Below are 54321 nucleotides of genomic sequence, written 5' to 3'. Positions count from 1 at the left end.
ACGTGTTACTCACCCGTCCGCCGCTCAAGCAACAAGAAAGCAAGCTTTCTTGTGCAAGCGCTCGACTTGCATGTATTAGGCACGCCGCCAGCGTTCGTCCTGAGCCAGGATCAAACTCTCCAAAAAAAGAGTAAGATTAGCTCTTATGTTTATAATAAACGTTGGCTAGCTTCGGCTCTCATAAAGAGTGCCTCCACTATAAGTTGTTGACGTATGATTTGTTTAGTTTTCAAAGTGCAATTTTGAAATGATCTTAAGGAAGAAAATTTCTATCCGTCGCTCGAAGGCGACTTTTTAATATTAGCAGAATCTAAAGTAAGTGTCAATAACTTCTTTTAAATTCTTTTTTGTGTGCTTGCATCTTTCGCAGCAACAGATAATAATATACCACTATAATTTATCTCGTGCAATACTTTTTTATAATTTTTTTCGTTTAGCTCTACTCCGTTACCTATCGCTATTAATCCTGAAATGTTTTAAGTAAGACGAAGGGTTTATCGCCCGAACCAAAGGTTCATCAAACCATAAATTAATAGAAAGTTTCCATTCACTTGATTCAGAACGGGAGTACATAAAAAGGCAAAGGCTATCACCTTTGCCCTTTTTATATAATTGTTAACGATGACGCATGAGCGGGAATAACAGAACATCTCTAATTGATGGAGAATTTGTTAATAGCATGATTAGACGATCGATTCCAATTCCTAGACCACCTGTTGGAGGCATCCCAAATTCCAACGCTTCGATAAAGTCATTATCCATCATGTGAGCTTCGTCGTTTCCTTGCTCTCTTTCTTTAAGCTGAGCCTCAAAGCGCTCTCTTTGGTCAATTGGATCATTTAACTCAGTGAACGCATTCGCATGCTCGCGCGCAACAATAAATAGTTCAAAGCGATCCGTAAATCTTGGGTCTTCCTCATTTTTCTTAGCAAGCGGTGAAATTTCCACCGGATGTCCGTAAATGAACGTTGGCTGAATAAGCTGTTCCTCTACCTTTTGCTCAAAAAACTCATTAACAATATGACCATAGAGCATCGTATCTTTTATTTCTACATTATGCTCTTTTGCCAACTGCCTTGCTTCTTCAACAGTCATTTCCTTCCAGAAATCAACACCGGTATACTCTTTAATTGCATCCACCATATGCAGCCTCTTCCACTCAGGCTTTAATTCCACTAGATGATCTCCATACTGCACCGTTGTTGTTCCTAACACTTCTTGTGCAATATGAGCAATTAGATTTTCTGTTAAACTCATTATGTCACGATAATCCGCATAAGCCTCATACAACTCTATCATCGTAAATTCAGGGTTATGGCGTGTTGATACACCTTCATTTCGGAATACACGACCAATTTCGTATACTTTCTCTAAACCACCGACTATGAGGCGTTTTAGATGTAACTCAATCGCAATACGCATATATAACTGCATGTCCAATGCATTGTGATGAGTAATAAACGGACGTGCCGAAGCGCCACCTGCAATCGCGTGCATCATAGGAGTTTCTACTTCCAAATACCCATGATCATCTAAATAACGTCGCATGGCTTGAATAATTTTACTTCTTGTAATAAATGTTTTTCGGCTTTCCTGACTAGTAATCAGATCTAAATAACGTTGACGGTAGCGCTGCTCCACATCTTTTAAACCATGAAATTTTTCTGGCAGCGGGCGCAAGGATTTTGTTAACAACTGAAAGTCTTGAACTTTAATAGAAAGCTCCCCAACCTTTGTTTTAAATAACACTCCTGTTACACCGACAATATCACCTAAATCTGCACTACCGAAAATATCATACTGCTCCTCACCAACGGCATCCTGTCTCACATATATTTGAATTTGGTTAGTCAAATCTTGAATATGAGCAAAACCCGCCTTACCTTTACCACGCTTTGTCATCATACGACCAGCAATCGTCACTGTCGTGGCTAATTGTTCAAGAGCCTCTTTCTCCATCTCACCGTACTGGTTAATCAATTCTTCCGCAAGATGCGTGCGTTCATAGCGTTTTCCAAAAGGATCTAGCCCTTTTTCTCGCATATCATGCATTTTTTCCAGCCTAACTCTCATCTGGTCGTTTAGTTCTTCACTCACTTAAATCATCTCCAATATTAAAATGTTTCTATGTAATTCAACCTTCAGACTAAAATCAAGAAGTGTATCTTTGAATAGAGAAAATTATACCTTACTATTTTACACAAAATAACGGAAAGAGACACGTAATATAATAAAAACTGCCAGCAACAACCGGCAGTTTTCTTTATCATCATAATGAAAGAAGCAAGAGAAGTCAATCCTTAACCTACTTGTTCGAACTGTTCCTTCGCTTCTGATTCTAACACAAGCTCGTTTAATAAATTGACAAGTTCTTCCCTTGTGTTGCATTCGTTAATTCCATTACGGGCTTTCGCAGTTCCTTTTATTCCTTTTAAATACCACGCAGCATGCTTTCGCATTTCACGAACTGCAACAAACTCACTCTTAAGGGCAATTAAGCGATCTAAATGAAGAATGCAAACATTTATTTTCTCTCTCACAGAAGGCTCCTCTATTAACTCTCCTGTTTCTAAAAACTGAACCGTTCTATAAATCATCCATGGATTTCCTAATGCCGCCCTGCCGATCATTACGGCATCACAACCAGTCTCATCTAGCATCCTTTTCGCATCCTGCGGTGTTTTGACATCTCCATTGCCGATAAGCGGGATGTTTATAGCCTCTTTCACTTCACGAATAATATCCCAGTTCGCATTGCCCTCATACATTTGTACACGAGTACGGCCATGCAATGAGATTGCACTGCCACCTGCTCGCTCCACTGCTTGGGCATTTTTCACTGCATAGATATGTTCTTCATCCCAGCCCATGCGCATTTTTACTGTTACAGGCTTATCAACATTGTCGACAACCGCTGAGACCATTTCATAAATTTTATCAGGATTAAGTAACCACTTTGCACCAGCATCACATTTAGTAATCTTAGGTACTGGACACCCCATGTTAATATCAATAATATCAGCATTTGTATTTTTATCTACAAATTTAGCAGCTTCAACAAGCGTTTCCTTTTCGCCCCCAAAAATTTGTAAGCTTAATGGATTTTCCCGCTCATCGATATATAACATATTCATCGTTTTAGCATTTTTCAAAACAATCCCTTTATCACTAATCATTTCAGCGCAAACTAAGCCAGCGCCAAACTCCTTCACCGTTAAACGAAAAGCTGAATTACAAACACCAGCCATCGGCGCTAAAACGACCTGATTTTTCAATTCCACATTTCCTATTTTAAACATCCATTTACCCCTTTACCCGTTCTATTCTTCAGGTGGCGTTAAATCATCTATACTTACTTTCAATATATCAGCAACTTCCAGCAAAAAATCTTCCGTTGGCATGCGATTACCACGTTCCACTTCTCCCAAAATAGAAACTGATACACCAAGCTCTCCTGCCAAACTCTCTTGTGTATAGCCCTTTAATTTGCGAAAAGCGCGAATACGTCTTCCCCATTTTTCAGCTTCCATATTCGTACTCCTTCTCTATCAGATATTTCATCTAAAGTTTCTCGTAAAAGATAATCCGCCCTTGGGAGCCTTTCGTTCGGACTAATCTCGAGGAGTGGAATTAAAACAAAAGCTCTTTCATGCATCCGCGGATGAGGAACAATAAGTTTCTCTGATTTAATATTTTCTTGGTTGTAGAGAAGAATGTCAAGGTCTATAATTCTTGGTCCCCATCGAACAATCCTTTTTCTCCCAAGATTCTTTTCAATTTGCAAACAGCAATCCAATAATTCAAAAGGCTTTAACACTGTTTTAATCTCAATCACCATGTTTAAAAATGGATCCTGGTCAGTATAGCCGACCGGATCAGTCTCATAAATAGAAGAACAATGCACTAACTCAACCTGAGAATGTTGATGTAGTAGTGTTATGGCATCCGTCAAGTTTTCGTAGCGGTTCCCCATATTCGTTCCTAGTGCAAGCAAAGCTCTATTTTTCAATTTATCTACTCCTTGTAATTTCCACCGCAACCGAGTCATAGTGGCCGGGAATCGGAGGATCTGGCTTAATCACTTTTACCGTGCATGATACTGCCTTCGCAAATTGCGCAAGGCAGGTGGTGGCAATTTTTTCTGCTACAGCTTCTAAAAGTTTGTATGGCTCACCTTCAACAATTTCTTTACACATCATATATAGCTCTCCATAATGAATCGAGTCAGATAGCTCATCCTTCTCACCAGCACTTTTTAAATCAGCTTCTACCACTAAATCAACAATAAATCTTTGTCCAAGGCGTGTTTCTTCCGGAAAGACACCATGATAGCCGTAGAATTCCATTCGATTTACATAGATTTTATCCATTGACTTGTCCCTTTCCGAGCAATATATCCATCATTCTAGCCATGCGGCTCATCTCTTTCACGTCATGGACACGAATTATTTGGCATCCTTTCTGAATCCCAAAGCAAACTGTTGCTCCAGTTCCTTCAGCCCTTTCATCAACCGGTAAATTTAACGCCTGGCCAATCAGCGACTTTTTAGAAGTTCCAAGTAATACTGGGTACCCAATGGAAACCAATTTATCAAGTTCTCTCATCATTTGAAGATTTTCTTGCAGATCTTTCGCAAAACCGATCCCAGGATCAAAAATAATTTTTTCATCAGCAATACCAGCGCTTTTCACAATTTGAATACTTTCAAATAGATCGTTTACAACATCCCGATAAAAATGCTGATAGTCTCGATCCTCTCGATTATGCATTAAAATAATCGGTGCGTTGTAGCGGGCAGCTAGTGGCGCCATATTCCGATCCGCCTTCGCTCCCCAAATATCATTGATAATATGAGCTCCAGCTTCTAATGCACCTTCTGCGACTTCTGATTTATATGTATCGATCGATATCGGAACATTCACCGCTTCCGAAACAGCTTTAATAATAGGGACTACACGACTCACTTCCTCCTCAACGGAGATTTGCTCATAACCAGGCCGAGTCGATTCTCCTCCAATATCAATAATATCAGCACCATCAGCAACCATCTGTTTTGCATGCTGAACAGCCCTTTCAATATGAGTAAATTTGCCTCCATCTGAAAAGGAATCAGGGGTGACATTCAAAATTCCCATTATAAGCGTTTTATTGCTATAGTCCAATGTATAAGGACCGCATTCGATCATTTTTTTTTGATTGGTAGACATAATTAACCTCCAAACCGTTTTACACCTTTATTGTAGCATTTAAAAGACACCATTTCTAAATTTCTTACATCTAACCCCTCCAGTATATCGGAACATCACTTTTTTCATAAACCAACTTCCCTAGTAAAAAAACAAAATAGAAAAGAAGCTAAGTTTACTGTCCTTTTTTAACGTAATGCAGAATATGATGATCAAAAAGGAGCAATAGCCATTTCGACTACTGCTCCTTTGTACATATTCAATACTCGTTTTTTATTCAGTATCAAATTGATACAGCGGAGTGCTCAAATAACGTTCACCGTTACTTGGGATTACCGCCAGCACCTTTTTCCCTTTGCCTAGTTCTTTTGCCACTTTTAACGCAGCTGAAATTGCAGCACCTGATGAAATACCACCTAAGATGCCTTCTTCTTTAGCAGCACGACGAGCATATTCAAACGATTCTTCGTTTGTAATTTTTAAAACTTCATCATACACATCAGTATTTAATACTTTGGGAACAAAACCGGCACCAATTCCTTGGATTTTATGTGGTCCTGGTTTTCCACCTGAAAGAACTGGAGAATCCGCTGGCTCCACAGCGTAAATCTTGATATTTGGATAGTGTTCTTTAAGAACTGCGCCAGCACCTGTAATCGTACCACCTGTTCCAATTCCAGAAATAAAAGCATCTAATTGTTCGCCCACTTGCTCAACAATTTCTTTACCTGTTGTTCTTCTATGAACTTCTGGATTCGCAAAGTTTTCAAATTGCTGTGGCATAAAATAACCATGTTCCTTCGCTAGCTCTTCCGCTTTACGAATTGCTCCTCCCATGCCTTCTGGCCCCGGAGTTAATACTAGCTCTGCCCCATAAGCACGCAATAAATTTCTACGCTCCAAACTCATCGTTTCTGGCATAACTAAGATGGCTTTATATCCCTTAGCGGCAGCTACCATCGCAAGGCCAATTCCAGTATTTCCGCTTGTTGGTTCAATGATGGTATCTCCCTCTTTCAGCTTACCTGCCTCTTCTGCAGCTTCGATCATCGCAAGGGCAATACGATCCTTTACACTGCTTCCCGGGTTCATATACTCTAGCTTTAAATAAACATCTGCACTATTTTCATCTACAAGGCGATTCAGTTTGACGATAGGGGTCTGACCCACTAATTCTGTTATTGAGTTGGCTACACGTACCATTCTACACACCTCTTATTCCGAGTATTTTTATTGGATTAATTCAAATTTACCAAGCTTATATCCAAATGTCAATCTTTTTACTCTTAAAATACAGAATATTTTTTCCACTTGCAAGAAACATCATAGCTAGCGATTTTATACAAAAATACACGAGCAATTGCTCGTGTAACTTTTAGCTTACAAAGTTTATCTCAGTGTCACTGCGAAAATAGTCCGCCTAAACGACAAGCTTTATATTTGATTCAATCTCAAAACTCAAGTATTCATTACTTTTCCCCGTAGAACCACTCTACATCCACTTCATTCCAAAAAGCTTCAACAGAAGACTCCCCTTCCATTTGCTCTAAAGCGATGACTCTGCGAATTTCATCCTTCACTTCTTTAAAACTGTATTCTTTTCCATTGATTTTCTCATGAAGCAAAGCAATCGCAAATCCTTCATCAACCGGAATTGCCTCACTCCACTCACCTGGTTTTAATTTATCAACAGCTTTTATGTAATGTTCGGAGATATTTTCATCGTCTGATCGTACAAATCCAATATCTCCCCCTTGAGCAGCGCTAAATTCATCTATAGATCTTTCCATTGCTAAAACAGCGAAATCCGAGCCATTTTCCAATTCTTCTATTGCTTGCTCTACTTCTTTCTCTGTTTTCACTATAATTTGTGAAACATGATAGGATGTAGGGATATGATAGAAGTTTATATTTTCATCATAATAAGATTTTAAATCCTCTTCTGGAACAATAACATCTTTTGTTAAAATTTCCTCCAGCATTAAGCTCGATTTTATCTGTTTTCTCCATTCTTCTTCGTTCGCAGTATCATTTGAAGTCGAACCATACATCGTTTTGATCAAAAATAGTTCGCGTTCAACAGCTTCTTCAGATATGGAAATATCATATTTTTTAGCCATTGCTTCAATTACTTTTTCATCAACTAATTCCTTTAGTGTATCCTTTCCATAGCGCTCTTCCATGACCTTGAGCCAATCCTGCCTCGTTATTTCCTCTTTTCCAACAGTCGCTACAACTTCGTTACCTCCGAAACCTGTCCCTAATTTCGTTAGAAAAAAAGCAACAGTCAAACAATTGATTGTAATAAGGCCAGCTATTATGATCCACAGCTGCTTTTTCTCCCACTTTCTCTCCAACCTTTTCTCCTCCAATTTGTTCTTTGCCCCGAATCAATAGAACCGAATCACAGCAAAACAAATTCGCTCGCCACTCATTTTGCTTCAGTTAATAACTGTTCCAGCTCTTCACGCGAATATTGATACTTCTCATTACAGAAATGACATTGAGCTTCTGCTTTTCCATCCGTCTCAATCATATCCGTAATTTCATCTTGCCCTAGACTAATAATAGCATCTGCAAAACGTTCCTTTGAACAAGTACATTGAAAGGAAACGGGTTGAGTTTCAAGAAAACGCACATTTTCTTTTCCTAAAACTTCTTCTAATATTTCTTCCGGACTTAATCCTTGCTCAATGAGCTTAGATATTGGTGAAATACCTTTTAAACGCTCTTCAATTTTCGTAATCGTCTCCTCATCAGTACCAGGCATAAGCTGTATGACAAAACCGCCGGCTGCCAAGATGGTATTATCCGGATTCACCAACACTCCCACACCAACTGAAGAAGGGACTTGTTCTGACTTAACAAAGTAATACGTAAAATCCTCTCCTAATTCCCCTGATACTAGCGGCACTTGACCAGTAAAATAATCTCTTAGACCGATATCCTTAACCACCGATAAGAAACCATTCGTTCCTACTGCTCTTTTCACATCAAGCTTTCCTTGCTCATTTAAATCAAAATGAATTTGCGGGTGCGTAACATAGCCCCTTACCTGACCTTTGGCATTCGCATCTACCAAGATCGGCCCAAGCGGACCATCCCCTTCCACTTTTACGGTAAGTTTTTCTTCTCCTTTTAACATGGAGCCCATCATTATCCCTGCAGTTATTGTTCTGCCAAGAGCAGCTGACGCAGTTGGCCAAGTGTTATGTCTTCTCTGCGCCTCCCCTACGGTTTCAGTACTCCGCACCGCATAAGCCCGAACTTGAGCATCATACGCTAACGCCTTTACTAAATAATCCTTCATCTTAGTACCCCTTTCAGTCTGCCTTAGTTGCTTTTATACATATTATTTCTTAGCGTTTCCATATTTCGTTTATAAATTAACTGGAGCCCTTTTAAAGTTAAAAAAGGATCGACAATATCTATTACTTTCGCTTCCCTTGCAATCAGTCCTGATAAGCCGCCTGTGGCAATAACCATCGGCTTTTCCTTACTTTGTTTCTTCATTCTCTTCACAATTTCTTCCACTTGTCCAACATAGCCGTACAGTATCCCCGCTTGCATCGCAGCAACAGTATTTTTACCCACCACTCCTTCAGTCGGTGGAACAATCTCAATTCGTGGCAACTTTGCTGCTTTTGAATAAAGAGCTTCCGTAGAAATATGAATACCAGGTGCTATAGCACCGCCCATATATTGCTTATGCTCATTAATATAGCAATAAGTAGTGGCTGTTCCAAAATCTACGACAATTAAAGGGCTTCCATACTCATGAATGGCAGCAACCGCATTGACAATCCGGTCAGCCCCAACCTCACGGGGATTTTCATATTTAATATCCAATCCCGTCTTAATGCCAGGTCCGACAATTAACGGCTTTAGATGAAAATAGCGTTCACACATTCTTTCTAGCGCGAGCATAATGGGAGGTACGACAGACGAGATGATAATCCCTTCAATCACCGATAAATTTAATCCAACATGTTCAAATAAGTTTTTGATCATAATTCCATACTCATCTTCCGTTCTGGAACGATTTGTTTCCATTCTCCAATGATGCTTCAATTCATCTTTATCATACACACCTAAGACCATATTCGTATTTCCAACATCAAAAACAAATATCACGTAAATCACCACTTTAGTGTATTTTCTTTGTCCTATACAAAGCTGTCGCTTTAACCCTTTTCTCACATTCTGCCAACATTTTATCATAAATGAAGAACTTGTTCGCTGTTTTAATGTTTTCTTCTTTCGATTCAGGAGCAATCTCGTAGCCGATCAGAAAAGGTGCCCTCGTAAAGGACACCTTAACGTGTAGCCAATGTTATAAACGCTTCATTTGATATAAGCTCTTTTAATTAGTTCTTTTTATCTTCATCTTCCGTAGTAGATGGAGATTCTTGCGTATCAGCTTGCTTCTCAGCTTCATCAGAATCAGACTTTTCGGCTAAATCCTCATCCTTCTTAGTGCTGATATTTACCTTTACATCATCTGTACCAGTAGAATCTGTCTTTTCTAAATCAACAGACGCGGTTGTTCTTTCAGGTAATGTACCATGGTCAAATAAATGCTTGATTTGTTCCGCATCTAGCGTCTCTATTTCCAATAAAGTGTTGGCAATTAAGTCAAGCTTATCACGGTTCTCAGTGAGAACTTGCTTCGCCTTCGCATAACACTCTTTAATGATACGTTGAATTTCTAAATCAATTTCATAAGCGATAGCATCAGAATAATTCTGCTCATTATGAATATCACGACCTAAAAACACTTGGCCTCCTTGTGCTTGACCAAATTGTAACGGACCGAGCTTATCACTCATCCCAAACTCAGTAACCATTCGACGTGCTAAAGCTGTCGCCCGTTGGAAGTCATTATGTGCACCTGTGCTTACTTCACCGAAGACAATCTCTTCAGCTACACGACCACCAAGCAAACCAACAATTTTATCAAGTAGCTCTGGCTTTGTCATAAAGTAACGGTCTTCTTTTGGAAGCATAACGGCATAACCACCTGCTTGACCACGAGGGACAATCGTTACTTTGTGAACCATATCCGCCTCTTCTAGAACAACACCTATAACCGTATGTCCAGCTTCATGGAAAGCAACAATATTCTTTTCTTTCTTAGAGATCACCCTGCTCTTCTTCGCTGGTCCAGCAATGACGCGGTCAGTTGCTTCATCAATATCATCCATATCGACTTTTTTCTTGTTTCTACGAGCAGCAACTAGAGCTGCTTCATTTAGTAGATTTTCAAGATCCGCACCAGAAAATCCTGGAGTACGTGCAGCTATCGCTTTTAAGTTAACTGATTCATCCAACGGCTTGTTACGCGCGTGAACTTTTAGAACTGCTTCACGACCATTTACGTCAGGGCGATCTACCGTAATTTGACGGTCAAAACGACCCGGACGAAGCAATGCTGGATCTAAAATATCCGGACGGTTTGTCGCAGCGATAATAATGATTCCTTCATTTACACCAAAACCATCCATTTCAACAAGCAATTGGTTCAATGTTTGCTCGCGCTCATCATGTCCTCCACCGAGGCCCGCTCCACGCTGACGACCAACCGCATCAATTTCATCAATAAAAATGATACAAGGCGCGTTCTTCTTTGCGTTTTCAAATAAGTCACGAACACGGGATGCTCCGACACCGACAAACATTTCAACGAAGTCAGAACCGCTAATAGAGAAGAATGGAACCCCTGCTTCTCCTGCTACAGCTCTTGCAAGCAATGTTTTCCCCGTCCCTGGAGGTCCAACAAGCAAAACACCTTTTGGTATTCTTGCTCCGACTTCAGAGAACTTACGCGGGTCTTTCAAAAATTCTACAACCTCTACCAGCTCTTGCTTTTCTTCATCTGCACCAGCTACATCTTTAAAGCGAACCTTTTTCTTTTCGTCATTATAAAGCTTAGCCTTGCTTTTACCGAAGTTCATAACACGGCTTCCGCCACCTTGAGCTTGGTTTAAAAGGAAGAAGAACAAGATAAAAATAATGATAAACGGAATAATAGAAGTGAAGAACGTTATCCAACCACTTTGTTCCTTCGCTGGTAAAACCTTTACTTTAGAAGCTGCGGCTGCCTGATCTACTTTCTCTAATAGCTGTTCGCTATTCCAAACATATGTGATAAAAAACTCGCCTTCTTGATAATTGGCAAGGCGTCCTCTTACTTCATATACCCCTCTTTCAGGCTGGAGCGAGATCTCTTGAACCTCACCAGCTTCTAAATGGGCTATAAATTCGTCATAGCTTATATCTTTTGTCGGCTCATTGTTTCCATTAAAGAAACTAACAACGCCAATTATTACGAGAAAAATCAATAAATAAAATATGGTATTACGGAAAATTCGATTCATCCCTTACCTCCTCCCACACATCAACAAACTATAGTAAATAGTATCATAGAGATTTACGCCAATACAAGAAATTGCCCTCTCAGCTAAATCTTGCATTCCACAGAACCTTCGCACACTTTAACAATATAAATTAGTTCGTATTTCAATTTATTTAAAGGCTTCTTAGTGCCTCATTAAATCCTTCTTATTTTACGCTTCTTCACTATTCGTATATACCTCCGGCTTCAAAACGCCAATATATGGTAAGTTGCGATATTTTTCTGCATAATCTAACCCATATCCGACAACGAATTCGTCAGGGACAATAAAACCAACATAGTCAGCACTAATATTTGCTTTTCTACCTGTTGGTTTGTCAAGCAAAGTAACGATTTTAATTGATTTTGCTTTGCGGTAACGGAACAACTCCACTAAATAGCTTAACGTTAATCCACTATCAATAATATCCTCAATAATGAGAATATCCCTGCCCTCAACTGAGGTATCTAAATCCTTTAATATCTTAACCTCTCCTGAAGAAACCGTTGAATTCCCATAGCTGGAAACATCCATAAAATCCATTTCCAAATACGTCTCCACTCGTTTTAATAGGTCACCCATAAAAGGCATAGCACCCTTTAGAACCCCAATTGCTAACGGAAAAGAATCCTGGTAGTCCTCTGTTAATTGAGCAGCAAGCTCTTTAATCTTTGATTGAATCTCTTCTTCAGTAAAAAGTACCTTTTCAATATCCTTTTTCATCATTCGTTGTGCCCCCTAGAAGATCATTGCTTATATAACTTAATAGAATGTTTCGGTGTTGACTGTTTTGACTAGCTCCTGTTAAAGAGTGCTTTGCTTTCCTTAATCCAGGTACCCAAAGGATTTCATCGAAGCGATTCGTCACAACCGGCCAAGTATTGCGCTTAACCTGCGGAATCTTTTCATCAATAAAAAGAGCCTTCAGTTTTTTTGTTCCATCCATCCCCATCACGGCCATTCTGTCACCGTTTTTCCTCGAGCGAATAACAATTGGTAATTGTTCTTCTGCAAGTCCAATTAGAAATTGATCGCGGCCCAATCCTTCCTGTCGTTCACCATTGATAAATTCCATTCGTATGATATCCCCATTAGGAAGTACTACTTCACCTGGCTCGCTCATTTCGAATGAATAAGGGGTGGGGTCTGTTTGTACTTGAAATTGAAAGGTACATACCTGGTACGAACGAACTACCTTTAACCCATTTGGGAAATCAAGTGAGCTAGAGGGGTGTGGATTTTCTAAAATGGATAATATTTTTTCAATATGTAAAGCGGATAAAGAAGCTGGTCTAACTTTATAAAGATAGTTTAATATTAGTTGAATAGCTCTCCTTTGTAAAGGCAAAGGCATTGATTCAAATCCTTTGATATCAATAGTTACTTCATTATCAGTATGTTTTAAAATAACGTTTTTTAGCTTCTCCTGGGCTAATGAAAGAAGAAGGGTTTCATCCTGAGCCAACTCTTCACTAAAGCGTTGAAATTGCTCATGCACTTGCGGATTTTCCTGTCGTAAAAAAGGTAGAACCACCTTACGGAATCGATTTCGGCTATAAATGTCCTTGTCATTACTTGGATCCCTTCTCGGGTTTAGTTCATAGCGTGAACAATATCTTTCGATTTCTTCCCTATTCAAACATAAAAATGGACGAATAATAATGCCATTGTGAAAGTCCCTTGAAAAAGGAATCCCAGACCTAGCTTTCCCCGTACTTCCTCTTGTTAATCTCATTAATATTGTTTCAACTTGATCGTCTCCATGATGGCCTAGAGCAAGTATCGAAAGATGATGTTTTTCAAGCACTTCTGTAAAAAATTCATATCTCTTCTCTCGAGCAGCCGCCTGCGAATTGCGCCCTGTTTCTTCTATATACGATTGGACATTAATTTGCTTCATTTCAAATGGAATGTTTCTTTCTTCACAAAATTTTTTTACAAATAACGCTTCCTGTTTCGACTCTTCTCCACGAAACATATGGTCAACATGGGCCGCCAAAATATAGATATTCCATTGTTCCTGATGACGCCACAAAAAATGAAGTAAAGCTAGCGAATCTGGTCCACCAGATACTCCAATTAAAATCCTTTTATTCTGCAAATTAAATTGTCGCTTTTTTAGAAAAGCTTTTACTTTTCTTTCCAAAATAATCTCTTCCTTTTTCCAACACGTCAATGAAAATTTATCTATACAAGCTTACCATTAAAGAACGCGCATATACAACTCTCCTGAAGCGATTTAAACAGAGCGCACTTTAGTAATTTTTATGGGGATTAGCACTTTCTTATGATAATTTTCATTTGCCCCTTTCTATTTTGAATTTTCTACCCTTTTTAACCTATTTGCCCATATATATAGATCATGTAAAGAATGGAAATGACCATCACAATCAACGTCGTCTCTAACCACCCACCCTTTCTTTTATGTTGAGACTGTCTTGATTTCTGTATAGGCTGTTTAGCACTTCCCTTCCTATAAGAAGATTGGGTATGCTTACCTGGCTCATTCAAATTTCTAATCATATCATAACGCATTTCCTTCGCTGATTGATATCTACCATGCAAAGCATTTACAATCACTGCCTCATATTTTTGAAGAGGCTTGGCTCGGCGGATCATCTCCTGCAACTGGGTAATCCCGCCTGTCGATTTATTAAATCTCTTCGGATACGCTGTATTAATCAAAATCATGGCAACAGCAAATAAATCGTAAGTCGGCTCTGCTTTACGCGTTCCTAGCCCCCAGTAGCCCCGGTCATAAAACTCTGTAAATTCCTTTATTGCCCTCCCCTGAATAGTAGTACCGCCAACATCAATACAGCGGATTCTTGGAGGCGGACCCATAACAATTAAGTTTTCGGGTTTTAAATCGCCAAACACCCATCCTTTTTCATGGAGCATGTGCAAGTCACTCAGCAGCTGCAACATCAATACCTCGATCCATCCCGTTCCTTTTTGATTAATAAATGTTAATAAATCAGGGCCGGCAATATACTCCATTGCATAAAATGAAACGGTTTGACGCCGGACTGAACAATCGTCTACATCAATCAAAGAAGGCCCGAGGGATGACCCTTGGACCTTCGCAAAAGACTTGAGGACATTGACCTCAGATGTAATGGACATTCCGTTATCACTCATTTTAAGAGCAACCCTCTGATTATGAAATTGTGCTAAATAAACAATTCCATTTGCACCAGACCCCAATTCCTTTATAATCGTATAGCGGTTTTTATGCCATTTTCCTTCAATAATTGTACCCGGTTGAACTTTACATAGATTCTTCAAAGAACTGTTCATCATCACGAGATAACAAACTCCTTAAGGATCGTTTTTTCTTAAAGTAGGCAAGGGCTTCACGGATAGCAGGTCCTGTCGGCGTAATCCCTCCAGTTGAGAGTTTTGGGAAAATACTCGTTAACGATTCTAATTGCGGAGTCCAATCGAGCAATTTTTCGACATCTTTCTTTTTCCCGGGAAATACAAAAACGCCAAATTGATTATTCCCTGCACGCGCATTTAGACTTAAAGATAAATCAAGCAATGCTTCTTTAACAGTTGGTAGCTTATGTTTCATGCTTGCACTCGTATCGACAAGAACCAATACTTCTAGCTTTACATTTTCACCAAGCTCATCAACAACTTCCATTACTTCCCCTCTTTGCTCAGGTGGTAGATCCTCCATCGTCTTTGTGCTTCCCAATATCTGTTGCAGTTCCTTATTCACCACGCCCTGCAGCGTTTGAGTCATCGCTTTTCTTGTCACCATTTGGACCGTTTGCGATAAGCTTTGAGCATAAACTACTTGACTAACTCCACCCCCAGACATGGCAATTCCTTCTATTTCCTTCATTCCTTGCTCGTCAATTGTATCTTGTTCCATCACGCCAATTACATTTACAGTTACACCTTGTTCCTTAGCTAAGGCTGCCATCGCAACCGGATCTTCCCCTTGGTTGGAGCATCCGTCTGTAATCAACAAGATTTGTTTTAACGTACCTGGATTCATACTTTCTCCTCCTCATTTCAGGTTGTTACCATTTTCGTCATGAAAAGGAGCAATTATACCTGTTCTTATAACTTGATTTCATAATGTTCTAAGTTTTTTAAAGACACTCTCATCTCTGTCTCGTACTTTATGCTTGTTTCTGGTATTTATGGATTGGTATGGTCGCCCATTTTGGCGTATTATGCTTAATTTTCGTTACGACAACTGTCATATCATCCTCGATCGTATTTGATCTCGAGCGGATCACCTCTTCCATAATCAAATCTGCTACTTCCTGCGGATCGTCTGTAGCTAACTCACCAATTTTCCGCTTCATCCACAAATCATAATTCTCTACGTGCTTCGGTCCTTCAAATACTCCATCGCTCATCATAATAAGCAAATCACCAGCCTTCAGTTGTTCTGTCACAACCTCCACATCAAATTCATGAATAATGCCGATTGGCAAATTACTCGCTTGGATTTTTTTTACAGTATTCCCCCTCTTAATAAAACTTGGAATGGAGCCTACTTTTAAAAATTTTGCGGAGGCATCTTGTAAATCGATCATTGCTAAATCTAATGTTGAAAAAATCTCATCTGTTGTCCTTAACGATAAAATTGAATTCACCGATTTTATCGCTAGCTTTTCCTCAATCCCCGATTGCAATATTTTTTGTAAAAGCTTGAGCGTCTCTTTGCTTTCGATATGGGCTCTTTCCCCATTTCCCATGCCATCACTGATCGCTACAGCATGTTTGCCACCACTTAGACTGATCATTGAGTAACTGTCCCCGGAAATAAATCCCCCATCCTTCGCAGCATGTGCTACCCCTGTTTCAATCGTAAATGCCTTAGCCGAACGAAATGTGACATGGCAAAAACCATTCGGATAAGCGGAACATTCCTCGGAATTAACAATGATCGTTTCCCCTAAAATGTCTGATAAAACGGGGGCAATTAGCTTCTCACATTCGCCGTGACCGTTGCAATAGGGAATGGTCATATCAATATCTACATTGCTATGTTCAAGACTATATATCTCAACATGTTCAATATGGATCCCAAATTCCTGAAGGGCCTCATAAATTTGTTCTTCTTGTTTATGATGATTATCTCTCTCCCTTTGAATCTCCTTTGCGAAATCTCCCATCACCGTGGACACGCCTAATAATTGATCTGCTACAAGCCTCCTACTTTCTTGAACTTGCTTTTTTAGCTTTTGATTCGCTTGAAAAAGCGTAAGCTCCTGCTGAATCGTATTCATTACTTTTTGAGATTTCGTACAATGCTTACCCCAATCCCGTGCTAGTTTTGGTGAAATAGTTCCATCATTTTGATCCATTTCATGCATAATTTCCTTCATATAATCATAGGTTGTATTAAAGTTACGCGCCCAACAATGCTCCTTTTTAAAACACATTTGACACGTCTTTTCTGTCACATTGCTCAAAAAGTAGTCAAGCTCTCGACTTTCCGGATCATCCCGTTCAGATAAATCGTCATAAGAGGCAAAGCTATTGGATAAAGCTTGAAAAACCGATGAAAACTGCTCGACTCTTTGGGCAGTCACATCCCGCATTTTTCTCATATAATGCTGCTGTTCTGCTGCATATTCAGGCGTCCCAGGAATATATTTCGCCAGTTTTGATGTTAAGCCCTGAGGGGTTAGAAGAAATAAAAGCATCGCTGCCGCCGATTCCAAAAGGGTTTTATCAAGATTACCACTACCTTCGCCATACATCCCAATTAATAAAGTAGAAATAAACAAACCAATGACGACGCCGACCTTTTTGCCTTCCTTGAGCAAACCACCTAATAAACCTGCAAAGGCTAGTAGACTCATATGATAAAAGCTTGACACATTTGCAAGACTAAAAATGAGACCTGTTACGACTCCCACCGTCGATCCAACAGTCGCTCCTGCAACAAATGCAAACACAAGCACTAAATAGCGCGATGTAATATGTTCTAACGACAAATCGTAGACGGACCAGCCAATGGTTCCTGTCATAATGGAGGCAAGCATAATGATGAGACAAACAACTTCCTCTGTTTTTAAGGTTTGCCTTCTCTTATTTGCCAAAATAAGGGGGATACTTTGTAAAAAAATAAGGGTTAAGATAAAGCCTAAACTCGCCTCTACCCCAGCCATCATTCCATCAAACAAAGAAATTTGTCCCGTGACAATAAAACTTTTCGCCAATTTACTCACTATAATCGTGGCAAACACAAAAAACGGAAGCGCTTTAACCTCCTGTTTCAACCAATTAAGGGCAACACGAAAGAGAAACAAAAAAAATACAGTACTGCCAAAAGCGTATGCAGCATCTACTACTGATAATGTAGCGGCTCCTACGACCAATCCTACAAGAGCGATCGGAGCCCTTTCCTTTCTGATGACATACACCGCTGCAAAAAACGGGAGAATAAACGGGGTAAGTGTTGATAAAATAAGAGCTCGTCCAAGTAGGAAGCCTATTACGAACAAAATATATCCCTTTTTTAAAAAGAAGGCTTCTAATTTTTGCAGAAGCCCTCTTATTCCTGAGGATACGTCAAGCTTCGCTTTGTTGTTTAAATTCAAACCGCTTACTGGTTCGATCAATGTCTTTACTGTCTTGTCCATAACAACTACACTCCTTACTATTTTTAATAATTTATCCCATCTTTGCTAATTGATTGAACCAAGAAATGACGACAACTGTTCAGGCCTTTAATGGATGATGAAATTTATGTGTTGCTGATTATTATAAAAGAGGGCATTATTAGAAGTTTGTCAAAATTGCGGACATGCCTATATTTTTCTTTCGACTCCATTCACGTTAATGTACGAAAAGGAAACAAATTGCTTGCCTATCTACTCTGCTAATGTGGCTAATGATGGTGAGTGAGCAAACAATTTGATGATTTATACGTGATGAATAGTATTTTGTACTCAAGTTAGTGCAAACACTATTTGGAGGCTTAAAGAAATTCAATTTTTCAGATGCCCATATAGTCATCGTATAACTCGCTTTCTACAAAACCGGACAAACAAACGAGATAGCATTTCTCACACTCGATTGAGAGAGCGCAGTGCTAAGGATTAGTATAGAAATCGGAAGAACCGTTGTGGAATTTTACAATGGGAACTAAATCTATTTAAAATAATTTCAGATCAAAAAAAGAGCAGCCTAGCGGATGCTCTTTTACTTGTTTTTTACAAAGGGAAAGGCCCTCAATGTTAAAAAACCGATCTATATATTTAATTCAGCAGCAAGTTAGCCTCTTCTAGCGCCTCTTCCGCCACGTTTCGATTCTGTGTTACGTTTTAAAGAAGATAGGCGATCTTCACTATCCTTTAAGAAACGAGCCATTTTTGATTCAAATGATTCTTTTGTAGCGCGATTATCATTTGTTCTTCCTTGTCGGGAACGTCCTCCTGAACCTCTTGCATCACCGCCACCTTTAAAGCTTTTTTCAGGTCGCGTGCTTCTTTCAGGCTTATCTATAGCTTTTTTAATTGAGAGACCGATCTTGCCATCCTTTTCCACATTAATGACCTTAACCTCTACTTGGTCACCTACTTTAAGATGGTCATTGATGTCTTTTACATAATTGTCTGCGACCTCACTAATATGAACAAGCCCCGTTGAACCCTCTGATAATTCTACAAACGCCCCAAAATTAGTAATGCCTGTTACTTTTCCCTGTAACTTGCTGCCTACTTCGATTGACATAAAAAAAATTTTCCTCCTTAAGAATTTAAAAAGTCATACTACGGCCAACTTCCACTTGCCAAACGACAGAGCAATGAAATTGTACACTACTATATATTATACAGAAAAGGAAAAAAGAGTGTCAATAAGACGGGTTATTCGGAACTTTTTTCCTCTTTTTCCTCTGATATATTAAAAATAACTTCTCCCTCTTCGGATAAGAAATAATCTTTTCTTGCCAGCTTCGCAATATATTCATCATCATTAAGCTTAACAATTTCCTCCTTGAGGATCATTTCCTTCTTCTTTAATCCAGCAAGCTCTTCGTTTAACTGTTGTTGTTCTGCTTTTATTTCTTCTAAAGAGGAGGCCTGCGAAATGAGTGTAGAGATCATAAAATAAGAAATGACAGATGCTAGTACAAAGAACATCGCTAATCGCCGAATCAATAATTTTCTCCTTCTCGATGCACTGACTTCATTTCTTTCATGCTGTTTAACATACTCTGACTGTAGCTTTGTTACTCTTTGTTTCTTGATCACACTCATTTTCACACCTCCTGATTTATCATGACCATTATTTTTTTATTTTCTTCAATTTAAAAATGAGCTTGTTAATGATATTCTTGCTTTTATGAAAAATTCCTGCAAAATAATTATATAACTTCTCGATCATTTTTTTAATCTTTTTCGGCAATAAACTCCAAAAAAGCTTTAAAATCCACTCAAATGGCTTCAATAATACTTGTACAACGAATAATAGTACCTTTCCACACCCTTTCGCAAGTGCTAAAAGTCCCTTTCCTACCATCAGCAATAAAGAGAGTAAAAGCATTACCAAGGAATAAATAGGCCGAAAAATGAGAATACGAACCATTTTTACAAAAAACCGATAAATAGAGATTACCATGGAAATGACAATCTCTAGCAATCGCAAATATCCTGCTTTCAATAAACTTTGATAGGCAGCAAAGCCGCATAAAAGGGCTAGAAAGATATAAAACCTTAATTCTCCTTTATTGACTAGAAAAAGCACATAAAAAATCAACAATCCTTGAAGAAACCAGAAAAGGATATCATGACAAAACACAATCCACCTTTTTCTGTTTGAACGTTGAAGAAAACGGTTGTACGTATCCAACGAGGCCCCAAAATAGCTCCCCATTCCAATCATGGCAAGCATCGTTAAAAATTGTGTTGACAGTGTCATCGGAACAACTTGCTAAAGAAGCCCTTAGCCTTCTCCCCATGCTGTTCATCAAGATAGACAAGATCATATACCTTCCCTTTTAACGAAACAATCCCTTTGTCGACATCAAGATTTTTCATTTGCAAATTTTGTCCTCTTATTGCTAAAAAACCCATAACAGTCTCTAGCAAAAATTCTTCGTTATCAAAGCTCTCCACTTGCTTTACACCCGTAATATCGAGGAGCTTTCTTCCCCTCATGATGACATCGTGCTCCTGGACGGGTCCCTTTGTCGTATTCATATCGTGATATTGACTCATTTCTCATCCCTCGCTTTTTACAAATACACATTTGTACAAGTGTATGAAGCAATAGCGAGTAATAGAACAAGCTTTAGCGTTCCCTAGGAACAAAGCATCTGTTTTTAGCTTCGCTTTCTTAAAACAGAATTGGCGCTAAAGCGATCTTTGACTCATTTCGTGTAAAAACTTGGTTTCACACGAAATGAGTCAAAGATCAACACGAAATATAACATCGCCTTTTGCTTATAGACTAAGCGAATGGGAGCAGACTCCCATTCAGCATAAATGGCATCTTAGTTTTCTACTTTTTCCTCTTTTACGACAGAGTACATTGCCGCCGCATCTTCTTTCCTTACTGTTTCCTGAAGCCTCTCAATCTTAACGGTAACAAGCTTTTGCCCGAAACGAATAGCAAGCACATCGCCGACTTTCACTGTTGAACTAGCCTTTGCTACTTGTCCATTAATCGTAATTCGTCCTTGATCACTTACTTCCTTTGCCAACGTTCTTCGCTTTATTAGTCGTGAAACCTTTAAAAATTTATCTAAACGCATAGCATTCACTCCCCTATTTCTTTTTACTTATTCATGTCATTGCTGTCAATCTTATAACCCTTTGCTTTTTGCCTCATTCCAAAACGCATCCAATTCCATTAAAGTATAATCGGCAAAATCTTTGCCATTTTCCTTCGCCCTTTCTTCAACATATGTGAATCGACGAATAAATTTTTGATTGGTATGAAACAAGGCTTCCTCAGGGTTTATTTTATAAAAACGCGCCACATTAATAAAAGCAAAAAGCAGGTCACCGAATTCTTGCATCAGGCGCTCAGAAGAGTTTTCGTTCATTTCTTTCTCGAACTCGTCGAGCTCTTCTCTTACTTTTACAAACGCATCTTCGACATTCTCCCAGTCAAACCCAACTTTTGCTGCCCTTTTTTGAAGCTCATACGCCCTTAACGCATTTGGCAAATGTTTCCCAATCTCTTCTAAATGCGATGTGACCGATTCTTTTCCTTTTTCTGCTTTTTTAATCTCTTGCCAATTCTTCACCACATCCTCTGAAGTGTCTGCTTGACTATCAGCAAACACATGGGGATGACGTCTCACCATTTTCTCACTTATCGCTGCAATCACATCATCGATCGAGAAAAAACCATCGTCTTCTCCAATTTGTGCATGGAGCATTACTTGAAGGAGCACATCCCCTAATTCTTCAATCATATGATCGATGTCCTCTTCATCTATCGCTTCAATTAATTCGTAACTCTCTTCAATCAAATACTTTTTCAAAGATTGATGCGTCTGTTCCTTATCCCACGGACAACCGTTTGGACCGCGCAAATCAGCAATAATTTGACGCAGCTTTGAAAATTGCTTATATAAAACCTCTTCATTCTTAACAGGCGGAACATAGACTGATGTTAAATTATTAAGGGACACTTCTCGATCTAATTCATATAAGGGAATCCTCGTTACCTTCTCTTCTTTACTCCCTGCTGCAGTTACAATGTAAACTTCATAGTCATCCGGAAGCTTCTCCATAAGTGTCAGCTTTACTTCGGATGCCATAAAGCTATCATATACTTGCCCGATAATCATATGCTGCCGTACTTCCAGTTCATCCTTATGCAAGCTTGTTGCATCAAGGAGTTGAAACCCTTCAATCGGATCTATTTTTACTGCCTGAAAAAGCGGATCGAGAAAGCTTTGCCCACCGCCTATTTCAACTTCGATCCCGCGTCCTTCGCAGCCTTCTAACAACAATTGCACCGTGCGCTCAGCAACAAGTGGATGACCTGGAACAGCATAAACAACAGACTGCTGTGCTGCTAGCTGAAACAAGCGACCACAAATCTCTTCATACACCGCTTCAAAGGAATTATGCTTTTCGTATATATCGTCAAAGGATGGAAAGATATAACCTTCCGCCTCTAATTCTTTGACAACTGGATGCTCTCTTGTCCGTAAAAACACGTTTTCAGCTTTAGTTAGGAACCGATAAATCCCTAATGGTAATTGTTCTAGCGTACCGGCGCCCAGCCCCATAATCACGATTCTATTCAAAACATTCATCATCTCCTATTTCTCTTTTGTGGGAATAAATGCATGATTTTACTTCCAAAAGGAAGTAATGTTAATTCCTCTATCGAAAACACCTTTGTCCTAATAATCACCAATAAATAAGTAAAGGCCCCTAAAACCACTGCGGTTAACGCTTGCATAGCCGCAATTAAACGCGGATGGCCAAAAGCATACATAAAATCTGTAATCGACAAAAAGCCTTGTAAAACGATATACATCGCTGCTGCTGCGGTCAGGGCTCTCGCTGTAAATGGTAAGAGATTCATGCTTCCTTTTCTTTTCCTTCTCATCCGAAAAAAGAGAATGAGCAACACTGCGGTAAGGCTCAGATTAGAAGCCCATGCCGCGCCCATTGTACCGTAGGTCGGAACTAGCATAAGATTAAAGGAGTATTTGCAAACAAAACCAATGAGAACAGCAATTGCTGGAAAAACCGTTTCTCCCAAGCCTTGAAAAATAGCAATGAGTGTCATAATAATGGAGCTTAGCCATATGGTGATTGAAATGATCGATAAAACTTCAGAACCCTCACCGTTTTCAAACAGCATAATATTAGTTGGCTCCATAATCGTCATTAAACCGACTGTAGCACCCAGTCCAACGACAAAGCTGACGCGAATCGCTAAGTGGATATGCTGCTTGAGCGTCTCCACTCTATTTTTCATGCGCTCGCTCGCTATTAAAGGAACAAGCGAAAGGGACATCGACGTTGCCACTACAGTCCCGAGCTGAATGAGCGGCTGTCCTCTGTCATAAATACCTTTTATTCCTTTAGCATCTTCTCCATTAATACCAGTCGATATGAGCAGCGAATACAAGTTTAGAGAATCCGCTAATTGCATTAACAATAAAAGCATACTGCTGATACAGATGGCAAAGCCTTGTATCAATAACACTTTTAACAATGCCAAGACTGCCTTATATTCGAATAAACGACCCGACTCCTTCAATCGAAACACACTGTAATCTTTTTTTATCCATATGAAAGCGAGTAGGATTACGACTCCAACGATTCCCCCTGTTACTGAGCCAAATACCGCCCCAGCTCCAACCTCATAAAGGCTAGCTCCAGTTCCCATGAAGATTACCGCTGTCATTAAAATAGTCGCGACGCGAACAAACTGCTCCCCGACCTGCGAGTACGCAGTCGGAACCATATTTCCCTCTCCTTGATAATAACCTCTTAGCATCGCTGTGATCGGCATAATCAAAAAGACAACTGATATGACCCGAATCAAAAGGGCAAGCTGTAGATCATCCATAAAACGAGCAATTGTTTCTGCTCCATAATAAAGGAATAGGAACATCGCAACACCGATTACAAGGAAGAAAATGGTTGAAACAACCAATAAACGTTGCTTTTCCAACTGGCCTTTTTGCTCCGTGTACAGCTTAGATAAAATAACTGGAAAACCTGTTGTTGCTAGCACAAGGGCTACCCCATAAATTGGGTAAACCTGCTGATATATGTAAAAGCCTGTATCCCCGACGATATTTTGAAAAGGGACTCGATAAACAGCACTCAAAATTTTCGTTAATAAAGCAGCAATCGCTAAGACGAATGCTCCTCTCACTAAAAGCTTTGACTGTTGTGCGGGCTGCACAAGTACAACTCCTTCCGACACACTTATAAAGTGAATGAATTGACTGTATTATAGCATAGACTCGAAACATGATGAGAAAAAGTAGAGAGGGGGCGACTCATCCAAAATAAAGAATTGCTGTTTAGCATAAATGAAAGGAGATTCGCGTAGAAAACTGCCCTTGCGATTAAGAAAGCTATACAGAGCATAAGCCTCCAGTTAACTTAAGTGGACAATACTAGAAGCTAGATATTTATTGGGCAACAATGAAAAGAGTTACCCATACAAATAATTATGTTTTCCTTCACCACAAAAAAAAGGTAGCCGTAGAACGCTACCTTTTCAAAATTGGCTATGGTTACATATTTGACTCATTTCGCGTGTATCGCACACGCGTTTCTAAAAAGTACATTTCACGAAAATCATCTGTGCAAATAGAAAGTCTTTTAACTACAGCTCCCTCAAAAATTACGACTCCATTTGGCGTGCAAGGAATCCTGCAGCCGTTTCTACTGCTTTTTGTTCGACCTCACCTAATGTTTTTTCTTTAGAGAAGATGACAACTGCCCCGATTGGATCTCCATTCGCAATGATTGGGCCTACTGTATAAGATGTCACCGTTTCCTCATTTCCATCAACAAGCGAAACTTCTCCTTGACTTGTCTTTAAAACAGAGCTTCGTTCTTCCATAGTTTTTCCCATGAGGTCACTGATATTTTTGTTTAAATAATCCTTCTTTGAACTCCCTGCTACCGCAATATAAGCATCTCTGTCACAGATTAAAACGGGATTTCCTAAACTATCATACAGTGCTTCTGCATATTCTTTAGCAAAATCGCTTAATTCACTAATAGGAGAATATTTTTTTAAAATGACTTCTCCATCGCGGTCAACGAATATTTCTAGTGGGTCCCCTTCACGAATGCGAAGTGTTCTGCGAATTTCTTTCGGAATCACGACACGACCCAAATCATCGATTCGACGAACAATACCAGTTGCTTTCATCCAATGTTGCCTCACTTTCATCTGATGATTTTGTAGCACTAGCATGACTTCAACGGATGTGAAATCTTGCCATGTTTGAACTTAGTATCTTTCATCTGGAAAGTTCTATTCACAAACAAATATTTTTTCTCCTGTTTAGTATTTCTTCCATCAGAGTGAAAATATTCCATTATGGTTTTCTATACCCATGACTTCTTAAAATCAAACGAAAGGATATGCCCAAATTTCCAATTTGGTACCCGCAACGATATAAATTCGCCCTTACACATGATAAAATCGCCGCTCTATTAAGAGACCGTTTTTTCCTCATCTCGCTTAGCCTCTTGGAGCCCCTGGACCATTGTGAAAGCAGCTTGAAGCCAGTGAGCAACTTCAACTCCTTTTATATGAAGGACCATTTTCAATCGATTGCCTTCCATGCCTAAGCCAACCATTCGTCGAAACTGGTTGCTGATTTCAAAGATTTTTTGCCCATTAATTCGAGCACTTTCCTGTTCAGACAACAGAATCGTGACTTCGTCCTTTATTTGTTTAATCGATTCCACACCCACCATAATCGCATGAGCTTTAATCTCTGCAATTTGGAATAAATAAGAGACTTCCTTTGGATACTCTCCAAACCGATCGATCATTTCTTCCTGCAGCTCTTGAACCTCTTCCAACGTAGTTGCTCCACGGAATCGTTTATACATCTCTATTTTTTGATGCCCATCGGCAATGTACGTATCAGGGATATAGGCATCGATTTCTAAATCCACTTCCACGCTTTGCTCTCTCTCCACTTTTTCAAATTCACCTTTACGCTCTTCAATTGCTTCTTTCAGCATTTGAGAATAAAGATCGAAACCTACTGAGTCAATAAATCCATGCTGTTGGGCACCTAAAATATTTCCAGCTCCTCTGATCGATAAATCACGCATCGCAATTTTAAAGCCGGATCCTAGCTCCGTAAACTCTTTAATTGCTTGAAGCCTTTTCTCCGCAACCTCCGTCAGCACCTTATCCTTACGATACGTAAAATAAGCATAGGCAACACGATTGGAGCGCCCGACACGCCCACGGAGCTGATAAAGCTGAGATAATCCCATCCGATCTGCATCAAAAACAATCAGCGTATTCACATTCGGAATGTCAACCCCTGTCTCAATAATCGTTGTGCTGACAAGAACATCAAATTCGCCTGCCAAAAACCCAAGCATGACGGATTCCAGCTCGTTTTCCGTCATTTGACCGTGAGCATACGTTACCCGAGCATCCGGCACAAGCATAGATATTTCCTCCGCCTTGCGCTCAATATCCTCAACACGATTGTAAAGGAAGTATACTTGACCATTTCGAGCTAATTCTCGTTCAATTGCTTCTCTAACTAGTCCCCCGTTATACTCCATCACATAGGTCTGCACAGGGAAGCGATTTTCTGGAGGAGTTTCAATAACGGATAGATCACGAACCCCCAGCATCGACATATGCAATGTTCTTGGTATCGGAGTCGCCGTTAAGGTGAGGACATCAACATTTGTTTTTAACTGCTTAATTTTCTCTTTATGCGATACGCCAAAGCGTTGTTCCTCGTCAATAATAAGCAGGCCTAAGTCCCGATACGTAATCCCCTTCGAAAGGAGACGATGGGTTCCAACAACAACGTCAATCGTTCCATTTTTTAACCCATTAATGGTTTCTGTTTGTTGCTTCTTCGTTCTAAAGCGACTTAATAAACCAATTTCAATTGGATAATCCTGAAATCTCTCACGCATCGTTTCGTAATGCTGTTGAGCCAGAATCGTTGTTGGAACAAGAATTGCCACTTGTTTTCCGTCTGCAATCGCTTTAAACGCCGCACGGATCGCCACCTCTGTTTTTCCATAACCGACATCACCGCATAACAACCGATCCATTGGACGTTCCTTTTCCATATCCTTTTTAATTTCCTGAATGGAGCGAAGCTGATCCTCTGTTTCTTGATAAGGGAAGGATGCTTCAAACTCCCTTTGCATATCTCCGTCTGGTGAGAAGGCATACCCTTTAGAAGCTTCTCTCTCGGCATAGAGCTTTATTAAATCATCAGCAATGTCTTGGACCGACGATTGAACCTTGCTCTTCACCTTCTTCCAATCATTACCACCTAACTTATAGACTTTCGGTTCCTTACCTTCCGAAGCGACATATTTTTGTACTAAGTCAATTTGTTCAACTGGAACATAAAGCTTATCACTACCTTGATAACGGATATGAAGATAGTCTTTATGAATCCCGTTGATTTCCAACGTTTCAATCCCTAAATATTTACCAATCCCATGGTTCACATGAACAACATAATCCCCAACCTTAAGCTCCGAATAGCTCTTAATCCGCTCAGCGTTAGATAGCTTCTGTTGGCGTCGGCGCGTTTTTTTCGGCTTGCGATTAAAGAGTTCCTCCTCTGTTATGACCGCTATCTTTTGAATAGGAAGTTCAAACCCTGTTTGCAGATCGCCCTCGATAATTTGAACTTTTCCACCTGCTAATGATTGGCTTTCATGAGCTATAACTGCATCTATTCCATAGTCCTCCAGTACGCGCTCCAGCTTATCTACTCGCTTTTCATCCGCACCGAGGAATACAACCGCATAATTTCCTTTTTTCAGCCTCTCAATTTCACTTTTCAAAACATGCATTTGTCCATGGAAATTTTGCATTTGCTTACAGGATATATTGATGATGTTTTGTGGATTTGTATTTGGAACATGCCTTAAAAATAAAGACATATAAATGAGCGGATGCCTTACCTTTTGCATCCTTGATTGAATTTGATGACTGATCATCAAATCATGAATAATCTTTCCTTCACTAAGTAGACTGAGGTACCATTCTGCTTCTTCCTTATCCAAAGAATCATTCATTTCCTGAACTCTACTAATTTCATCAACAAAAATTAGGGCATTTGCCGGTAAATAGTCCACTAGACTATTAGACTGTTCATATGCCAACGAAAGATACTTAAAGAGCTGTTCCGGTTTTTGCTGATTTCTCAGTTGCTCAATTTCATGATTAATATTTTGTGTGAGGGTAATTTTTGCCTTCTCATCCTTTATCTTCTTTAGACTTTTGCTTAAACCTGCTTCAAGCTTATCCGCGACCCGTTCATAATGCTCGTTTTGAAGTGGAGTTTCCGTCGCCGGCCCGATGAGTATCTCCCCTAATTTATCACGAGACCGCTGATCCTCAAGGGAAAAATATCGGATTGATTCAATTTCAGTATCAAACAATTCAAGGCGAATCGGATCTGCCTCTGTTAATGGATAAATGTCAATAATTCCACCCCTGACGCTAAATTCTCCTGGGGATGACACCATCTCTGAGCGAACATATCCCATTTCAACAAATTGTAATAACTGGGCCTCAATATCAATATCTTCCCCGACCCTTAAAGTAATTTGTTGTTCCTGCCACAGTGATTTCGGAGGAATAATCTTTCGTAAACCTGAGATCGGGACGATAATCATTCCTTTATCATATTGGCTCCAATAATTTAATACATCTATGCGCTGGGCCCTTAATTCCGGACTGGCAACACTCATTTCTGCCGCAATTAATTCATTGGCCGGATATAAAAATACCTCTTCTTCATCAACGAGCTGAGTAAGATCATCATATAGCTTCTGAGCCTGTAATAGATTGTAAGTTACAATCAATAAGGGCTTCTTCGTTTCATTATAAACGGATGCTAAAAATACCGTTCTTGCAGAGCCCGATAGACCCGCAACCAATTGTTCCTTAAGTCCTTCCTGAACGCCTGCAATAACCGAGCGAATATCATCCTGTCCTGTAAATAGCTGTTTAAGACCTAACACAAGGCTCCTCCTCCCATGTCTACTGGAAAATATCTTTATAGTAAAATTCCTATTCCTTGTAAAAAATAGGAGCTGTTAAACTATTTTGCTTAAATAAACTTTATTAACCATCCTGTTAAACAAAACCAAAAATAAAAAATAATTGCAAAAATCAAAACAGAAAAATGCTTTGGATAAAAAGTCCAAAGCTTGTATTAGTGAATGAGATAATCATTTTGATAAAAAGCCGGGTTTCGTTCCAACGATTCATGGCAGTCTTCACATATTGATTTAATATGCACATCTCCCGTTAAATCATAAGAGACCATTTCCATTCTTTCCTCATTGGTTAGCTTATGGAGTCCTAATCTCTCCATATCAACTGACATATCATCAATCCTGCCCATCTGGACTCCACAATGACGACAATAATATTTTAGAGCCACGTATAGCCCTCCCTTTTAAACCATTCTATATTTTATTATGAACGGTTTAAAAGGTACTTATTCAAGACTTATATCAGATTATTTTGCCAAACTCTGATTATTTATTGATTAAAATCATTCATCACTTGAAGAAAGGGCCTTTCTAAAGTAGCCTCACAGGCCTCTGAACATTTTTGAATAACGACTTCAAGCTGCTCTTGCTCCTCTTTTGTAAAGCGCCCTAACACATAATCTGTAATAGGCATCCCGTTTGTTGGTCGATTAATCCCTACTCGTATTCTATTAAATTCCTGCGTACCTAAATGGGCAATAATAGATTTTATTCCATTATGTCCTCCCGCACTGCCCTTCTGTCTCAAGCGTATTCTACCCACCGGAAGATCGAGATCATCATAAATGACGATTAAATCCTCCATCTCAATTTGATAGTAATCCATCAAGGGTCTAACCGATTCACCAGATAAGTTCATATATGTTAATGGTTTTAATAAAACCACTTTTTCTCCGCGCACATTTCCAATCCCATAAAGCCCTTTGTGCTTTGATTGAGCAAGGGGAATTTGTAACCTCTTCGCCAGCTCGTCAATGACTTCAAACCCGATATTATGCCTTGTCTTCTCATATTGCTTTCCTGGATTCCCCAATCCCACAATTAGCTTCATCATTATCCACCCTCACTAGCTTTTTCTCAACAATCAATGCACGTTAAGGGGCTGACCTTTTTTGGCCAGTCCCTTCATTCTTTTTCCTTACTCTTCCGCTTCTGTTTCTCTTCCCTCTTCCTGAGTAGGAACGCCACCCTCTTGTTCTTCCCCAGAATCTATCTCTTCTTCCACTTTTGGTGGAAGAATGGAAGCAACGGTTTGCTCCGAATCGTGATCAATGACAAAGTTTCCAGCATTCAAATCAGCTACTGTAATGGTCTCACCAACTTCAAGACCTGAAATGTCTACCTCAATGACTTGCGGAATATTTGACGGTGTCGCCGTTACAGAAACTTCATGCAATGATTGCTGCAAAACGCCCCCATCCTTGACTCCTACCGCTTCGCCCACGAGGGCAATTCTCACATCCGCTTGAATTTCTTTCTTCATATCAACAGCCAACAAATCAGCATGAATAATTTCGTTCTTAATCGCATCCGCCTGATAGTCACTTAAAATAACATTTACTTTTTGTCCATTTAAGTCTAATGGAAAAACTCCATTTCTTCCAACCTCACGCATCGTCTTTATAAAATCCGCCCCATTTATGTATATGGGTTTCGACTCTAATTTGTTTCCATAAACAACGGCTGGAATATTCCCTTCAATTCTTAATTTCGTCAAGGCAGAATTTCTAAACTCCGTTCTTTCAACGGCCCGCAGCACTGTATTCATTTTTACAATCCCCTTCCTTATTGTTAGATCCATTTATTGTTAGATCCATTTTTAGAGAATCTCGTAAAAACCTCGGCTTACGAATTTCACTCTCTTTTATAAAAAATGCCCATAATAAGTCAGGAATAAACATGATTAGTAAATGAATGTTCCACAATGCTTAAGTAGAGATTTTTTCACAAAGCATGAAAGTTTATTCTTTAGATACTAATCTCCATTCAAGGTTTAATTCCTTCGAGAAAGGGGAAAAGCCTGATTTTCATGTAGACGGAAAGGCTTGCGAAAATTGCAAGCCTCACACATTTATTAATCAAATAAAGTACTAACTGATTGATCTTCGTGAACGCGAATAATCGCTTCCCCGATTAAAGCAGCCACCGATAATTGTTTAATTTTTCCTGTCAATTTTTCTTCTGGCAAAGCAATGGAGTTTGTCACCACTAATTCCTTGATCTTCGAATTTTCAATTCGTTCAATCGCCGGTCCAGATAAGACTGGATGGGTACAACATGCGTATACTGCAAGCGCACCGTTCTCTACTAACGCATTGGCAGCCAAAGTAATCGTTCCAGCCGTATCAATAATGTCATCAATAAGGATAGCAACCTTTCCTTCAATATTTCCGACAATATTCATTACCTCCGCCACATTTGGCTTTGGTCGACGTTTATCAATAATTGCAATTGGAGCTTTTAAACGGTCTGACATTTTACGAGCACGAGTAACGCCACCATGATCAGGAGATACAATGACAATGTCTCCTCCAAGGTCCTTACTATCGAAATAATCAGCTAAAATAGGTACTCCCATTAAATGATCCGTCGGGATGTCAAAGAAGCCTTGAATTTGCGGAGCATGTAAATCAAGCGTAATCACGCGGGTCGCTCCAGCCGTTTCAAGCAGATTAGCTGTTAATTTCGCTGTGATTGGCTCGCGAGCACGAGCTTTACGATCTTGTCTAGCATAGCCATAATAAGGCATAACAATATTAATGGTTTTGGCTGACGCTCTTTTTAATGCATCGATCATAATCAGCAATTCCATTAAATGCTCGTTTACTGGTGAGCTTGTTGATTGGATGACAAACACGTCACAACCACGAATACTTTCTTCAATGTTAATTTGAATTTCCCCATCGCTAAAACGTTGAACAGAACACTTTCCTAATTCAACACCGATGACTTTCGCAATATCCTTTGCAAGCTCTGGGTTTGAATTTAACGTAAATACCTTTAAATTCGGGTCTAAATATTGATTTGGCATGATGAACCTCCAATTGCTTTTCTTTTTTGGCTTACTTAATTACTTCAATCAGTTTTTTTTGGTACTTATTTATTTAATTTGTCCACGTAGTCTTCCTTGTTCACTTGTCGCGCTCTGGCAATCGCCAATGCTTTTGCTGGTACATCTTGCGTCACCGTTGAACCAGCCGCAACATATGCCCCCGCTCCGACTGTAACAGGGGCTACTAAGTTGGAATTACAGCCAATAAAGGCCCCGTCTTCAATTTTTGTTAAAAATTTATTTCTGCCATCATAGTTAACGGTAATAGAACCACAGCCAATGTTCACATCTTGACCAACTTCTGCATCCCCAATATAACTCAAATGGGACGCCTTGCTTCCTTTCCCGAAAACCGTCTTCTTAATTTCTACAAAATTGCCGATTTTTACTTCATCGTGAATAGTAGATTGCGGGCGAATATGAGCAAATGGGCCAATATTGACATGGCTGCCAATTAAACTGTCATGGGCGACAGATTGGCGAATTACCGTACCCTCTCCAACCTGACAATCTGAAATCTCACTATTTGGCCCAATCACACAGTCAGAGGCAATGCTCGTCTTCCCTGAAAGAACGGTCCCTGGCTGAATAATGGTATCAGCTCCGATTTCTACATCCACGCCGATGTATGTATTATTCGGATCGATAATGCTCACGCCATTGCGCATATGCGCTTCATTAATTCTCTTTTTCATAATCGTCTCTGCTTGTGATAAAGCAACTCGGTCATTAACCCCTAACGTCTCTTCAAAGTCTTCTGTTTGGTATGCGGTAACGACCTCTCCAGCATTTTTCAAAATTTCAATCACATCTGGCAAATAGTATTCACCTTGTACATTTTCATTCGAAACATTTTTCAATGCTGCAAATAAGGCTTGGTTATCAAAGCAATATGTGCCAGTATTAATTTCCCTTACTTCTCGCTCCGATTCTGAAGCATCCTTATGCTCGACAATTTTCTCCACTAGACCCTGTTCATTGCGAATAAGGCGACCATATCCAGTTGGGTCCGCTGCATAAGCCGTTAATACGGTGGCTTTCGCTTTTTGCTCTTCATGCTGTTTAAATAAAGCCTCCATTGTTTCCGCTTTAATCAAAGGAGTATCACCGCATACAACAAGCGTAACGCCTTCCTTATTTGCCAACAACGCTTGCGCCTGCATTACCGCGTGTGCGGTACCAAGCTGCTCCTCCTGTAGCGCGTAGCTGCACTGTTCGCCAAGTTGAGATTTCACTAAATCTGCACCATGCCCTATAATTGTAACGATATGGTCAATATCTAGCTTCGCTACTTGATCGACGACATGTTGAACCATCGGTTTTCCACACACAGGGTGTAAAACCTTGTATAACTTTGACCTCATCCTTGTCCCTTGACCCGCGGCTAAGATGACCGCATAACGTTTAGACATCGACAGTCCTCCATTTTTTCATATTTCTAGGACACTCCACTTCAACACAGAAAAGATGATTGTATGCACAAACACCTGTGTTCTATATAAATACCTCTTTCACTAAACCCGAGTGATAATTTTTCCTTATCCTTACATTTATAAGGATTTTCCTGCGAAAAAATTAAAAATAATCCATTAAGAATATATCCTAAATACATAACTATTTCAAGGACGCACCATAAAGTACAAATTTTTGACATATAGGATTATCAAGGTCGCTTTAAGGCTTTACACACAAAAAAGAGGTGCGAGAAATTTATTCAAAGCTTTTTAAAAGCTTATGCGATAGAACTCGGTTGTTTTTGCTCAACTCATGAAAATCAAATGCTGCTTACGGCTTTTAGCAGAGCTGAAAGATCCTCTGACTCGATGAAGCCAAGGTGGATTTCTCCTAGCGTTTCATTGAGTCAGAACTAAAAATAGCAGGGTTAATTTTTTTTGCAAAAGGAGGTTTTAAACTTTTAAAAAAGGGTAAATAGTTGGAGGAAAGTAGTAGTAGCAACTTAGTCTGACAAGAACAAAGGGCATGACAAATGTTTTAAAGAGGTTTCTTCTTCGCTCCCATCGCCGTACAAACACTAGAGGACCTGTTCTTTCGTTAATAGCGAAAACACTTCTGAAAGCGGGAATGGCTCGTTAGACCGCTTATGTTAAACAAAGTTTAAAAGAATGGACGCAACAATAAAATCGCTCAGTTCCAAACGATAAAAAAAGGCGCTACTTATGAAGTAGGCCCTTGTTGCTATATCCTACGAAGCTCCGGCTTCTTCAAATTCAACTTCTAATTCACCTAGACGGTGGTATTCAGCCAAAACAGCCTCTTGGATTTTACCGCGTGTTCCTGAGTTGATTGGATGTGCAATATCTCGAAATTCTCCATCTGGAGTACGTTTGCTTGGCATTGCTACAAACAAACCATTATTTCCATCAATCACACGAATATCATGAACGACAAACTCATTATCTAATGTAATCGAAGCAATCGCTCTCATGCGTCCATCAGTATTTACACGGCGTAGTCTAACGTCTGTCACTTCCATTTTGTTCACCACCTTTGCAAATAGATAAAAATCTAGTTAACTAATTCAACATAACTTCCAATTATCCTTCTTTTTAACGGAAAATTTTTTCAAAATTAAGTCGATCTATTGAATCCGCTTCCAAATGAATCGGACAATACTGAACTCGTTAACCCATCCCCTATTTGCTTGGTTGAACATTTCTAAAACGACGGAGACAAGAACCTTTATGAACGTCATAAAGGCCCTCTCAATCATTATTTTACTAAGGCAATAACCTCAATCTCTACTAAAGCATCCTTTGGCAGTCTCGCTACCTCTACACAAGAACGCGCTGGCTTATGATTTGAAAAATATTGACCATATACCTCATTAATACTTGCGAAATCACCCATATTTTTAATGAATACCGTTGCTTTCACAACTGTTTCTAGCGATGCACCCGCTTCTTTTAAAACCGCCTGAAGGTTTTTAAATACTTGATGGGTTTGATCCTTCACATCCCCTTGAACCATTTCTCCAGACGCTGTCAACGGAATTTGGCCGGAGCTATAAAAAAGATTATTCACAACAATCCCTTGCGAATATGGTCCAATCGCTGCTGGCGCCTCATTAGTTTGTACGATTTTCATGAACTCACCCTCCAAATATTAAACTTCTACCTTTTGAAAATAATTGCCTTCACTTACTGTAATCTTTTTTTCCTTCACATCTACATCTGAAAGCTTCACTAAAGAAAGATAGTCATCAATTAATCGTTCTTCTGTTTTCTCCGCTTCTACTAGAACAGCAATGCCGGCTACAGATGCATTAAATTCTTCCAATAAGCTAATCATGCCGTTAACAGTTCCGCCCGCTTTCATGAAGTCATCGACGATTAAGACGTTAGAGCCTTCTTCTAGACTGCGCTTCGAGAGCAGCATTGTTTGGATTCGTTTGGAAGAACCCGAAACATAATTTATACTTACGGTCGAGCCTTCCGTCACTTTACTGTCTCTTCTTACAATCACAACAGGGACATTTAACTGGCTCGCCACTGCATAAGCTAACGGAATTCCTTTTGTCGCAACTGTCATTACAACATCAATTTTGGTATCTATGTATGCAGATGCTAACAAGCGTCCGGCCCGCTGGACAATAGATGGATCCCCTAGCAAATCCATCATATATAAATAGCCCCCTGGCAATAAACGATCTGGATTTGCTATTAAATCGCATAATTCACCAATAAATGGCTTCGCTTCCAATTCTGATACTTTAACAAAATACTTCACCCCGCCTGCTGCTCCCGGCACCGTTTGAAGCGTCCCTATTCCTCTATGTTCAAAAGCTTCTTTAATGATCGCTAAATCTTCACTAATGGAGGATTTCGCTGAACCATACCTTTCTGAGAAAAAGGACAGGGAAACAAGCTCTCTTGGATGGTCTAGCAAATAATGGGTCATATCAATTAAACGTTCACTTCTTCGGAATTTCACCAGATAGAACCTCCTTTTATCCGAATATTTTAACGTAAATATATCATTAATATACGGATTTAATCAAGGGGATTCCTTTCACCGAGTAATCTCACTGCAAAAACCTGATCGCAAAATCCTCGCAATCCGTTATACAATCGATGCATTCTTGAATCGTGCTGCACAAGCGCAAAAACAGTTGGACCACTTCCGCTCATCAATACTGCATCGGCGCCAAATCGGTGCATTTGCTCCTTAATCTGTGCAACCTCAGGATATAAATTCAATGTGACACCTTCAAGGACATTACCTACATTTCTACAGACACCAGCAAAATCCTGATTTCGAATTGCTTCAATCATGCCACTGGTATTCGGATGAATAACATCTTTTAATTGAAGGCGGCCATAGACATCAGCAGTGGAAACCCCTATTAACGGTTTTGCCAAAACAACCCAGCAACTAGGAGGTGATGGCAGCTCCTTAACCTTTTCTCCTCTTCCCGTCGCTAGAGCCGTACCGCCATACACGCAAAAAGATACATCTGAACCAATTTGCGCACCGAGCTCTGCCAGATCGTCCAAAGACAAACCCAACTGCCACAGCTTATTCAACCCTCTCAAGGTGGCGGCTGCATCACTGCTTCCTCCAGCAAGACCAGCCGCAACAGGAATCGTTTTTTCTATATTAATCTTTACACCTTTTTTAACCTGAAATCTTTCTTTTAATAGCTTTGCTGCTTGGTAAGCCAAATTACGCTGATCATCTGGCACAAAGCGATTTTGAGAAACAATTTTGATTTCATCCTCTGACAACAGCGTCAATTCAAGACGATCTGCTAAGTCGATTGTTGTCATAATCATTTCAACCTCATGATAGCCATCAGGCCGTTTATGTAAAACATCTAATGATAAATTTATTTTCGCTGGTGCCTTTATTAAGACCTTCAACACTTCCACCTACTTGAGTAAATTCAATCTGATACTAATGCAATCCGCATAAGCAGTAAGATTCTCCATTTTTTGTCCTATTTTACCACAAAACGATACATATAAGACCTGCTCATCTTGACATTTTCAAAAACGTGAACGAAATTACATCAAAAAATCAAGCCGAGGCAAAAAAGCCCCGACTTTACGTAGTGAATCCATTTGGTTGTAAACTCGTTTTTGCTACTGCCTTTTAGCTAATTGCTGTTCAGCAATTTCTATCGCTCTTTTTACCATATTTCCAGCATCTTTTGCGCGAATTCCGCCCCAGCCTTCCTTTTGGACAACATCATAAAAACCAAGCTCTTTAGCCAGTTCTTCTTTAAACTGCTCTGACATCATTCCACGCCTTCTGCCCAAAATGAACAACTCCTTTCTCCACTACGTATTCTTATTATGAATAAGGAGTTTCATTTTCATGAGAACCTAATTTATCCTAAAGGAACGTTTTCTTCGGGTCAAGTGACAGCGATTTGGTACGATTCACACCTAAAAACATATAATATCGATATAGCTCTAATAAACCAAATAAAAAGCAGTAAACATCGATTGTTCACTGCTCACATAAATAATATAGGCTTTCTAGCTTAACGCTACCTGTCCTGTTGTATCTTCATAGAAGGTAATCTGAACCGTTTCTGTAAGTACATCTGCATAGCTGTACGATACACGCTCAAATGCATTTTCATCCTGATCTAATTCAATCACAAATACGGATGGATAAGTCTCAGCCAAAATACCTGAACGTTCAATCGTTTTCCTACGTCCACCGTTGGCCTTTAATAACAATCTCTTCCCTAGATTTGAGTCAAGGGCTTTTTTAATATCAATTAACGTTTTTGCCATTCGGTCCACCTCACTGTGTAAAGTATAACACACTGACATAAAATAGTCAAACAAAAATATAAATTATAACAGTGTTTAAAAATAGTTGTCAATAGATTTTATTCCACATTTTTTTCTAATTTTCTACAATAACGTTTTTTCGCGCTAGCGAAAAGAACGTTCCTTAATTTTGCGTAGCAAAAAGAACGTTCCTTTAGCTTCACGTTAGAGAAAGAACTCCCTTGCTGTTGTTTCATACAGCAAAGCTCAAATTCCTTAATCGTTCACGCAAACAGAAACTACTCTTCTTTGCAGCAACAGAACTTTCTTTAAATAGACTTTCCTTATTTGACAGAAATATGTATGTCAACAAAAAATACGGCTAACGGTATAAAAATATTGATTTGTTTTCTCATTGAGAGGGAACGAGAATACTTGGCTCGACCTCTCTCAATGAAATTGTTGAAACCCAGCTCTTTTTGTCGAAAAAATTAGTTCTGATTTTCAGAATGAAATGGCATCCCCGTTCTTAGTATCCCTCTCGTTTCAATGCCACCAAGTCCTTTTTCGCCTGTTAGAGTATTCCGCAGCACATCCCAAACATTAATCCTTTCCATAAAAGGGGTAAAACTAATTTTTGCGACGATATAAACCGGGTCTAAAGCATGAATATTAACGCGAGAAGGGGAACTGGCAAAATTAGCTCCGGCATGTATGAGCGACTCAAAATGGGATTGGCAAGCACCAGCAAAAATCACCAACTGATCTAAGTTCGGAATCTTCCTCCTTGCCTCTCTCACCGTTTGAACAAAGAACTTCGAGTGCCGGTAGGCGTTGATATCCCCAATCGCTCCCTTTGATTTAGAGTAAGCATCATGTCCAGTAATAACCAATATATCTGGGCGATAATATTCAATAAGATGGCTTATTCTTTGCGGCATTTCCTTTTCATTACAATGAATCCCAGTCACAGGTATGCCGATCTTTTCATAAAGGCTTAAACATTTTTTCAGATAAGATGGATCTCCATCAATATGAAGAACACGGCCGGGAAGTTGAAAGTAGTTGACCTTCATTTTATAGCCTTCCGTCGTATCGTACTCTTGCCTTTGCTTTAATAAATCAATGTCCTGTTTAAACAAGCGAAAGGATTGCTCCTCTAAAGAACGAAACTCCTGCGTTAATTCCATCCTCTTCATTTGGTCAATCAACAGCAGATCTTCATAAGGGGCATCCGCTATTAAACGAAAATCCTCACCATACAGCACTGCTTTTTTTTGACCATTTTCTTCTTTAATATCGATGACACGAAATAAAATATCACATTTATAAGAAATTCTCCCAACAACATCCATGAGTTTAATCGTCACTGAACGTCACTCCAATTAGCACAAATAGAGCCCCCTTTTATAGAGGGATGAACAAATAAAAATCTAGTTGTTTTTTTTAAAATATGCATTGGACAAAAAACATGTGCTTTTAACGGAGTATTTAGGAAAAGTTCGAATAACACCACCAAATAACAAGTTCGTAAAAAAATGTTTTTGAGCGGGAATCTGTACGGCGTTCCCTTTTTGCTATTGGCATTTAGCGGCACTTTAAGAAGCAGCGCGCTTGCGAAATAGTTTTCATGTTTAAAGGGTGTCCAACCAGCTAAAATTAGCCGATTAGACACCCCTTACGTAACGGTTTTATTGAAAATGTGGCAGCAACGCATCGCTTAATGCGGCGAATTCTTCGATCGACAAAGTCTCTCCCCTTCTTGTCGGTTCAATATTAACCTGGCTTAATGCTGAAAGAATTTCCTCCTTTTTCTCCTTTCCTTCAGGAAGCTGACTAGTCAAATTGTTTAAAATCGTCTTTCTCCTTTGGGCAAAGCTTGCCTTCGTGATTTGGAAAAAGAATGCTTCACTCTTTACAGGCACCTTTGGAGTTGCTCTAACTGTCAGCCGGATCACGGCCGAGTCAACATTCGGCTGAGGAACGAAAACCGTTTTCGGTACAATCATCACAGTCTCAGCCTCCGTATAATACTGAACTGCAATGGAGAGAGAGCCGTAATCCTTCGTTCCTGGTTTTGCTGCTATTCTTTCTGCTACTTCTTTTTGCAGCATCACAACAATTCCTCGAATTGGCAACTTCTCCTCCAAAAGCTTCATAATGATTGGTGTAGTCACATAATAAGGAAGATTCGCTACAACCATGACATCCGTAATCCCAGCAAACTCTGTTGCCATCATAGAGGCAACATCCACTTTCAAAACATCTGAATGGATAATTTTTGTATTCCCATAAGGAGATAATGTCTCTTCTAATATCGGCAATAGTCTCTGGTCTATTTCAAAAGCAACGACCTTTTTACTTCTGCGAGCAATCTGCTCCGTAAGGGCACCGATTCCTGGACCTACCTCGATTACTCCTGACTCATCAGTAAGATTTGCGTGATCAACAATTCGATTAAGAATATTGGTATCAATTAAGAAATTTTGTCCCAAGCTTTTCTTAAAAGAAAAACCGTATTTTTCTAGAATCTCACGTGTCCTAACGGGGGTAGCAATATCTTTATTCATCTTTTTCCTCCTGTTGAATAACTTGAATCGCTGCTGAGAATGCTGCCTCCGTTATTTGAAACATCTGCAGCCGCTTATGCAACTGTTTACCATTCGTATACCCGATCTTCAACAGCTTGCCTAGTTTTTCTCGCCTTTCTTTTGCACGAGGTCCACCGACTAACCCAGCATTCATAAGATCGTCTTTCGTAATGATCTCTTTTGCATCATCCATCATATGATGAGCATCCTTTAATGCCCGGCGAATTTCCTCCGGAGAAGCATGCTCTACGCCAACTCCCCTCCCATGCTTATGGAGCGCTGCTTCCTTTGTTATAAAAGCATGCTTACAATCTGGAACATGGCGAGCAATGGTTTGTCGTATTTTTTGACCCGGATAATCAGGATCAGTAAAAATGATCACCCCTCTTGTCTTTTGGGCCAACTCAATCTGCGCGATCGTTTCCATAGTTACGGCCGAACCATTCGTTTCAATCGTATCTGCATCTATCGCTCTTTTTATCGCAGTTGTATCATCTTTCCCTTCCACCACAATAATCTCTTTTATTTTCATAAATCCTCCTCATCCTGATTCGTACACAATGAACCCTACCTGAAAAATCTTATAATTTTTTTGAAAAAAAACAAATATATTTGAAACATTTTTGTAATCTTAATCGTCTATATTAGTGTAAAGAAAAATTGCGCAAAAAACAAAAAAAGCAGAGGACGCCCCCCCTGCTCAGCATGACTTTTTATAAGTGCGTACGATCTTAATTCAAGATCTTAATCTTAACATTTTTCCTACCCCAGCGATAAGCAGCAGACTGGGAAGAAAAGAATACATCAATCTTGTTGCCCTTGATGGCTGAGCCAGTATCCGCAGCTATTGCATAGCCATATCCTTCAACATATACCTTTGTTCCCAAAGGAATAACTCTCGGATCGACTGCAATGATTTTTGCGCCTGGGTTCGCCTTCAAATTATATCCTGTTGCGGTAATACCTGAGCAGCCATTACAGTTAGCTGTGTAGGCTGTAGAACTTACTGTAAATTCTCTACTCACATTACCATTCGACCCGCGTGATACGGTTTGTGCAACAGTTTTCGTGCCAACCGCTACAACTTGATCGCGCTTTTCTTTCAAAGTTGACTCTTTAAGTAATTTACGGGACACTTCTTTCCCGTTTTCCAAGACAACTTCGTATTCCTTCTTAAGTAGTCCCTCTTGCCCATTTGTAACGGTTTTTTCCGTTCCTTTGGCAAGGCTACTATCCTGTTTCGTGACAACAGCAAATCTAACTGGTTCTTCCACTACATCGGTGACCTTTTCAACTCGAATGACGTTAATAGTAGCGTCTTCTTTGACTGTTTCATCCATATTTGGCTCAACTCGGTCTAATTCATTCAGCTTGATTTCTTGTTGTGATAAAAAGTCAGCGACCGTAGTCGAAGTGGACCATACCTGCTTTTCTTTTCCACCGTCATTCAGTGTGACAGAAAATGCTCTATCTATTTTGATTTGTAAGTCGTTTTTTATCTCTGTATCGATTGTTGGTTGAATCTTATCATGTTCGTTTAAAGAAACATTTTGCTCTTTTAAAAATTCTTCAACCGTATTAGCTGTTGTCCAGACTTGTTTCTTTTCGTTTTCCTTAACCATCTGAACCTGCTTTGCTGGTTTCCATTCAACCTTTAGATTATCCTTGACCTTCGTATCGGCTGATGGAGACACATAGTCTTCTGAGTGAAGAGAAATGTTTAATTCCTCTAGTACTTCTTTAATTGTTCCTGCGTGTGTTTTAACAATCTTCTCTTGACCGTCTAGCGTTAATGCTACAGTTTTTTTCGTAGTTTCATAGAAAACAAACCCAAAAGCTGCAACAAAAACTACGAAACTAGCTCCTACAACGGCTAATTTCCTTTTACTCAAAGACTTGGAAAACAGGTTTTTCATGTTTTTGATTACGATGAAAAACGCCTCCTTCTCTCTCGAGTGATTATATAGAACTTAACCTGCACATGTCAACCCTCCACCCTCCAAACATATTCCCTATTATGCGAAATATATCCAAAAAAGGAAAGAGGGACTTATCGACATGGTTATCCTATGAAGAAAAGAAGACATGTAGAACTTTTTAGAATAGGAATTCATTTGGACAAGCATCCTTGTATTTCGACAGCATTCTATATCATTTTATGGCGAATAATTTTTTTGCATTTGCCGTTGTAATTCTGGCAACTTCTTCATAAGAAATCCCTTTTAACTCTGCAATTTGTTCTGCCACAAGTTTGACATAACCTGGTTCATTTCGTTTTCCTCTGTAAGGATGAGGAGCTAAATAAGGACAATCCGTTTCAATTAACAGTTTTTCCAGCGGAACTGCTTCAGCTACTTCCTTTGGTTTTCTTGCATTTTTAAACGTAACCGGTCCTCCAAGCGAAATATAGAAATTCATGTTTAGGCATTCTTGAGCTACCTCAACACTCCCGCTAAAACAGTGCATGATCCCTCCAACTTCAGAGGCACCCTCCTCTTTTAAAATCTCCACAATATCTGCTGTCGCCTCCCGATTATGTATAACAATTGGCAAATTCACCTTTTTCGCAAGCTGAATTTGCTTTCGAAATACTTCTTTTTGAATCTCCTTTGGCGACTTATCCCAATAATAATCAAGCCCCATCTCTCCAATGGCCACTACCTTTGGATGGCTTGAAAGGTCTTCAATCCATGCTAAATCCTCGTCATTCATATCAATGGCATCAACTGGGTGCCAGCCTACACTGGCATACATAAAATCATATTTTTCTACCAGTTCCATTGCTCTAGTAATCGTCGGGCGATCAAATCCAACAATGACCATATTCTCTACCCCATTTTCTTGAGCCCTTGCTATAACTTCCTCTAAATCCTCAGCAAATTGTTCAGCATTTAAATGGGCGTGTGTGTCAAATAACATCAAAATTCTCCCTTCATTTCATATATTATTTTTGTGTTACAAACTTTTCTTTTTCTTTTCTTTTTCATGTATCAGCCTATTAATATTTTAGAAAAACAGCGCAAAAACACATAAATTATCGCAAGAAAGTTCTTTTTTAAGAATAATCTTATTGTATCAATTCAATTTATTATTTAAACAAAAGAAAACATAGAAATGTTTCGTGCAAGTTTGTTACACGTGAAACATTTCTATGCTCCTTGCAAACATTTTTACTTAACTCGTGCACCTAATGGTAAAGACTCAGCAATGGTAGCAAGCGATAATTCGCCATCCTTCGAGCCTGCCAATATCATCCCTTGAGAAAGTTCTCCTCTAAGCTTAACCGGCTTCAGGTTTGTAACACAAACGACTTTTCTTCCGACAAGCTCCTCCGGTTTATAAAATTGTGCAATCCCCGATACAACTTGACGCTTTTCATAGCCTAAATCAAGCTGCAATTTAAGTAACTTATCAGCTTTTTTCACAGGCTCCGCTTCCAACACCTGGGCCACACGTAAATCAACCTTCATGAAGTCATCAATCGTAATCTCTTCACTGTCGAGTACTTCTTCTTTTTTCTCCTCGACTTGAGCAGGAGCGGCTCCTTGCATTTTTTCCTTAATAAAGGCAACCTCTTCTTCTAAATCTAGACGAGGAAACAACGGATTTCCTTTTGCGACTTTGACACCTTCTCCAATTGCTCCGAATGTCTCTAAACTTTCCCATGTTGTTAAAGCTTTCTCCACATTCAGTTGCTCAAAGATGCCATTAGGTGTTCTTGTTAAAAACGGCTGCAGCATAATTGCTACCCTTCTTAATGACTCAGCCAAATGTGCCATGACCGATCCTAACGCTTCTGTTTTTTCTTCTTTTGCCAACACCCACGGCTGTGTTTCATCTATATATTTGTTTGTTCGGCTCACAAGCTGCCATAGAGCAGTTAACGCCACTGAAAACTCCATATTTTCCATGGCCTCTTCATATTTTTGAACCGTCTCAAGGTTGACCTGAAGAAGCAGCTTATCATACTCTCCGTCTGAGCCCTTATAAGCAGGAATCACTCCATCAAAATAACGATCAATCATCGCAACAGTCCGATTAAGAAGATTTCCTAAATCATTTGCTAAATCAAAATTGATTCTTTCAACAAACCCTTCCGGTGTAAACACTCCATCAGCGCCAAACGGAACTTCACGAAGCAAATAATATCTTAGAGCATCTAAACCATAGCGATCAATAAGGGTAACCGGATCAACGACATTCCCTTTTGACTTAGACATTTTCCCATCCTTCATCAATAGCCAGCCATGGGCAAATACTTTTTTCGGTAGCGGCAAGTCTAGTGCCATTAACATAATAGGCCAGTAAATCGTATGGAAACGTACGATTTCCTTCCCAACTAAATGGAAATCAGCAGGCCAGTATTTGTTGAATTTCGCTTCATCTCCCGTACCATATCCTAATGCAGTAATATAGTTAGAAAGCGCATCAATCCACACATATATGACATGCTTAGGATTACCAGGAACCTTGATGCCCCAATCAAAAGTCGTTCTAGAAACAGCTAAATCCTCGAGCCCTGGTTTAATGAAATTATTAATCATCTCATTTTTACGAGATTCTGGTTGTATGAACTGTGGATTTTCTTCATAATATTGAAGCAAGCGATCAGCATATTTACTTACCTTGAAGAAATAGGATTCTTCCTTTACCTTCTCAACTGGTCTTCCACAATCAGGACATTTTCCTTCATTTAATTGTCTTTCAGTAAAAAAAGACTCACATGGCGTACAATACATGCCTTCATACTGATCTAAATAAATATCCCCTTGCTCAAGCAATTGAGCAAAAATTTTTTCGACCACCGCTTTATGACGATCCTGTGTTGTACGAATAAAATCATCATAGGAAATATCAAGCTTTTTCCAAAGTTCCTGTATACCTGCCACAATTTCATCAACGTACTCTTGAGGAGTAACCCCTTTTTCTTGAGCTTTCTGCTGAATCTTTTGTCCATGCTCATCCGTTCCCGTTAAGTACATCACATCAAAACCACGTAAACGCTTATAACGCGCCATTGCATCGCCTGCTACTGTTGTATAAGCATGACCAATATGTAGGTTTCCGCTCGGATAATAAATTGGTGTTGTTAAATAAAATGTCTTCTTTTGTTCCACTATAATGGTCCCTCCTCATAGGGATTTAGATTAATTAGGTACCTTTTTTAAGAAGATTCCTCAAAAGTCGCTATTATATATTTTAGAAAAAAATGGACGAATTGTGTTTAACTGGATTACAAATGGGGTACATTTACAATAATTCCACGACACTCTCAAAAAAATAGATAAAACTAAGCCAGTACACTCGTCATCTTTACCTATTCTATCATCAAAATATACATAAAAATAAGAAAATGTGCAACCTGCTCTTCCTTTTATAGTGGTTCTGTTTTTTACACTTTCACCGTTGCAAAAAAAATTTTAAAAAAAAAATAAATAGACCACCAAAAACTAGTAAATGTACTCGTATTATTTCTTGTATTGTTGAAAATAAAGATTTTGACGGTTCCAGTAATTACTAAAAAAATGGATATAAAATTATTGACGTTTATGGGAATAACTGTTATTATTGTATCTAGGAAGAAATTTGTCGAATAATGACGAAAAGAAATAGATAGAGAAAAATTTTTGGAGATTGAGAGGAGATTATTTAAATGAAATCTACAGGTATTGTTCGTAAGGTTGATGAGCTTGGTCGTGTGGTTATTCCAATCGAACTAAGACGTACATTAGGTATTGCAGAAAAGGACGCATTAGAAATTTATGTAGATGATGAGCGCATTGTTTTGAAGAAATATAAGCCTAACATGACTTGTCAAGTTACTGGAGAAGTTTCTGATGATAATGTAACATTTGCTGATGGCAAACTAATTTTAAGCCGTGACGGCGCTGAAAAGCTTTTAAAAGAAATTCAAGAAGCTTTCCAAACAGCAAAAGCTTAAGACATTTATGAAAAAACCTATATGTAAAGGCTTCTTTTCTTTAAGAAGCCTTTTTGTTTTGCCCTCTAACCTTCAATATGGAAGGCATGATAAACATCTCTCTTATTCATATTTCGATCCTTTGCCGTTTGTTTAATGGCCTCTTTCGATGAAAGGCCTTGTTCTGTCATATAGTGCTCAATATGTTCCCGAAGCGACAGCTCTTTCCACCATGTATTTTTTTCTTCTGCCCGCTTATTGCTTCCTTCAATAATGAGGCAAAACTCCCCTCGAACTTCATCACTAGACGCCCACTGTATCACTTCACTAATGGTACCTCGAATAAATTCTTCATATCGCTTTGTTAGCTCACGACAAAGTGAAATTTGCCTTTCGCCAAATACGGCGTAAAGTTGCTCAAGCGTTTCCCTTAATCGATGCGGAGATTCATATAAAATGAGCGTAGACATCATCTTTGACAATTCTTCCAGTTCTTTCATTTTCTCTTTCTTTTGTCTAGGCAAAAATCCATAAAAATAAAATGGTTGCGTCGCTAATCCTGAGGCAATCAGGGCTGTTAAAGCAGCATTTGCTCCTGGAAGGGGAACGACCGTTAATTGTTCATTCACTGCTGCTACAACTAATTCATAACCAGGATCCGAAATCGTTGGCATCCCAGCATCGCTTACTAACGCTATTTTTCCCCCTTCTTTAAGCCTTTCAATCAGCTTTGCCCCACTCGCTTCCTTATTATGTTCATGATAGCTCACCACAGGGGTGGAAATCTCAAAATGATTGCAAAGCTTTTTCGTGTTTCTTGTATCCTCTGCAGCAATGTAGTCACTTTCTTTTAAAAGACGCACTGCCCGAAAGCTCATATCCTCTAAATTGCCAATCGGTGTGGGAACTAAATATAGAATTCCCTTTTGTTGTTCATTTTCAAAGCTCTTTTGCTGCCACATATTTTTACACCCCATCTCATTTACTGCTTATCTCCAAACAGGATATCCTTTATTTCAGCCGTATACTCATTATCATCATGGTAAACAACAAGAGGCGGGAGAATCTTCAAGTCTGCCTTCCCATCTTTTATTGCTTCTACTAACAGCGTATTGGCTTCCTTCCCTTGCTTCGGATAGACAAATTGAACTTTTTTAGGCTCTAACCGATATTGCCTCATCAATGTAATCATATCCAATAATCTCCCTGGTCGATGGACAAACGCTACCTTTCCCCCCTGCTTCACAAGCTGGCTTGACACGCGAATGGCATCCTCCAATGTACAGAATATTTCATGACGAGCAATGGCTAAATGCTCATTTTCATTGATTTCTTCTTTCGATGGAGTTGGAAAATAAGGAGGGTTGCAAGTAACGACATCATACTTGCCCATCCCCAATTTTTGCGGCATATCGTTAATATTTCCATGAATCATCTGGAGGCGATCATCCAGCTCATTATACTGAAAGCTTCTCTTCGCCATATCGTACAAGCGCTCCTGTATCTCAACACCTGTTATCTCTCCTTTTGTTCTCGTACTGAGAAAAAGAGGAATCACACCATTTCCACTGCATAAATCAATAATTTTCCCTTTCTGTATCGGGACATAAACAAACTTGGCAAGCAAGACAGCGTCCAATGAAAAAGCAAAGACGGACGGACTTTGAATAATCCGCAAATCTTCTGCCAATAAATAATCCAAACGCTCATCGTCTTTTAATTGGACCATTCTTTTTCCTCCAGTTTTTTTTAGTTCACACCCACAAGAAGTAGCTTTAACGTGCTTCCTTAATAACTGTTGCTGACAATTCCTATCATAAACAGGGAGCTAGAGCATGCTGAGTGACTGGCATTACTCGTTGTGTAACTTATATGCAGAAAAATGGTCTCCCTCATAAAGGAAGACCCAAATTACTTCTTATTAAGAAAAGATAAGCAAAAAAGACAATCGCCTTCTTTACGAGGGCTTCCAAAATGCAAATTACAAATGTGGAAGCCTTCCTGATAAAGTCTTGCTAAATTATCATACCCTTCCCCGATATCTACTGCTTTTTCATCAAGCTGCTCTGCAGCTTTCGCTTGCTGCTTAGCCTGACTCTTTTTCGCTGCATTAGAGGTATGCTCCAGCCGACGTCTTAGATGATCATTCTCTAGCTTTAATGAGTTGTTCTCTTCAAGAATTTCTGCTAAATGTTCTTTTAACTCACCAAGCTGTTGATACAGCTGCCCTATCTGCACTTCCATATTACTCACTGAATCAAAGATTTCCTTTTTATTCACGCCTTCCACCTCAATCGTCCGTGGATCTCCTACATAGCGCCTTCCTTTAATATTTCATCCAGTGTATATTCGAGGACACGCTCTTGTTCTAGCATTTCTACTTGTAAAATACGTTCTAAAATATTTAATCCAACCACTTTCCCTAATCCTGCTGGAGTACCAATGATTTCACCCACATCAGGTAGCTGTTCCTTAGCCGTTTCATATTCGTCGTTTTCATATTTTAAACAACACATAAGTCGGCCGCATAAACCGGAAATTTTCGTTGGATTAAGGGATAGGTTTTGATCCTTAGCCATTTTAATGGATACAGGTTCAAAATCCCCTAAAAAGCTGGAGCAGCAAAGCATTCTGCCACATGGCCCAATTCCACCTAGCATTTTCGCTTCATCTCTTACCCCGATTTGCCTTAGCTCAATTCGTGTTCTAAAAATCGCGGCCAGATCCTTAACGAGCTCTCTGAAATCAACCCGTCCATCGGCAGTAAAATAGAAAATAACCTTATTGCGGTCAAAGGTATATTCTACATCTACCAGCTTCATATCAAGCTCATGTAAGTTGACCTTCTCACAACAAACCTCATACGCTTCCTTGGCAGACTGTTTGTTCTCTTCGACGATAAGCCGATCCTTTTGATCTGCAATTCTCAGAACTTTTTTAAGTGGGAGAACCACATCGTGTTCTTCGACCTGCTTAGGGCCGATGACCACTCGACCGTACTCAACTCCCCTAACCGTCTCCACAATGACGAAATCGTCCTTTTGAATTAAGAGATCTCCGGGATCAAAATAATAGATTTTCCCCGCTTTTTTAAAGCGGACTCCCACTACATTATACAAATGATGATCCCTCCTGCAATTGTAACACAAGCTGCTCTAACAGCAGCTGTGGATTCATATTTGCGTGCAGCCTTCTTTTTGCATCTAAAACGGCGGCCATTTGACTTGCCAATCTTTTTGCAGATGTTTGCAACGCAAATTGTTCGAGACGATCTCTTTCGTCCAAATAAACAACCTGGGTTTGCTTCCCGTGTTGTATATATAATAAATCCTTCAGAACTAGAAGTAACAAGTCTAATCCTTGATCGTATTGCTCTTTATCTTTAAAGTGTAAGAACCAATCCTCCTGCAGGGAGACTAATGCCTCCAATGGATTCTTTCTTAATACTTCATATAATTTTAACACTATTTTTTGAGCTTGTGCAAACCATTCATCATTACTTAGTGCAAGTCCTTCATCCAAATTATTGGTAAGCTGGGCAATAATAGGAGCCTTTTTTTCAGAAACTCCCCTTTCCACTAGTTTTTGGATAAGATGTTCAGAGGATAACTGCTTAAATGTCACAATTTGACATCGCGAAAGAATAGTCGGAAGTATTTTCTGCGTTTGCTCAGTTAGTAAAATAGCCGTTGTTTCAGAAGTCGGTTCCTCTAGGAACTTTAAGAGACTGTTAGCAGCGTTAACGGTCATGCGGTCAGCATGAACAATCGTGTACACTTTTTTCTTCGATTCAACGCCAGTCTTAGCAAATTCCTCCTGCAACATTTGTATTTGTTGCTTTTTTATCGATGCCCCATCCGGCTCCACTATATGAATATCAGGATGATTCCCGCTATTAATCCGTTTACAATTATGGCAAACCTCACATGGCATATATCCATCAACAGGCTGCGTACAAAACAAACTTTTCGATAAGAGGAGACTAACATCTTTTTTCCCTGTCCCCCGCATTCCCTCAAATAAATACGCGTGGGCTAACCGACCTTTTTTTATACTATTCTTCAACATTCTCAAAACGGTTGGCTGGATCGTTTCATAGCTTTCCCACGTGTTCAAACTATATCATCTCACTTATTTTTATTAACTATCTGATAATCCTGACTCCATAAAACATTGGGGTCATACGTTTTATGGAGTCTGAATAATGCATTGATTACCTTTGACATCGCTTATTCTTACTAAATTATTGCATTTAGAAATTGTGGAATTGTTCAATTGGGAGCACAAACACAGTCGCTCCTCCCACTTCCACTTCAACTGGATACGGTACGTAGGAGTCAGCACTTCCCCCCATCGGAGAAACAGGCGCCACTAGCTGATCTCTCGATTGACAGTTGTCCTTAATGATTTGTAAAGCTTTATCAACACGTATATCTTCTGTTCCGATCAAAAAAGTCGTATTACCGGACTTCAAAAACCCACCGGTACTGGCTAACTTTGTTGCTCTGAAATTATGATCGACAAGTGCACTTGATAAACGATTGCTATCTTGATCCTGTACAACTGCAATAATTAACTTCATCCTATCAACTCCTTAGTATCCATTTATATTATGTATATTATAACAGGAATTTATATGAATGATTTTGTTAATGAACAAAGCCTCTCCAATTTTTTTACTGATTTCATCATGGTTGAGTACGAATAAGGGCTGCAACCTCCTTATAAGCTTCCTCATATACACGCTCCAGTTCCTGCTCAGCATTTATTTTTTTGATTCTCTGTGGAAATCTCTGTAAAAGAATGTGATAGCCTTCCCGCACATCCTCATGAAATTGAAGTTTCTCCAAATCTAATCGATTCACTTCCCGCTCATTGCTTCTATTAATTCTCTCTAGCCCAACCTTTGGATCAATATCAAAATATAAGGTTAAATTTGGCATCATATCAGCAATAGCAAATTGATTAATGCTGTACACCTCATCAATGCCCAATTTTCGTGCATATCCTTGATAAGCCAATGAGCTGTCTACAAAGCGATCACATAAAACGACATAGCCTTCTTCTAAAGCGGGCTGTACCTTTTCCACTAAATGCTGTCTCCGTGCCGCAGCGTATAATAGTGCCTCTGTTCTAGAATCCATTGCTGTATTGTCCTTATCTAAAATCACTTTTCTAATTTGCTCGGCAATTTCAATACCACCAGGCTCCCTAGTATGTAATACCTTTTTGCCATCCTTTTGAAACCTTTCGGCAAGTCGGTTTAATATCGTTGTTTTGCCAGCTCCATCCGGCCCCTCTAATGTAATAAATAAACCTCTAGTCATTATTATCCTCCAATTTATCAAAAACCGTAATCTTTCCTTCTACTAAATTTTCTCCGCCTTGAAACCTAGCTCCTGACTCTAACAGCAACTGCAAACCCTCTACATCCTCAGCTGTAATTTTTTCTCCTGGAAGCAATAAAGGAATTCCTGGGGGATATGGAATGATCGCTTCTGCACAAACTGAACCAGCTGAATCTTCAATCGGAAATAATGCTTTCTTATGTGATTGTACACGATATAGAGTCGAAATTCTTTTCTTGTTAAAATAACGAGTTCTTTCTCTTTTCTTAGCTGCTTGAATTCGTAATCCTTTTAGCCTTGTGATGATGTCACCAAATGGAAATTCTGCATCCTTTTTCAAAAGTGGCAGGACAAAGAGAATATTATTCGGCTCGGCCATTTCTGCGTAAATTCCCTTTTCTTCAAAAAGCTGCTGTAATTCATACCCTGTATAGCTGCAATTCGATTGAACCGTTAGCTTTAGTGGATCCCCATCTTGATTCGGATATTCCAGCACTTTTATGAATTCTAATGTTTGCAAATCCTTTTTAAAGCTGGCAAGCCGTTCTTTTGTATATTGTGCATCGCTACTTGTATAGGTGGCAATATATTTCCTCGCCAGATCTAAAGAAGCCATGATCGGATAAGAGGGGCTGCTTGATTGCAACACTCGTAAATAATGAGCTATTTTCTCCATTGATACATACTGGCTGTTAACGTGTAAAAAAGATCCCATTGTCATCGCAGGCAATGTTTTATGAGCCGACTGCACTACGACATCAGCGCCTAATGCTACCGCAGATGATGGAAACCCTTCTATGCCAATAAAATGAGCTCCATGTGCCTCATCCACTAATACCGGAATTTTATAACGATGGGCAAAATCAATTATCCCTTTAAGATCATACGTCATTCCATAATAATTCGGGTAGGTTAACACAATGGCTCGGCACTCTGGATAGCATTCATACGCTTCCTTAATGGTTTCAAGTGCAACTCCTCCTGACACCTTCCATTCAGGATCGTATTCAGGTCCTAAAAGAACAGGCCTTGCCTTTGTCAGCTCCAACGCATTAAGAATTGATTTATGACAATTCCTCTGAATAAAAACCGTATCCCCTTCCTCTAGGGTCGCCATCATCATTGCCAAATTTCCAACTGTCGTACCATTTACAAGAAAGAAACTTTTCGATGCGTGAAAGGCATTCGCCAATAAACTTTCCGCTTCCTCAATCACGCCCTCAGGAGCATGTAAATCATCCAAACCTGTCAATTCCGTAGCATCAATATGTAAAATTCCTTGAAAAAACTGATCGGCCTTTAGTAACAAGCCATTTTTATGCCCCGGAACATGTAAAGAGATCGGCCTTTTTTTATAATGATTTTCCAAGGCAGTAAACAGCGGGGTATCATTCTGATTCATTTTATATCTCCATTTTGCTCTGTCCTAATTTCTATTACTCGTCTATTTTATCTTAAATTCCCACACCAACACAATTTAATCAAAATCTTATAAAAAGACATACAATGTCTGCTCCTTCTTAACATACACTAAATTAACATCTTCATTAAGTAACTCATATTTACTTAATCCTCTTAGAGCACGAGAATATTCTAAAAATTGTTATATATCGGGGGATTCATGGGCAGAATAGTTTTGTGGAGGTGGAGTCATAGTGAACACGTTATTAAATAACCAACCTGGGGAAACTTGCTGTGTCATCTGTGAGCAATACAAATGGAAAGGCATCTATTTATACACATCCTTTATCTGCTCTGACTGTGAAAAAAGCATCATTTCAACAGAAACAAACGACCCTCAATATAAATTCTACTTAAAAAAATTGCGAAAAATCAACGCACCAGAAATTTATTCCTAATAGCCCCCTTTAACAGGGGCTTTTTTCATTTTAATTAAGACCGATTATATCGCTGTCCCGGTTAACTAAAAAAGGTTGCGCGATTGGGATTACCGTTTTATTTCTTGTCCTTTCGGACATTCAGATCAAAAAAAGAGTACCCTTGCGGATACTCTTTTTACTTCGCCCGGCAGCGTCCTACTCTCACAAGGGATCGTCCCCTCACTACCATCGGCGCTGAGAAGCTTAACTTCCGTGTTCGGTATGGGAACGGGTGTGACCTTCTCGCTATCGCCACCGGACTATTGGGTTAAAGGTGATGAAACTTAGTTGCTTACGCAAAAAGCTTTGTACCTTCAAAACTAGATAATGGATGAAGAAGAAAAAGACCGAGTAACCTAATTGGTTAAGTCCTCGAACGATTAGTATCAGTCAGCTCCACATGTCACCATGCTTCCACCTCTGACCTATCAACCTGATCATCTTTCAGGGTTCTTACTAGCTTGCGCTATGGGAAATCTCATCTTGA

The 54321-nt window shown here is 39.4% G+C and carries 52 protein-coding genes and 3 rRNA genes; 2 read left to right on the top strand and 53 right to left on the bottom strand.

All coding sequences use genetic code 11. From position 1 onward, the window contains the following. The 43 genes from PZE06_RS15520 to metG all read right to left on the bottom strand — a co-directional run. Positions 1–126: ribosomal RNA gene (locus tag PZE06_RS15520) — 16S ribosomal RNA — on the bottom strand; the annotation flags it as partial. A gap of 489 nt (positions 127–615) precedes the next feature. Continuing rightward, entirely contained in the window at positions 616–2097 is a 1482-nt protein-coding gene (gene lysS / locus PZE06_RS15515) for a lysine--tRNA ligase (RefSeq protein ID WP_263641560.1), read from the bottom strand. 203 nt (positions 2098–2300) lie between these two features. Next, positions 2301–3299: a tRNA dihydrouridine synthase DusB gene (dusB, locus tag PZE06_RS15510; protein WP_150916998.1), complete on the bottom strand. Its 999-nt coding sequence runs from the start codon at positions 3297–3299 to the stop codon at positions 2301–2303. A gap of 21 nt (positions 3300–3320) precedes the next feature. Then, entirely contained in the window at positions 3321–3530 is a 210-nt protein-coding gene (locus tag PZE06_RS15505; RefSeq protein WP_150916996.1) for a helix-turn-helix domain-containing protein, read from the bottom strand. Next, entirely contained in the window at positions 3482–4009 is a 528-nt protein-coding gene (gene folK / locus PZE06_RS15500) for a 2-amino-4-hydroxy-6-hydroxymethyldihydropteridine diphosphokinase (protein WP_150916994.1), read from the bottom strand. The genes PZE06_RS15505 and folK overlap by 49 nt, the downstream gene beginning before the upstream one ends. 1 nt (position 4010) lies before the next feature. Beyond that, positions 4011–4370 carry a dihydroneopterin aldolase gene (gene folB, locus PZE06_RS15495; RefSeq protein ID WP_150916992.1) on the bottom strand — a complete coding sequence of 120 codons (360 nt, stop codon included), beginning with the start codon at positions 4368–4370 and terminating at the stop codon, positions 4011–4013. Then, on the bottom strand, positions 4363–5208 hold the full coding sequence (gene folP / locus PZE06_RS15490; RefSeq protein WP_150916990.1) for a dihydropteroate synthase: 846 nt from the start codon (positions 5206–5208) through the stop codon (positions 4363–4365). The genes folB and folP overlap by 8 nt, the downstream gene beginning before the upstream one ends. Positions 5209–5460: 252 nt before the next feature. Next, positions 5461–6390 (bottom strand): cysteine synthase A, encoded by a 930-nt coding sequence (cysK, locus tag PZE06_RS15485; RefSeq protein ID WP_150916988.1) that lies wholly within the window; start codon positions 6388–6390, stop codon positions 5461–5463. A 266-nt stretch (positions 6391–6656) separates the two neighbouring features. Next, complete coding sequence (locus PZE06_RS15480) at positions 6657–7544, bottom strand: peptidyl-prolyl cis-trans isomerase (RefSeq protein ID WP_150916986.1); 888 nt, start codon at positions 7542–7544, stop codon at positions 6657–6659. Between the two features lie 74 nt (positions 7545–7618). After that, positions 7619–8497: an Hsp33 family molecular chaperone HslO gene (gene hslO, locus PZE06_RS15475; RefSeq protein WP_150916984.1), complete on the bottom strand. Its 879-nt coding sequence runs from the start codon at positions 8495–8497 to the stop codon at positions 7619–7621. A gap of 23 nt (positions 8498–8520) precedes the next feature. Then, positions 8521–9321 (bottom strand): type III pantothenate kinase, encoded by an 801-nt coding sequence (locus PZE06_RS15470; RefSeq protein WP_150916982.1) that lies wholly within the window; start codon positions 9319–9321, stop codon positions 8521–8523. Between the two features lie 233 nt (positions 9322–9554). After that, positions 9555–11564 carry an ATP-dependent zinc metalloprotease FtsH gene (gene ftsH / locus PZE06_RS15465; RefSeq protein ID WP_150916980.1) on the bottom strand — a complete coding sequence of 670 codons (2010 nt, stop codon included), beginning with the start codon at positions 11562–11564 and terminating at the stop codon, positions 9555–9557. Between the two features lie 189 nt (positions 11565–11753). After that, positions 11754–12305: a hypoxanthine phosphoribosyltransferase gene (hpt, locus tag PZE06_RS15460; protein ID WP_213085525.1), complete on the bottom strand. Its 552-nt coding sequence runs from the start codon at positions 12303–12305 to the stop codon at positions 11754–11756. Beyond that, positions 12289–13728 (bottom strand): tRNA lysidine(34) synthetase TilS, encoded by a 1440-nt coding sequence (gene tilS, locus PZE06_RS15455; RefSeq protein ID WP_306421230.1) that lies wholly within the window; start codon positions 13726–13728, stop codon positions 12289–12291. Before tilS ends, hpt begins: the two co-directional genes overlap by 17 nt. A 188-nt stretch (positions 13729–13916) precedes the next feature. Beyond that, on the bottom strand, positions 13917–14885 hold the full coding sequence (locus tag PZE06_RS15450) for a serine/threonine protein kinase (RefSeq protein WP_150917004.1): 969 nt from the start codon (positions 14883–14885) through the stop codon (positions 13917–13919). Next, on the bottom strand, positions 14854–15591 hold the full coding sequence (locus PZE06_RS15445; protein WP_150916978.1) for a vWA domain-containing protein: 738 nt from the start codon (positions 15589–15591) through the stop codon (positions 14854–14856). Before PZE06_RS15445 ends, PZE06_RS15450 begins: the two co-directional genes overlap by 32 nt. A gap of 127 nt (positions 15592–15718) precedes the next feature. After that, entirely contained in the window at positions 15719–18199 is a 2481-nt protein-coding gene (gene spoIIE, locus PZE06_RS15440) for a stage II sporulation protein E (protein ID WP_150916976.1), read from the bottom strand. Between the two features lie 634 nt (positions 18200–18833). Further along, positions 18834–19292 (bottom strand): S1 domain-containing RNA-binding protein, encoded by a 459-nt coding sequence (locus tag PZE06_RS15435; RefSeq protein WP_150916974.1) that lies wholly within the window; start codon positions 19290–19292, stop codon positions 18834–18836. 134 nt (positions 19293–19426) lie between these two features. Beyond that, entirely contained in the window at positions 19427–19819 is a 393-nt protein-coding gene (locus tag PZE06_RS15430; RefSeq protein WP_150916972.1) for an FtsB family cell division protein, read from the bottom strand. A 28-nt stretch (positions 19820–19847) separates the two neighbouring features. Beyond that, positions 19848–20480, bottom strand: coding sequence for a spore cortex biosynthesis protein YabQ (yabQ, locus tag PZE06_RS15425; RefSeq protein WP_150916970.1), 633 nt, complete (start codon positions 20478–20480; stop codon positions 19848–19850). Next, positions 20477–20779, bottom strand: coding sequence for a sporulation protein YabP (yabP, locus tag PZE06_RS15420; protein WP_150916968.1), 303 nt, complete (start codon positions 20777–20779; stop codon positions 20477–20479). Before yabP ends, yabQ begins: the two co-directional genes overlap by 4 nt. Before the next feature lie 275 nt (positions 20780–21054). Next, the gene (locus PZE06_RS15415) at positions 21055–21315 is read right to left on the bottom strand and encodes an RNA-binding S4 domain-containing protein (protein ID WP_150916966.1); all 261 of its coding nucleotides are present in this window, start codon (positions 21313–21315) and stop codon (positions 21055–21057) included. A 51-nt stretch (positions 21316–21366) separates the two neighbouring features. Beyond that, positions 21367–22839, bottom strand: a complete 1473-nt coding sequence (gene yabN, locus PZE06_RS15410; protein WP_275791700.1) for a bifunctional methyltransferase/pyrophosphohydrolase YabN — start codon at positions 22837–22839, stop codon at positions 21367–21369. Beyond that, on the bottom strand, positions 22836–24449 hold the full coding sequence (locus PZE06_RS15405; RefSeq protein ID WP_150916964.1) for a putative polysaccharide biosynthesis protein: 1614 nt from the start codon (positions 24447–24449) through the stop codon (positions 22836–22838). Before PZE06_RS15405 ends, yabN begins: the two co-directional genes overlap by 4 nt. 447 nt (positions 24450–24896) lie before the next feature. After that, entirely contained in the window at positions 24897–25433 is a 537-nt protein-coding gene (gene spoVT / locus PZE06_RS15400) for a stage V sporulation protein T (protein WP_150916962.1), read from the bottom strand. Between the two features lie 287 nt (positions 25434–25720). Next, positions 25721–29263 (bottom strand): transcription-repair coupling factor, encoded by a 3543-nt coding sequence (gene mfd, locus PZE06_RS15395; protein WP_150916960.1) that lies wholly within the window; start codon positions 29261–29263, stop codon positions 25721–25723. A gap of 194 nt (positions 29264–29457) precedes the next feature. Then, entirely contained in the window at positions 29458–29688 is a 231-nt protein-coding gene (fin, locus tag PZE06_RS15390) for an anti-sigma-F factor Fin (RefSeq protein ID WP_150916958.1), read from the bottom strand. A gap of 101 nt (positions 29689–29789) precedes the next feature. Further along, on the bottom strand, positions 29790–30350 hold the full coding sequence (pth, locus tag PZE06_RS15385) for an aminoacyl-tRNA hydrolase (protein WP_150917000.1): 561 nt from the start codon (positions 30348–30350) through the stop codon (positions 29790–29792). Between the two features lie 87 nt (positions 30351–30437). Next, positions 30438–31067, bottom strand: coding sequence for a 50S ribosomal protein L25/general stress protein Ctc (locus tag PZE06_RS15380; RefSeq protein WP_150916955.1), 630 nt, complete (start codon positions 31065–31067; stop codon positions 30438–30440). A 306-nt stretch (positions 31068–31373) separates the two neighbouring features. Then, positions 31374–32330, bottom strand: coding sequence for a ribose-phosphate diphosphokinase (locus PZE06_RS15375; RefSeq protein WP_150916953.1), 957 nt, complete (start codon positions 32328–32330; stop codon positions 31374–31376). 65 nt (positions 32331–32395) lie between these two features. After that, positions 32396–33763, bottom strand: a complete 1368-nt coding sequence (gene glmU / locus PZE06_RS15370) for a bifunctional UDP-N-acetylglucosamine diphosphorylase/glucosamine-1-phosphate N-acetyltransferase GlmU (RefSeq protein WP_150916952.1) — start codon at positions 33761–33763, stop codon at positions 32396–32398. A gap of 791 nt (positions 33764–34554) precedes the next feature. Continuing rightward, positions 34555–34845 (bottom strand): septation regulator SpoVG, encoded by a 291-nt coding sequence (gene spoVG / locus PZE06_RS15365; RefSeq protein WP_003347151.1) that lies wholly within the window; start codon positions 34843–34845, stop codon positions 34555–34557. Between the two features lie 236 nt (positions 34846–35081). After that, entirely contained in the window at positions 35082–35456 is a 375-nt protein-coding gene (ridA, locus tag PZE06_RS15360; RefSeq protein ID WP_150916950.1) for a 2-iminobutanoate/2-iminopropanoate deaminase, read from the bottom strand. An 18-nt stretch (positions 35457–35474) separates the two neighbouring features. Further along, positions 35475–36302, bottom strand: coding sequence for a pur operon repressor (gene purR, locus PZE06_RS15355; RefSeq protein ID WP_150916948.1), 828 nt, complete (start codon positions 36300–36302; stop codon positions 35475–35477). A 59-nt stretch (positions 36303–36361) separates the two neighbouring features. Beyond that, positions 36362–37231, bottom strand: a complete 870-nt coding sequence (gene ispE / locus PZE06_RS15350) for a 4-(cytidine 5'-diphospho)-2-C-methyl-D-erythritol kinase (protein WP_150916946.1) — start codon at positions 37229–37231, stop codon at positions 36362–36364. A gap of 222 nt (positions 37232–37453) precedes the next feature. Beyond that, complete coding sequence (locus tag PZE06_RS15345; RefSeq protein WP_150916944.1) at positions 37454–37630, bottom strand: small, acid-soluble spore protein, alpha/beta type; 177 nt, start codon at positions 37628–37630, stop codon at positions 37454–37456. A gap of 222 nt (positions 37631–37852) precedes the next feature. Next, a complete protein-coding gene (veg, locus tag PZE06_RS15340) occupies positions 37853–38116 on the bottom strand; it encodes a biofilm formation stimulator Veg (protein WP_095314450.1) in 264 nt (87 codons plus the stop codon). Positions 38117–38586: 470 nt separating this feature from the next. After that, on the bottom strand, positions 38587–39465 hold the full coding sequence (yabG, locus tag PZE06_RS15335; protein ID WP_150916942.1) for a sporulation peptidase YabG: 879 nt from the start codon (positions 39463–39465) through the stop codon (positions 38587–38589). A 321-nt stretch (positions 39466–39786) separates the two neighbouring features. Beyond that, positions 39787–40665 (bottom strand): 16S rRNA (adenine(1518)-N(6)/adenine(1519)-N(6))-dimethyltransferase RsmA, encoded by an 879-nt coding sequence (gene rsmA, locus PZE06_RS15330; RefSeq protein WP_150916940.1) that lies wholly within the window; start codon positions 40663–40665, stop codon positions 39787–39789. Beyond that, complete coding sequence (rnmV, locus tag PZE06_RS15325; RefSeq protein ID WP_150916938.1) at positions 40658–41218, bottom strand: ribonuclease M5; 561 nt, start codon at positions 41216–41218, stop codon at positions 40658–40660. Before rnmV ends, rsmA begins: the two co-directional genes overlap by 8 nt. A gap of 199 nt (positions 41219–41417) precedes the next feature. Continuing rightward, complete coding sequence (locus PZE06_RS15320; RefSeq protein ID WP_150916936.1) at positions 41418–42602, bottom strand: resuscitation-promoting factor; 1185 nt, start codon at positions 42600–42602, stop codon at positions 41418–41420. Positions 42603–42837: 235 nt separating this feature from the next. After that, entirely contained in the window at positions 42838–43605 is a 768-nt protein-coding gene (locus tag PZE06_RS15315; protein WP_150916934.1) for a TatD family hydrolase, read from the bottom strand. Positions 43606–43856: 251 nt separating this feature from the next. Continuing rightward, entirely contained in the window at positions 43857–45806 is a 1950-nt protein-coding gene (gene metG / locus PZE06_RS15310) for a methionine--tRNA ligase (protein ID WP_150916932.1), read from the bottom strand. Positions 45807–46339: 533 nt separating this feature from the next. On the opposite strand from metG, the gene PZE06_RS15305 reads away from it, so the two are divergent. Next, a complete protein-coding gene (locus tag PZE06_RS15305; protein WP_150916930.1) occupies positions 46340–46627 on the top strand; it encodes a transition state genes transcriptional regulator AbrB in 288 nt (95 codons plus the stop codon). A 65-nt stretch (positions 46628–46692) separates the two neighbouring features. On the opposite strand, the gene rsmI is transcribed toward PZE06_RS15305, so the two are convergent. The 8 genes from rsmI to PZE06_RS15265 all read right to left on the bottom strand — a co-directional run bounded on the left by rsmI (position 46693) and on the right by PZE06_RS15265 (position 53356). Beyond that, positions 46693–47568, bottom strand: a complete 876-nt coding sequence (rsmI, locus tag PZE06_RS15300) for a 16S rRNA (cytidine(1402)-2'-O)-methyltransferase (RefSeq protein WP_150916928.1) — start codon at positions 47566–47568, stop codon at positions 46693–46695. A 20-nt stretch (positions 47569–47588) separates the two neighbouring features. Continuing rightward, complete coding sequence (locus tag PZE06_RS15295; RefSeq protein WP_150916926.1) at positions 47589–48335, bottom strand: tRNA1(Val) (adenine(37)-N6)-methyltransferase; 747 nt, start codon at positions 48333–48335, stop codon at positions 47589–47591. A 182-nt stretch (positions 48336–48517) separates the two neighbouring features. Next, positions 48518–48886, bottom strand: a complete 369-nt coding sequence (gene yabA, locus PZE06_RS15290; protein ID WP_150916924.1) for a DNA replication initiation control protein YabA — start codon at positions 48884–48886, stop codon at positions 48518–48520. Between the two features lie 29 nt (positions 48887–48915). After that, a complete protein-coding gene (locus PZE06_RS15285) occupies positions 48916–49725 on the bottom strand; it encodes a PSP1 domain-containing protein (RefSeq protein WP_150916922.1) in 810 nt (269 codons plus the stop codon). Next, the gene (holB, locus tag PZE06_RS15280; RefSeq protein WP_483314068.1) at positions 49718–50674 is read right to left on the bottom strand and encodes a DNA polymerase III subunit delta'; all 957 of its coding nucleotides are present in this window, start codon (positions 50672–50674) and stop codon (positions 49718–49720) included. The genes PZE06_RS15285 and holB overlap by 8 nt, the downstream gene beginning before the upstream one ends. Positions 50675–50858: 184 nt before the next feature. Then, positions 50859–51188, bottom strand: coding sequence for a cyclic-di-AMP receptor (locus PZE06_RS15275; RefSeq protein ID WP_095314415.1), 330 nt, complete (start codon positions 51186–51188; stop codon positions 50859–50861). Between the two features lie 106 nt (positions 51189–51294). Further along, positions 51295–51933 carry a dTMP kinase gene (tmk, locus tag PZE06_RS15270; protein WP_150916918.1) on the bottom strand — a complete coding sequence of 213 codons (639 nt, stop codon included), beginning with the start codon at positions 51931–51933 and terminating at the stop codon, positions 51295–51297. Continuing rightward, positions 51926–53356 (bottom strand): aminotransferase class I/II-fold pyridoxal phosphate-dependent enzyme, encoded by a 1431-nt coding sequence (locus tag PZE06_RS15265; RefSeq protein WP_150916916.1) that lies wholly within the window; start codon positions 53354–53356, stop codon positions 51926–51928. Before PZE06_RS15265 ends, tmk begins: the two co-directional genes overlap by 8 nt. 253 nt (positions 53357–53609) lie before the next feature. On the opposite strand from PZE06_RS15265, the gene PZE06_RS15260 reads away from it, so the two are divergent. Further along, complete coding sequence (locus tag PZE06_RS15260; protein ID WP_150916914.1) at positions 53610–53813, top strand: sigma factor G inhibitor Gin; 204 nt, start codon at positions 53610–53612, stop codon at positions 53811–53813. A 164-nt stretch (positions 53814–53977) separates the two neighbouring features. Here the strand turns inward: PZE06_RS15260 and rrf are convergent. Both rrf and PZE06_RS15250 read right to left on the bottom strand, forming a co-directional pair. Then, positions 53978–54094, bottom strand: a 5S ribosomal RNA gene (gene rrf / locus PZE06_RS15255). Positions 54095–54194: 100 nt separating this feature from the next. Then, positions 54195–54321 (bottom strand): 23S ribosomal RNA (locus PZE06_RS15250); the annotation flags it as partial.

The sequence above is a fragment of the Robertmurraya sp. DFI.2.37 genome (assembly GCF_029211245.1).
Lineage (GTDB): Bacteria > Bacillota > Bacilli > Bacillales > Cytobacillaceae > Robertmurraya > Robertmurraya methanolica_A.
Note: the sequence above shows the minus strand (reverse complement) of the source record. Positions and strands in the feature narration are given on the sequence as shown.

What these genes read in the sequence shown, in the direction of transcription:
- dusB (WP_150916998.1), bottom strand. Translation starts at nt 3,299, where the DNA reads ATGTTTAAAATAGGAAATGTGGAATTGAAAAATCAGGTCGTTTTAGCG.
- PZE06_RS15505 (WP_150916996.1), bottom strand. Translation starts at nt 3,530, where the DNA reads ATGGAAGCTGAAAAATGGGGAAGACGTATTCGCGCTTTTCGCAAATTA.
- folB (WP_150916992.1), bottom strand. Translation starts at nt 4,370, where the DNA reads ATGGATAAAATCTATGTAAATCGAATGGAATTCTACGGCTATCATGGT.
- folP (WP_150916990.1), bottom strand. Translation starts at nt 5,208, where the DNA reads ATGTCTACCAATCAAAAAAAAATGATCGAATGCGGTCCTTATACATTG.
- cysK (WP_150916988.1), bottom strand. Translation starts at nt 6,390, where the DNA reads ATGGTACGTGTAGCCAACTCAATAACAGAATTAGTGGGTCAGACCCCT.
- hslO (WP_150916984.1), bottom strand. Translation starts at nt 8,497, where the DNA reads ATGAAGGATTATTTAGTAAAGGCGTTAGCGTATGATGCTCAAGTTCGG.
- ftsH (WP_150916980.1), bottom strand. Translation starts at nt 11,564, where the DNA reads ATGAATCGAATTTTCCGTAATACCATATTTTATTTATTGATTTTTCTC.
- hpt (WP_213085525.1), bottom strand. Translation starts at nt 12,305, where the DNA reads ATGAAAAAGGATATTGAAAAGGTACTTTTTACTGAAGAAGAGATTCAA.
- PZE06_RS15450 (WP_150917004.1), bottom strand. Translation starts at nt 14,885, where the DNA reads ATGATGAACAGTTCTTTGAAGAATCTATGTAAAGTTCAACCGGGTACA.
- PZE06_RS15445 (WP_150916978.1), bottom strand. Translation starts at nt 15,591, where the DNA reads ATGAATCCAGGTACGTTAAAACAAATCTTGTTGATTACAGACGGATGC.
- spoIIE (WP_150916976.1), bottom strand. Translation starts at nt 18,199, where the DNA reads ATGGACAAGACAGTAAAGACATTGATCGAACCAGTAAGCGGTTTGAAT.
- PZE06_RS15435 (WP_150916974.1), bottom strand. Translation starts at nt 19,292, where the DNA reads ATGTCAATCGAAGTAGGCAGCAAGTTACAGGGAAAAGTAACAGGCATT.
- PZE06_RS15430 (WP_150916972.1), bottom strand. Translation starts at nt 19,819, where the DNA reads ATGAGTGTGATCAAGAAACAAAGAGTAACAAAGCTACAGTCAGAGTAT.
- yabQ (WP_150916970.1), bottom strand. Translation starts at nt 20,480, where the DNA reads ATGACACTGTCAACACAATTTTTAACGATGCTTGCCATGATTGGAATG.
- yabP (WP_150916968.1), bottom strand. Translation starts at nt 20,779, where the DNA reads ATGAGTCAATATCACGATATGAATACGACAAAGGGACCCGTCCAGGAG.
- PZE06_RS15415 (WP_150916966.1), bottom strand. Translation starts at nt 21,315, where the DNA reads ATGCGTTTAGATAAATTTTTAAAGGTTTCACGACTAATAAAGCGAAGA.
- yabN (WP_275791700.1), bottom strand. Translation starts at nt 22,839, where the DNA reads ATGATGAATGTTTTGAATAGAATCGTGATTATGGGGCTGGGCGCCGGT.
- spoVT (WP_150916962.1), bottom strand. Translation starts at nt 25,433, where the DNA reads ATGAAAGCAACTGGTATTGTTCGTCGAATCGATGATTTGGGTCGTGTC.
- pth (WP_150917000.1), bottom strand. Translation starts at nt 30,350, where the DNA reads ATGAAGCTAATTGTGGGATTGGGGAATCCAGGAAAGCAATATGAGAAG.
- PZE06_RS15380 (WP_150916955.1), bottom strand. Translation starts at nt 31,067, where the DNA reads ATGAATACAGTGCTGCGGGCCGTTGAAAGAACGGAGTTTAGAAATTCT.
- PZE06_RS15375 (WP_150916953.1), bottom strand. Translation starts at nt 32,330, where the DNA reads ATGCCAAATCAATATTTAGACCCGAATTTAAAGGTATTTACGTTAAAT.
- glmU (WP_150916952.1), bottom strand. Translation starts at nt 33,763, where the DNA reads ATGTCTAAACGTTATGCGGTCATCTTAGCCGCGGGTCAAGGGACAAGG.
- spoVG (WP_003347151.1), bottom strand. Translation starts at nt 34,845, where the DNA reads ATGGAAGTGACAGACGTTAGACTACGCCGTGTAAATACTGATGGACGC.
- ridA (WP_150916950.1), bottom strand. Translation starts at nt 35,456, where the DNA reads ATGAAAATCGTACAAACTAATGAGGCGCCAGCAGCGATTGGACCATAT.
- veg (WP_095314450.1), bottom strand. Translation starts at nt 38,116, where the DNA reads ATGGCAAAAACGTTAATTGATATTAAAAAAGCCCTTGACTCAAATCTA.
- rsmA (WP_150916940.1), bottom strand. Translation starts at nt 40,665, where the DNA reads ATGAATAAAGATATTGCTACCCCCGTTAGGACACGTGAGATTCTAGAA.
- rnmV (WP_150916938.1), bottom strand. Translation starts at nt 41,218, where the DNA reads ATGAAAATAAAAGAGATTATTGTGGTGGAAGGGAAAGATGATACAACT.
- PZE06_RS15320 (WP_150916936.1), bottom strand. Translation starts at nt 42,602, where the DNA reads ATGAAAAACCTGTTTTCCAAGTCTTTGAGTAAAAGGAAATTAGCCGTT.
- PZE06_RS15315 (WP_150916934.1), bottom strand. Translation starts at nt 43,605, where the DNA reads ATGTTATTTGACACACACGCCCATTTAAATGCTGAACAATTTGCTGAG.
- PZE06_RS15305 (WP_150916930.1), top strand. Translation starts at nt 46,340, where the DNA reads ATGAAATCTACAGGTATTGTTCGTAAGGTTGATGAGCTTGGTCGTGTG.
- rsmI (WP_150916928.1), bottom strand. Translation starts at nt 47,568, where the DNA reads ATGTGGCAGCAAAAGAGCTTTGAAAATGAACAACAAAAGGGAATTCTA.
- PZE06_RS15295 (WP_150916926.1), bottom strand. Translation starts at nt 48,335, where the DNA reads ATGGTCCAATTAAAAGACGATGAGCGTTTGGATTATTTATTGGCAGAA.
- holB (WP_483314068.1), bottom strand. Translation starts at nt 50,674, where the DNA reads ATGTTGAAGAATAGTATAAAAAAAGGTCGGTTAGCCCACGCGTATTTA.
- PZE06_RS15275 (WP_095314415.1), bottom strand. Translation starts at nt 51,188, where the DNA reads ATGAAGTTAATTATTGCAGTTGTACAGGATCAAGATAGCAATCGTTTA.
- tmk (WP_150916918.1), bottom strand. Translation starts at nt 51,933, where the DNA reads ATGACTAGAGGTTTATTTATTACATTAGAGGGGCCGGATGGAGCTGGC.
- PZE06_RS15265 (WP_150916916.1), bottom strand. Translation starts at nt 53,356, where the DNA reads ATGAATCAGAATGATACCCCGCTGTTTACTGCCTTGGAAAATCATTAT.